This is a genomic window from Gammaproteobacteria bacterium (assembly GCA_016705365.1).
In the GTDB taxonomy this organism is placed as follows: domain Bacteria; phylum Pseudomonadota; class Gammaproteobacteria; order Pseudomonadales; family UBA5518; genus UBA5518.
Genome location: JADIYI010000008.1, coordinates 113,742 through 171,412, shown reverse-complemented (window position 1 = coordinate 171,412; position 57,671 = coordinate 113,742). Strand labels below are relative to the sequence as shown.

General features: G+C 61.6%; 53 protein-coding genes, 2 tRNA genes, 1 other RNA gene and 2 pseudogenes (2 of these 58 cut by a window edge). 34 read left to right on the top strand and 24 right to left on the bottom strand.

The window, feature by feature from the left end; genetic code table 11:
* The 9 genes and pseudogenes from IPF49_08205 to IPF49_08165 form a co-directional block, all read right to left on the bottom strand.
* On the bottom strand, positions 1-1,897 hold the 5' portion of the coding sequence (locus IPF49_08205; protein ID MBK6287593.1) for an ATP-dependent exonuclease SbcCD, C subunit-like protein. It extends 1,496 nt beyond the left edge of the window; the window shows 1,897 of its 3,393 coding nt (coding positions 1-1,897); the start codon lies at positions 1,895-1,897; the stop codon falls past the left edge of the window.
* A 65-nt stretch (positions 1,898-1,962) separates the two neighbouring features.
* The gene (locus IPF49_08200; protein ID MBK6287592.1) at positions 1,963-2,628 is read right to left on the bottom strand and encodes a DUF4194 domain-containing protein; all 666 of its coding nucleotides are present in this window, start codon (positions 2,626-2,628) and stop codon (positions 1,963-1,965) included.
* 19 nt (positions 2,629-2,647) lie between these two features.
* The gene (locus tag IPF49_08195) at positions 2,648-4,102 is read right to left on the bottom strand and encodes a DUF3375 domain-containing protein (protein MBK6287591.1); all 1,455 of its coding nucleotides are present in this window, start codon (positions 4,100-4,102) and stop codon (positions 2,648-2,650) included.
* Positions 4,103-4,492: 390 nt separating this feature from the next.
* Positions 4,493-5,509, bottom strand: a complete 1,017-nt coding sequence (locus IPF49_08190; protein MBK6287590.1) for a nucleotidyl transferase AbiEii/AbiGii toxin family protein — start codon at positions 5,507-5,509, stop codon at positions 4,493-4,495.
* A pseudogene (locus IPF49_08185) lies at positions 5,502-6,121 on the bottom strand (type IV toxin-antitoxin system AbiEi family antitoxin domain-containing protein). The gene IPF49_08190 and the pseudogene IPF49_08185 overlap by 8 nt, the downstream one beginning before the upstream one ends.
* 526 nt (positions 6,122-6,647) lie before the next feature.
* On the bottom strand, positions 6,648-7,556 hold the full coding sequence (locus IPF49_08180; protein MBK6287589.1) for a nucleotidyl transferase AbiEii/AbiGii toxin family protein: 909 nt from the start codon (positions 7,554-7,556) through the stop codon (positions 6,648-6,650).
* Positions 7,557-7,564: 8 nt separating this feature from the next.
* Positions 7,565-8,320 (bottom strand): type IV toxin-antitoxin system AbiEi family antitoxin, encoded by a 756-nt coding sequence (locus tag IPF49_08175; protein MBK6287588.1) that lies wholly within the window; start codon positions 8,318-8,320, stop codon positions 7,565-7,567.
* Between the two features lie 516 nt (positions 8,321-8,836).
* Positions 8,837-10,144 carry a type II toxin-antitoxin system HipA family toxin gene (locus IPF49_08170; protein ID MBK6287587.1) on the bottom strand — a complete coding sequence of 436 codons (1,308 nt, stop codon included), beginning with the start codon at positions 10,142-10,144 and terminating at the stop codon, positions 8,837-8,839.
* The gene (locus IPF49_08165) at positions 10,134-10,394 is read right to left on the bottom strand and encodes a helix-turn-helix transcriptional regulator (protein MBK6287586.1); all 261 of its coding nucleotides are present in this window, start codon (positions 10,392-10,394) and stop codon (positions 10,134-10,136) included. Before IPF49_08165 ends, IPF49_08170 begins: the two co-directional genes overlap by 11 nt.
* 379 nt (positions 10,395-10,773) lie before the next feature.
* Here IPF49_08165 and IPF49_08160 point away from each other — a divergent pair, with 379 nt between their 5' ends.
* From IPF49_08160 to IPF49_08140, 5 genes are all read left to right on the top strand, one after another.
* Positions 10,774-10,989 (top strand): DNA-binding protein, encoded by a 216-nt coding sequence (locus IPF49_08160; protein MBK6287585.1) that lies wholly within the window; start codon positions 10,774-10,776, stop codon positions 10,987-10,989.
* 94 nt (positions 10,990-11,083) lie between these two features.
* The gene (locus IPF49_08155; GenBank protein MBK6287584.1) at positions 11,084-11,371 is read left to right on the top strand and encodes a hypothetical protein; all 288 of its coding nucleotides are present in this window, start codon (positions 11,084-11,086) and stop codon (positions 11,369-11,371) included.
* Positions 11,372-11,608, top strand: a complete 237-nt coding sequence (locus IPF49_08150) for a hypothetical protein (protein ID MBK6287583.1) — start codon at positions 11,372-11,374, stop codon at positions 11,606-11,608.
* A gap of 60 nt (positions 11,609-11,668) precedes the next feature.
* Entirely contained in the window at positions 11,669-11,941 is a 273-nt protein-coding gene (locus tag IPF49_08145) for a DUF1778 domain-containing protein (protein ID MBK6287582.1), read from the top strand.
* Positions 11,938-12,432 carry a GNAT family N-acetyltransferase gene (locus tag IPF49_08140; GenBank protein MBK6287581.1) on the top strand — a complete coding sequence of 165 codons (495 nt, stop codon included), beginning with the start codon at positions 11,938-11,940 and terminating at the stop codon, positions 12,430-12,432. The genes IPF49_08145 and IPF49_08140 overlap by 4 nt, the downstream gene beginning before the upstream one ends.
* A gap of 369 nt (positions 12,433-12,801) precedes the next feature.
* Here IPF49_08140 and ssrA read toward each other — a convergent pair.
* Both ssrA and smpB read right to left on the bottom strand, forming a co-directional pair.
* Positions 12,802-13,178, bottom strand: a transfer-messenger RNA (tmRNA) gene (gene ssrA, locus IPF49_08135).
* Positions 13,179-13,284: 106 nt separating this feature from the next.
* Entirely contained in the window at positions 13,285-13,758 is a 474-nt protein-coding gene (gene smpB, locus IPF49_08130) for an SsrA-binding protein SmpB (protein MBK6287580.1), read from the bottom strand.
* A 119-nt stretch (positions 13,759-13,877) separates the two neighbouring features.
* Here smpB and IPF49_08125 point away from each other — a divergent pair, with 119 nt between their 5' ends.
* Together IPF49_08125 and IPF49_08120 are read left to right on the top strand one after the other, a co-directional pair.
* Positions 13,878-14,315 (top strand): type II toxin-antitoxin system RatA family toxin, encoded by a 438-nt coding sequence (locus tag IPF49_08125; protein MBK6287579.1) that lies wholly within the window; start codon positions 13,878-13,880, stop codon positions 14,313-14,315.
* A complete protein-coding gene (locus tag IPF49_08120; protein MBK6287578.1) occupies positions 14,305-14,610 on the top strand; it encodes an RnfH family protein in 306 nt (101 codons plus the stop codon). The genes IPF49_08125 and IPF49_08120 overlap by 11 nt, the downstream gene beginning before the upstream one ends.
* A 7-nt stretch (positions 14,611-14,617) precedes the next feature.
* Here IPF49_08120 and IPF49_08115 read toward each other — a convergent pair whose 3' ends face one another.
* Entirely contained in the window at positions 14,618-15,007 is a 390-nt protein-coding gene (locus IPF49_08115) for an outer membrane protein assembly factor BamE (protein ID MBK6287577.1), read from the bottom strand.
* Positions 15,008-15,132: 125 nt separating this feature from the next.
* Here IPF49_08115 and fur point away from each other — a divergent pair, with 125 nt between their 5' ends.
* The gene (gene fur, locus IPF49_08110; GenBank protein MBK6287576.1) at positions 15,133-15,552 is read left to right on the top strand and encodes a ferric iron uptake transcriptional regulator; all 420 of its coding nucleotides are present in this window, start codon (positions 15,133-15,135) and stop codon (positions 15,550-15,552) included.
* 10 nt (positions 15,553-15,562) lie between these two features.
* Here the strand turns inward: fur and recN are convergent, their stop codons facing one another.
* Positions 15,563-17,254 carry a DNA repair protein RecN gene (gene recN, locus IPF49_08105; protein MBK6287575.1) on the bottom strand — a complete coding sequence of 564 codons (1,692 nt, stop codon included), beginning with the start codon at positions 17,252-17,254 and terminating at the stop codon, positions 15,563-15,565.
* Positions 17,255-17,363: 109 nt separating this feature from the next.
* Here recN and hrcA point away from each other — a divergent pair, with 109 nt between their 5' ends.
* The 5 genes from hrcA to dapB all read left to right on the top strand — a co-directional run bounded on the left by hrcA (position 17,364) and on the right by dapB (position 23,227).
* On the top strand, positions 17,364-18,410 hold the full coding sequence (gene hrcA, locus IPF49_08100) for a heat-inducible transcription repressor HrcA (protein ID MBK6287574.1): 1,047 nt from the start codon (positions 17,364-17,366) through the stop codon (positions 18,408-18,410).
* A 152-nt stretch (positions 18,411-18,562) separates the two neighbouring features.
* On the top strand, positions 18,563-19,120 hold the full coding sequence (grpE, locus tag IPF49_08095) for a nucleotide exchange factor GrpE (GenBank protein ID MBK6287573.1): 558 nt from the start codon (positions 18,563-18,565) through the stop codon (positions 19,118-19,120).
* Between the two features lie 107 nt (positions 19,121-19,227).
* Positions 19,228-21,159, top strand: coding sequence for a molecular chaperone DnaK (gene dnaK, locus IPF49_08090; protein MBK6287572.1), 1,932 nt, complete (start codon positions 19,228-19,230; stop codon positions 21,157-21,159).
* A gap of 105 nt (positions 21,160-21,264) precedes the next feature.
* A complete protein-coding gene (gene dnaJ, locus IPF49_08085; GenBank protein MBK6287571.1) occupies positions 21,265-22,404 on the top strand; it encodes a molecular chaperone DnaJ in 1,140 nt (379 codons plus the stop codon).
* Between the two features lie 7 nt (positions 22,405-22,411).
* Entirely contained in the window at positions 22,412-23,227 is an 816-nt protein-coding gene (gene dapB, locus IPF49_08080; protein MBK6287570.1) for a 4-hydroxy-tetrahydrodipicolinate reductase, read from the top strand.
* 25 nt (positions 23,228-23,252) lie between these two features.
* Here the strand turns inward: dapB and IPF49_08075 are convergent, their stop codons facing one another.
* The 3 genes from IPF49_08075 to IPF49_08065 form a co-directional block, all read right to left on the bottom strand.
* On the bottom strand, positions 23,253-24,404 hold the full coding sequence (locus IPF49_08075; protein MBK6287569.1) for a helix-turn-helix transcriptional regulator: 1,152 nt from the start codon (positions 24,402-24,404) through the stop codon (positions 23,253-23,255).
* An 88-nt stretch (positions 24,405-24,492) separates the two neighbouring features.
* The gene (locus tag IPF49_08070) at positions 24,493-25,737 is read right to left on the bottom strand and encodes a helix-turn-helix transcriptional regulator (GenBank protein MBK6287568.1); all 1,245 of its coding nucleotides are present in this window, start codon (positions 25,735-25,737) and stop codon (positions 24,493-24,495) included.
* On the bottom strand, positions 25,734-26,786 hold the full coding sequence (locus IPF49_08065) for a hypothetical protein (GenBank protein MBK6287567.1): 1,053 nt from the start codon (positions 26,784-26,786) through the stop codon (positions 25,734-25,736). Before IPF49_08065 ends, IPF49_08070 begins: the two co-directional genes overlap by 4 nt.
* 630 nt (positions 26,787-27,416) lie before the next feature.
* Between IPF49_08065 and carA the strand changes: the two genes are divergently transcribed.
* From carA to greA, 3 genes are read left to right on the top strand one after another with little or no spacing between them, the layout of a single operon-like run.
* A complete protein-coding gene (carA, locus tag IPF49_08060; GenBank protein MBK6287566.1) occupies positions 27,417-28,556 on the top strand; it encodes a glutamine-hydrolyzing carbamoyl-phosphate synthase small subunit in 1,140 nt (379 codons plus the stop codon).
* A gap of 45 nt (positions 28,557-28,601) precedes the next feature.
* Positions 28,602-31,820, top strand: coding sequence for a carbamoyl-phosphate synthase large subunit (gene carB, locus IPF49_08055; protein ID MBK6287565.1), 3,219 nt, complete (start codon positions 28,602-28,604; stop codon positions 31,818-31,820).
* Positions 31,820-32,299, top strand: a complete 480-nt coding sequence (gene greA, locus IPF49_08050; GenBank protein ID MBK6287564.1) for a transcription elongation factor GreA — start codon at positions 31,820-31,822, stop codon at positions 32,297-32,299. The genes carB and greA overlap by 1 nt, the downstream gene beginning before the upstream one ends.
* A 41-nt stretch (positions 32,300-32,340) precedes the next feature.
* On the opposite strand, the gene IPF49_08045 is transcribed toward greA, so the two are convergent.
* Positions 32,341-32,643, bottom strand: coding sequence for a YhbY family RNA-binding protein (locus tag IPF49_08045; protein ID MBK6287563.1), 303 nt, complete (start codon positions 32,641-32,643; stop codon positions 32,341-32,343).
* A 100-nt stretch (positions 32,644-32,743) separates the two neighbouring features.
* On the opposite strand from IPF49_08045, the gene rlmE reads away from it, so the two are divergent.
* The 18 genes from rlmE (at position 32,744) to IPF49_07955 (ending at position 52,116) form a co-directional block, all read left to right on the top strand.
* The gene (rlmE, locus tag IPF49_08040) at positions 32,744-33,364 is read left to right on the top strand and encodes a 23S rRNA (uridine(2552)-2'-O)-methyltransferase RlmE (GenBank protein ID MBK6287562.1); all 621 of its coding nucleotides are present in this window, start codon (positions 32,744-32,746) and stop codon (positions 33,362-33,364) included.
* A 90-nt stretch (positions 33,365-33,454) separates the two neighbouring features.
* A complete protein-coding gene (gene ftsH / locus IPF49_08035; GenBank protein ID MBK6287561.1) occupies positions 33,455-35,386 on the top strand; it encodes an ATP-dependent zinc metalloprotease FtsH in 1,932 nt (643 codons plus the stop codon).
* A 33-nt stretch (positions 35,387-35,419) separates the two neighbouring features.
* The gene (folP, locus tag IPF49_08030) at positions 35,420-36,283 is read left to right on the top strand and encodes a dihydropteroate synthase (protein MBK6287560.1); all 864 of its coding nucleotides are present in this window, start codon (positions 35,420-35,422) and stop codon (positions 36,281-36,283) included.
* A complete protein-coding gene (gene glmM, locus IPF49_08025; GenBank protein MBK6287559.1) occupies positions 36,280-37,632 on the top strand; it encodes a phosphoglucosamine mutase in 1,353 nt (450 codons plus the stop codon). The genes folP and glmM overlap by 4 nt, the downstream gene beginning before the upstream one ends.
* Positions 37,633-37,708: 76 nt before the next feature.
* On the top strand, positions 37,709-38,464 hold the full coding sequence (locus IPF49_08020) for a triose-phosphate isomerase (protein MBK6287558.1): 756 nt from the start codon (positions 37,709-37,711) through the stop codon (positions 38,462-38,464).
* Positions 38,464-38,880, top strand: coding sequence for a preprotein translocase subunit SecG (gene secG / locus IPF49_08015; protein MBK6287557.1), 417 nt, complete (start codon positions 38,464-38,466; stop codon positions 38,878-38,880). Before IPF49_08020 ends, secG begins: the two co-directional genes overlap by 1 nt.
* Positions 38,881-38,902: 22 nt before the next feature.
* Positions 38,903-38,987, top strand: a tRNA-Leu gene (locus IPF49_08010).
* Positions 38,988-39,109: 122 nt separating this feature from the next.
* Positions 39,110-39,186: transfer RNA gene (locus IPF49_08005), tRNA-Met, on the top strand.
* Positions 39,187-39,323: 137 nt separating this feature from the next.
* On the top strand, positions 39,324-39,785 hold the full coding sequence (rimP, locus tag IPF49_08000) for a ribosome maturation factor RimP (GenBank protein ID MBK6287556.1): 462 nt from the start codon (positions 39,324-39,326) through the stop codon (positions 39,783-39,785).
* Between the two features lie 40 nt (positions 39,786-39,825).
* On the top strand, positions 39,826-41,316 hold the full coding sequence (gene nusA, locus IPF49_07995) for a transcription termination/antitermination protein NusA (GenBank protein MBK6287555.1): 1,491 nt from the start codon (positions 39,826-39,828) through the stop codon (positions 41,314-41,316).
* 51 nt (positions 41,317-41,367) lie between these two features.
* Positions 41,368-44,073 carry a translation initiation factor IF-2 gene (gene infB, locus IPF49_07990; GenBank protein MBK6287554.1) on the top strand — a complete coding sequence of 902 codons (2,706 nt, stop codon included), beginning with the start codon at positions 41,368-41,370 and terminating at the stop codon, positions 44,071-44,073.
* A 23-nt stretch (positions 44,074-44,096) separates the two neighbouring features.
* A complete protein-coding gene (gene rbfA / locus IPF49_07985) occupies positions 44,097-44,507 on the top strand; it encodes a 30S ribosome-binding factor RbfA (GenBank protein MBK6287553.1) in 411 nt (136 codons plus the stop codon).
* Positions 44,504-45,445, top strand: coding sequence for a tRNA pseudouridine(55) synthase TruB (truB, locus tag IPF49_07980; GenBank protein MBK6287552.1), 942 nt, complete (start codon positions 44,504-44,506; stop codon positions 45,443-45,445). Before rbfA ends, truB begins: the two co-directional genes overlap by 4 nt.
* A gap of 133 nt (positions 45,446-45,578) precedes the next feature.
* Positions 45,579-45,848, top strand: a complete 270-nt coding sequence (gene rpsO, locus IPF49_07975) for a 30S ribosomal protein S15 (GenBank protein MBK6287551.1) — start codon at positions 45,579-45,581, stop codon at positions 45,846-45,848.
* A 72-nt stretch (positions 45,849-45,920) separates the two neighbouring features.
* A complete protein-coding gene (gene pnp, locus IPF49_07970) occupies positions 45,921-48,023 on the top strand; it encodes a polyribonucleotide nucleotidyltransferase (GenBank protein MBK6287550.1) in 2,103 nt (700 codons plus the stop codon).
* A 400-nt stretch (positions 48,024-48,423) separates the two neighbouring features.
* Positions 48,424-49,989 (top strand): cytochrome C, encoded by a 1,566-nt coding sequence (locus tag IPF49_07965; GenBank protein MBK6287549.1) that lies wholly within the window; start codon positions 48,424-48,426, stop codon positions 49,987-49,989.
* 164 nt (positions 49,990-50,153) lie between these two features.
* Entirely contained in the window at positions 50,154-51,743 is a 1,590-nt protein-coding gene (locus IPF49_07960; GenBank protein ID MBK6287548.1) for a GMC family oxidoreductase, read from the top strand.
* Positions 51,744-51,816: 73 nt separating this feature from the next.
* Positions 51,817-52,116 (top strand): hypothetical protein, encoded by a 300-nt coding sequence (locus IPF49_07955; protein MBK6287547.1) that lies wholly within the window; start codon positions 51,817-51,819, stop codon positions 52,114-52,116.
* A 101-nt stretch (positions 52,117-52,217) separates the two neighbouring features.
* On the opposite strand, the gene IPF49_07950 is transcribed toward IPF49_07955, so the two are convergent.
* The 7 genes and pseudogenes from IPF49_07950 to pcnB form a co-directional block, all read right to left on the bottom strand.
* The gene (locus IPF49_07950) at positions 52,218-52,370 is read right to left on the bottom strand and encodes a hypothetical protein (protein MBK6287546.1); all 153 of its coding nucleotides are present in this window, start codon (positions 52,368-52,370) and stop codon (positions 52,218-52,220) included.
* A 230-nt stretch (positions 52,371-52,600) separates the two neighbouring features.
* Positions 52,601-54,538, bottom strand: a complete 1,938-nt coding sequence (acs, locus tag IPF49_07945; protein ID MBK6287545.1) for an acetate--CoA ligase — start codon at positions 54,536-54,538, stop codon at positions 52,601-52,603.
* 89 nt (positions 54,539-54,627) lie between these two features.
* Positions 54,628-55,481: pseudogene (locus IPF49_07940) on the bottom strand (pantoate--beta-alanine ligase).
* A gap of 28 nt (positions 55,482-55,509) precedes the next feature.
* The gene (panB, locus tag IPF49_07935; GenBank protein ID MBK6287544.1) at positions 55,510-56,301 is read right to left on the bottom strand and encodes a 3-methyl-2-oxobutanoate hydroxymethyltransferase; all 792 of its coding nucleotides are present in this window, start codon (positions 56,299-56,301) and stop codon (positions 55,510-55,512) included.
* 14 nt (positions 56,302-56,315) lie between these two features.
* Complete coding sequence (locus IPF49_07930; GenBank protein ID MBK6287543.1) at positions 56,316-56,981, bottom strand: deoxynucleoside kinase; 666 nt, start codon at positions 56,979-56,981, stop codon at positions 56,316-56,318.
* A complete protein-coding gene (gene folK / locus IPF49_07925; GenBank protein MBK6287542.1) occupies positions 56,974-57,486 on the bottom strand; it encodes a 2-amino-4-hydroxy-6-hydroxymethyldihydropteridine diphosphokinase in 513 nt (170 codons plus the stop codon). The genes IPF49_07930 and folK overlap by 8 nt, the downstream gene beginning before the upstream one ends.
* Positions 57,476-57,671: the 3' portion of a polynucleotide adenylyltransferase PcnB gene (gene pcnB, locus IPF49_07920; protein ID MBK6287541.1), read on the bottom strand. The gene runs 1,148 nt beyond the window's last position; the window shows 196 of its 1,344 coding nt (coding positions 1,149-1,344); the start codon falls outside the window, past its right edge; its stop codon occupies positions 57,476-57,478. The genes folK and pcnB overlap by 11 nt, the downstream gene beginning before the upstream one ends.

Genomic DNA, 57,671 nt, shown 5'->3' with positions numbered 1-57,671 from the left:
CCGCGATCTTGGCGCTGTTGCTCCAGCCCAGCACATAGCGGCTTCGGTCATCGATGCGGTGGCGGTCGTCTTTTTCGTGGCGCCCGCTCGGGTCCTTGATCTGACCTGCACGGGTGATGGCGCGTGTCTCACGGCGGAACTGCTCCTGCGTGGCGCAGCAAGCCACGTCGAAACGGTGGGCAAGCTCGCGCTCCAGCCAATCGTAATGGGCGGAGTCAGGCTTGACGGCCAACTTGCGGACGAGGGAATCGCGGTGCAGATCAGGCAGCTCCGCGGCCTTGCGTTGTCGCACCTGGAAGTACACCAGGCGGCCGCGCAGATGGGCGCTGTCCACCCATTCGGCCACGGCATTGTAGTGCGCATCGGGTACCAGCAGCGACAACCCGAAGCCATGCAACAAGCGTTCGGCGGCACCTTCCCATTCGCCCTCATCGTCGCGGACCTGGATCAACTCGCCGGCGAATGGCATATCATCCACGTTCAGACCCAGCGCCGCACACAGCGCCGCGCGAATCCGGATCTGCTGGTCATCGATGTTGCTGCGTCGGCGCTTGAGGCTGTCGATCTCGGCGCTCAGCTGTTCGTGTTCCTGCCGGCCCTGACGCAAGGTCACGCCGTGCTCGGTGAGCGCGTTCTGCAGATCGGCATCGTGCCCGAGCGCTTGTTCGCGCCAGGTTTGATATTTGCCACGCTGCGCGGCGAAGGTGGGGACATCGGTCGCTACTGGTTCGTCCAGAACAGTTGCCAATTCCCGGTAGCGCCCGGCCTTGGTCTTGCGCGTATCACGCTGTTGTTCTTTCCTGCGAATCTCGGCGGCAAGACGCTCCAGGCGGTCGCCACCGTTGTCATTGATGGCCTGCTTGAGTTCATCGAGCTGGTGGCCTTGCTCCTCGTGAGCAGTGTCCAATTTTTGTGCCAGGGCATCCACGCGTTCCCATTCTTCAGCCAGCAATCCCAGTCGCTTGTCGATCAGGCCGAGCTTTAGGCCCGCAAAATGGGTCCGCAGGCTCTCCCGGCACATGCGTAAACGGTCGACCTCGGCCACCAGCGCACCATGACGCTCACAGTCGGCGGTCAACGGGGTGAGCAATTCAACCTGTTGCTGGGTTTTCAGCACCGCCTGATGGGCACGATTGAGATCGTCGAAGTGGCCAATCAAGGCCTGAATGCGCGGGCTGACCTCGAAGGGTTCCAGCATATGACTGCGTACGAAGTCGGTCAGGTTGCCCACCGATTTCATCGACACCGTCTGGTGAAACAACTCCAGCGCCTGATCGTTCTCGATGCCAAAGCGCCGGCGGAACCAGGCGGAATAGGGCGGAAAGCTGTCATGCAGCTCGGCCCCCGACCCGCGCAGTTTCTTGCGCAGCTGGGCAATATCCGAACCGAAATGGGCGAAGTCAGAGGCGATTGACAGCTCGCGCTCCGCGCCCAGGAAGAACCGCGCCGGCTGCCCCTGCGCTTCCTTCATCCAGAATACCTGGGCCAGCGTCACGGTCTGGTCATAGCCCGCGTTGTGGAACACGCCCAGGATCACGGAGTAATTGTTCTGGTCGCGCAGCGCTACCGGTTTTGCCGCGCCGGTGACTTCGTTGCGCTCCGACTTGTAGTGCCCAAGCACGTAGGAGCGCAGGCTGCGCTCCCTGCTGTCCGCGCCCGCAGCCCTGTTGTAGGCGACCCGGTTGGCGGGCACCAGCAGGGTGGTGATCGCATCCACCAGGGTGGATTTGCCGGAGCCGATATCGCCCGTGAGCAGACCGTTCCGGCCATCCAGTTGCAGTGTCCACACGCGGCCGTCGAAGGTTCCCCAGTTGAATACCTCCAGACGGCTCAGGCGAAAGCCTGACAGCGTGTCATCGGCACCGAAGTCCAGGCCAAGTGATTGCGGATCAAGCATGGCGCAGCTCCTTGTGCGCCACTCTGCGGCCAGCTTGCGGTTGCCCAAATCGTCGTTGCTGCCGCTCAATCATTGGCGGCCCCTTCCCTGGTATTTGTTACGCCGGCCAATTGTGACTGGTAATCGGCCAGGCGCGTATCGAACTCGGCCAGCCATTGGGCATCGACAAAGGACTTCAGGATGCGCCGCACATCGTAGCTTGCCGGGCCAGCCGAAACACCGCCGGCAGGCTTGAGTTTCTGCAGAAACCCCAACTCGGCCACCTTGTTGATCGTGGTCTCGATCTGGTCGATCAGCTTCGCTTCATTCGGACCGTCGGGCAGAAAAACCCGCACCAGTTCGACGATGTCATCACGACCCAGTACCAGCCGGGTATCGCCACCACCGGCATCAAACTCGGCCAGCTTCTTGCGCAACAGGGCCAGCAGCAGACTGACCGGAAATGACAAGGGCCTGCGCGCCACCAACCGCGGCAGGCGGGGCGATGAACCCGCGTCGGTCGGTTCCGGGCGACTCTTCAGAAAGGCGTAGCCTTCCGCCTCATCCAGCACCAGGTCGAGATTCAGTACCGCCACGTAATCGCGCACCCGAGCTTGCAGATTCAGCAGCGCGGCCCATTGGCGTTCGTCGCCATCACGGTAGAGCACGCTTTTGAGCAAGCTGATGAGCAGCACCGACAAGTCCGCGGCGGGAGCCGGAGTTGGCGGTGTGTTCGAGAGTTCTTCTTCCATCCCTTGCCTCGGCTCGCGTTCAGCGCATGAAAATCACGCGCGGCAGACGTGCACCGCGGGTGACCTCCTGACCATCTGTTGTCATCGTCTGCCAGCGGATGAGCTCGGATGTTTCCTCATCCACCACGGCGCTGAAACTGTCGCTGCCCAGTTGCAGATAGGCCACCAACTCGGCCAGCCCCTGTTGCAAAGGCTGGCCGGCCACCAGTTCGCTCAGGCTGATCTGCGCCCGGTCCTGCAAGGCATGGCGGATGTGGCGGGTCAGGCGTGCCTTGTCCACTACCACCTGATCGAACAATGCCGAAGGGTCAATATCCTCATCACCTGCCAGCAGGGCGAGATCGGCAATCACCGGCTTGATGGCCGGGGTGAACAATGGGCGTTCCATCGCCAGTTCGATGTCGGCCTGCGCCTCGGCCATCTCCATCACGTTTCCGAGCGGTGGAGTGTCGCGCAGCGCCAGCGCCTTGCTCTCGATGCCGTGCAGGATGTCCATGATACGGCGGTTTTCCAGCCAGGCCTGATCATCAAGGAATCGGCGTAACTGCTGCGACAGGGCGGCAACCGTGCGCTGAGTGTGCTCGCCCGCTTCCATCCAGTCGTAATGCACACGACGCGTGCGGCTGTCAGGTTGCAGATCCGTCACCGCAGGCAGCGCCAGTACGCGATCCAGCAGTTCGGTCAATTCCTCCTGCCGACGGCTGGACAGCAAAAAGTCCCAGAAGGCGCGGAAACTCTTGCCCTGATCGGAATCGGCAATTGCATCGCGCTCGCCCATGATTTGCTCCAGCAGCGCCCCCTTGCTGCCTTCCCACAGGGCAATCCGCTCGCGCACGCGCCGGTCGAGCTGGCGGAAGTTGTGTTCCACCTCGCGGAAGTCGGTGAGCAACTCGCGCGCCCCCTGCATGAATTGCTGGAAGCGATCCTTCAGCGCCGTGTCATCCAGCAGCGGTACATCGCCCGCCAGCACCCGCGCAATCTCGGCGTCGATGTCATCGCGCTTTCTGTGCAGCTCCGCGATCCGCCTGGCCGGGTCTGCCTCGCTGCCTTCGCTCATCTGCTTGAGCAGATCGAACAGCGTCAACAACCGGGATTCGGTGCCGATGAACTGCCGCTCGCTGAGTTGCGCCAACCAGGCAATTGCCTTCTCTGTCGACGGAGTCAAATCGAACTGCGCCTCGTCCGTGCCGGGCTTGTAGAACTTGCGCAGCCAGCCCTTGTCGGGCGCGGCCCAGTCGTTCAGGTAATCCAGCGCCGGCTTGGGAAAGGCGGTTTCACCCAAGTGCAGGCGCAGTGCGTACAACTCGTCTTCCAGCGCCTCGGCCAGATCTGCTGCCGCCATCACTCGCACATTGGGTATCACAAAGATCCGATGCAGAAAGCTCGCCACCAGCGGCGCATGGTCCGAACACAGCAGCCGCCACGCGGGGTGGTGGGTGCGCAGGGTGTCGAGCGTGGCGAAGTCGAGGCTCATGTCGGTAGCGGCTCAATCCAGTCCGGCGGCAGCGGGCACGCCAGACATTGCCCAGCAAGTGCTGCCTGATGGATGTCCAGCGCAGGCGAGCCGCGTGGATGAAGTCGGGCAGGGGGTGTCAGCGCTCATTGTTCATTCCTCGAACAATTCAGAGTGTGTGCCTGCACGCACGAATATGACGGTGCTGCCGTCCAACCGGTAGGTTCAGCAGGAAGTCACTATCGACGAGGCTTCTTCGGTGGTCGGTACAGTCGCCCTTGCATGGGCGGTCCAGCCATTCGGGGGCCAGTTGCGCTGCATTGAAATTGACCCGCCCGTTTGGCTGGATTATGGCCTACGAGATCGGTCTTCCACCAGCCTAGCAGCAGAGCTTTAACAGCGATGCCTGCTTCAACCATCGCTGCACCCATTGATCGCTGTTTCCAGCGCGCGTAGACGATCGACGATGGCATCGAAGGTGGGTGGTTCGCCGATAAACATGCCAGCGCCGATCATGCGCTGGAATCCATCGCGGAGCGCCGCCAGCGCGGGATCTTTCGGAATGAGTCTGAGCTGCCCGGCCAAGCATGCGTCGTAGTTGGCGTAGCTCGCGTTGTAGAAGACCTTCCTGTGCTTGACGACATCCGCGAGCAGAGCGCGATCGGCCACAGCGGCTTGCCCATGGGCAAGATCGGCCAGCATGGCCAGGTCGTACCAGTGGCGTGACAGTTGTTCGGCGCCAGTACGGAACTCGTCGCGCTGACACTCGACGTGCATCAACGTTGCCTTCTCCCAGAAGGTACGTGCCGGGGACAGCACACTGACCTTCGAACGAGGGAAATCGAGTTCAGTGACATGTTCCGCGATGTCGGGCCGTACCTCATGCTCTTCGTTCGGCTCGGTGATGTTGCGGCCACCGAGCTCGATCAGGACGCTGTTGCCGACGTAGTCCCCCGGCGCCTCCAGCACGGTCGGGTAGTGCACACGCAGCTGCTCGCCGTCATCGCTGACTTCAAGCTGGAATGCGCCGACATCGAACTCGGCTGCCAGTGTCTTCTGGAAGTGCGGTGCCACAACGCCATGAGCATGGTCGTGCACGAAGGACTTGAGATCCTCGCTGAATTTCTTCAGCCGATTGCGCGAGACGCCATCGGCAAACGGATCGAAGGAGCCGTTCAAGCCACGGTAGTCGAGCGTGATGTCCACGTCCTCGGAAAAGCGTGCAATGGCTCCGAACACCTTGGAGAGTGATGTGCCGCCCTTGAAGGCCATTGGCAATCGGTCGGGCATGGTGAACACGGCCTGCAGCACCCGGCAGACCCAGACATCCTTTTCCAGTACTACGGGCGAGCGGGCAAGCTGCGGAGCCAGTGCCCGATAGATTTGGGACTGCTCTTGAGCTTTCAGGTGCAGGAAGGACTCAGGCATGAACGGACGTCCGCTCGTTCCGGAAGATGGCGTCGCTCATCCACGCAGGCATTGAGCTGGTGGCTGACTTCAGCACCTCGAACTCGCTCGATCCCAGCTTGCGCCGAATCTTCTCGACGAGAGCCGGCGTTACTTCCGTCTTGCCGAGGTACCACATTGCAGCAAGCGCGAGCCCGGCGGGTCGGCCTGCCAGGGCCAACTTGCGCTGACAGACATGCTGCAGACGGATCTCCATCTTGCCCACGCGGATGCGCTTCGACGGACCGGATGTCACGAATACCGACTGGGTCGGAACCTGTGTGGTTAGCTCAAGCCGACGCGCGGCTTCGGCGCCGTGGACCTGGACGACGGCCCCCGTGGTCTTGGCGACCGTCTCGGCCACCTTCAGCGGCGAGGGCTAACCTTGTCGACGAAACGGCTGACCTCGGGGAGCACAAAGACGCCGCGCGTCACACGCTCGATCGATCCTGCTTTGACGAGGCGGGAGAGGGTCTGATCGACGGACGCACGTGTGCCGCACTGCAGGAATGCCGTTGGGGTGAAAGGCTCCCCAATCGGCATCGCCTCGATGCGCTGGCGAATCAGCTCGGCAGTTTTGATCGGTATGTTCATGTATGAAAATATGTGCGAGTTTCTGACAAACTACAAGTGCGATAGCTCGCAGGGACAAGCTCGCGTCCCCTCCGGCAGCCAATACTGCAATCCGACCGCTTGATTAGTTCGCGCCTAACGCCTTGATCTGTATGGGGCTGACTTGTAGCCTTTGCGGACTTCGGGCTAGTTGCAGGGAGCGAGGTTGGCGCGGAGAATGGCCAGGAGAGAATGGATACCCCCAAATCGATTCGGTTGATTAACTGCCTGAAATCAAACCGATTTTATCTCTCCTCCGGCGCTCGCCACACGTCGAATCGCTCCAGCGCCTCGGTGCTGACCATCAGGTCGCGCTCTCGTCGAAGCCGTTCTATTGTGCGCTCCCGTTGGTCGTCAGATAAATCCTGCGCTCGGCGTTCGGCATCGACAAGCCGTGCGGGGTAGAGAGCCCGCACAGCATGATACGCGACCTCGGAACTGAAGGACTGTAGTACGAAGATCTGTATCAGGATCCTGAAAGGGTTCCAGACGGCCATTTGACATCAAGTCAGATACCGAGCACATCGCGCAGGCGCTCCACCGCTTTTCGGTGGCTGCGGGTACTCATTAGTCCAATGTTGTACAGCTTCCATTGGATCGCCGGCCATTGATCCAGACCTTCGAACGGCAAGAGCGACCAATCCGGTTCGCCGTGCTTGATTGACAGCAGAAACCGGCGCTCGTTTTCGGAGAGGGCGCTCGCGGCCCACTCGAAAAGCTGTGTCCTGGCGGCCTCGAGGTCTGCCAGTTCGACGGGCTCCTCTGTCATGCGAGCGAAGTGGTTGGCGAACAGACCCTCGATTGGTTTGAGGTTCGGCTGCAATAGCTCTGCAATCGGGCGCCGGTGACCGGCGAGGTAGGCAACAAACGCTTCCCGTATGGAATCCGGGATCGGTCCCGCTGCTTGAAGGTGCATGACATCGAAGAGGTCCCGCGGGTGCTGACGGTCCAGCGCCGCACAGAGCTTGCCGGCATAGAGATCCGGTGAGTCGAGGCGCTGGATCTCGACGAAGAGTTCGAAGGCTTCCTGCGCGGTCGAACACAGTTCGCTTGTGACCGGCGGTACCAGGCTGCCACGGATGACGACGCTCGGCTCCACCTTGATGCGCGCGCCGGCTTTATCGACGAGCAGCTTGGGCGCATCGCCTTCCACAAGTTGGACGTTTGTGCCTGGCACTGTCCGTTTGAGGCCTTCGGCGATCGTGGCGAGCTGGGAGCGGATGTCGGTGAGTGCCGTGTCGCGATCGGACGCTGGGAGATAGGTAAGGTCGATGTCGACCGAGAGTCTCGGCATGTCCCGAAGAAACAGGTTTATGGCAGTGCCGCCCTTGAGCGCGAAGTCGGGCGCGCTGGCGACTGCCGGCAAACAGCGAATCAGAAGTTCGACCTGAGTTCTGTAATTATCGTGCGCCGCCATTGATGGTCCTAAACCTGCGCAGGGTCGGCGACGACCAGATTGTATTTCTTGTCGAGGCGTCCTCCAGCGTGGATGGTGCGCCGGCCTGACCCGAAATCGACCTTCGACGGGTCGAGGTGTTTCAACCACGAATGACTCGCTCGCTCGGCGGCATGCATGAACAGCCGTTTGGTCTTCACCGAGGTGCAGCTATTCAGCAGCTGTTGTACGACTTGCGGGCGCAAAGACGTCAGCGATTCCATGACCTGGAATGCCTCTTCGTAGGATTGCCGTTGCGGCACGAGGTACATCATCTCGAAAGCCGCCTGCTCGAGTGTCGCGACCTCGAGGTCGACCTCGTCGACCGGAAGTGTGGACGTGGCCTTTTCGGTACCCGCGAAGACGCCAGTGGTCACGAGCGTCACCGGCCTGGACCAGGAGTGAGCCTCGAACCAGGCTGGCAACTTCGTGCCGGGATGTCCGAATAGGACAACCTCGCGTGCTCCAAACGCCAAGTAGTGCGTGTAGCCGCGCAGCTCAATCGCGGAGATTCCGCCGGGATGGACGGCGACGCCGAGCTGGGCTTGCAGCGCGTGGACTGCGCCGGCCCAGTCGACCGTTGCACCGGCCCGTTTATAGGCGCCGTGACCCAAGCGTTCCAGCCAACCGGACTGTACGTACTTGTCCGCAAGCCGGCGGTCGACGCCAAGGCTGCTCAGCCAACGCAGCGTGGCGACCGTTTCAGCGGGCCACTGCTGCAACAATTGATTTATTTTCGAGCCCATGCGACAACCAACAGGCGACGTAAACGCTCTAAGTTGAACTTACTGCTGAGATTAGCATGAAGTTCAGAAAAATTCTTAATTGTCGCCTTAAAGGCGACATTTAAGCATCAAAGCAATCTTGAAGGATTTATTCGGAAATTTGACGAGACTGAGTCAGTGAGCAGAGTGCGTGATTGCTGGGCTGAAGCGCGAGTAGTTGGGTTCCGCGATGGGGAATCACATCGAGCTAAAAACAAACGTCTGCGTAGTTCTAGGAATTGCACATAATTAATTGAAATTTAATGAAATTTGTGGTGGGGCAGCACCCCGCACCAAACGACTATTGAAAGTGCGCAATCGAAGCGCTGCGGGCCGCTGCGAACCATTGCGAACTCAATCGAAAAGCCTGCCGGATTGTAGACCTGCAAGCAGGTTTTCCGGCCAGTGTGGTCGCCGGGAACGGGTATCAAACTCGTCTGCTTGCCAGTGCCAGTTCAATTCCGAATCCGGGAATCGAACCCGCGTCCGCATGGTGGTTCAAACAGAGGGTTCGGTGGCCGCGTCATTTTCGGCGGCGGGGTCGGTGAGCCGCCGAATCGTCAGGGCGCAGCGTTGTTCAATCAAGGTATTGATTTGCTCGACTGCTGGATTGCCAGCAAAACTGTGTCCGGGGTCAGACTGGAGCTTGCGTGCCGTGGCGGGCAGTAACTTTGCCAACTCCAGAATTCGCCGTTTGGCCTGAGCCTTGGTAAAGCCTACACCTTCGGCGAACTGCTCCCAGTGACGCGCCTGGACTTCGCTGAACTTGTACTTGCTGCCGATTTTCATCGCCATCTTCTGCGTCAGTGTTGGATACACCGCCGTCGAGAGCGTGTCGTAAAACGGTGCCAGAACGGGGGCATTGCCTGACTTTTTACTCAAATACAGCAGAGAGAAATTCTTGGCGTGCGCATCATGATTGCCGATCAGCGCATTGAAGATCACGTAGTCGAGCAGTCGCAGGACTTGCGGCGCACTGGGGCGCGTCGCACTGCGCACCAGATCAAAACACTGCGCCAGATCCGGACCACCTTCATTCTGGTACTTCATTTCTGGCACCACGCCAAGTGCCTGGCAGAAGTCCTCTTGATGAAGCCGTTGCCGGTGCCCCTGGGCATCAATCAGTCTGTCGTAGCGCTCAACCAGCAGAAACGAGCGATCCAGCACAAAGTGAACTTTCGATTTCGCTGGCTTGAGTTGCATGGCCTCAGCCAGCGCCATGCAAAACCCTTCATTGATCACACTGTCTTCAACAGCGTGGATAGCGGGCTTAAAAATGTGGGAGCTGGGCGTGCCATTAAGGGGTAGCCCAATGCGGGCACCATCAAACACGACTGGCAGCTTGTCCTGGGCTCCCGCCAAAGAAAGTCGCAAACCGTCTTTGCCCGCCAGCATGGGGCGGCGCGGCAATTCATCCAGGATGGCAACGACCTCTTGGTCGCTTAGCCATTGAACGTCATCGTTGCGGGTTGGCACAGGCAAAGCCTGTCCGGGCTCCAGGAAGGTGACGGCCCCGGCACATTCGCCACCGATGTGGTCCAGCAGCGCAAAGTCGTTCTGACCGGAAACCTGGAACTGCTGCGCAATCAGGCGGCGCATCTGCCCTTCGGGCAGCAGACCAGCAAAAAAGGGACGCGTTTTGCGATCGTCGAACGGTTCCGCTTGCAGGGGCAGCGAGGCGGACAAGGCAACGGCAACTGGGCGCGACAGCCAATCGGGTGCGTAGCAAAAGTTTAGTCGGCCATCGACTAGAGCCAGCGTGCCGACGCGATCGGCAAAAAGCCAGACTTCCAGTTCATGCGCCATGGTTGCCGCCTTCACGTTGACCGTCGGCCACGGATGATGGCAACCCGCTCAACCGGACCTCTCCACCCAAGGCATCGATGACCCGCAGCACGTTTTCTAGTCGCAAGGTGGGCTTGCCTGCTTCAAGGTCGACAATGAAGCGCACACCCACCCCTGCCGCCAGTGCCAACTGAGGCTGTGTCAGCCCTAGCTGCTTGCGAGCGGCACGCAGTGCATCGCCGAGTTGTTGAGGTGATCGAATGGATGTCATGGCTTGCTCAGTTTCCCGTTCGGGAAATTATCAGTCACAACCGGACTATGTACAAGTAATATTTCCCGATCGGGAATGTTTGGTGCGGATAGAGAATGGTTCGACCTTTTATTTGCCGATCGGGAAAGAACGGCGGCTCTCGATTCCAAATTGACACCCATTTACACCCAATGTGGCGCGCTTTTCGGAACCGCGCCAATTTATGGCGCAGTTCGCCCGCCCCATGCCCGAACTGCGCCACTATCTTTTCTTTGCGGAGAATAACAACATCCATCTCCGCAAAATGTGCGGCGAATAGTTCGGTGCAACATATCGCTTGGCTCGCGCGCGGAACAGCGCCTTCATGGACTCCTGCCAACTCATTCGGAAGGAGACCAAAATGGAAGTCGTTCACCTCAACCAAAAACAACTGGCAGCGCGCTGGCGCCGCAGCGAGGCTTGCTTGGAACGCTGGCGTTGCGAGGGTATCAGTCCAAAGTTTATGAAGCTGACGGGCCGCGTCGTGTACCAGATGGTCGACATCGAAGCCTACGAGGAATCGTGCCTGCAGGTGTCGACCACCCAGCCCGCCGGAGTCGCAGCCAATGCCAGCTGAAGTCATTAGCCGATGGATCGATGCGTAGCCAGAAGGTGCGCAGATTCGAACTCAGGATGCGGCTCATCTCGTTCATCGCGACCAGGCGCCACGCGTGCTGGCCAATTTGACCAAGCATGGAAAGCTGATGCGTGTGACGCGCGGCTTTTATGTCGCCGTAAAAAACAGCCGATTGGGGCCAGTGTCACCGCCGGTCAATAAGATAGTCGACTCTCTCGCGAGCATCACCGGTCATGCCATCGTTCGTCATGGCGCGGTAGCGGCAAATGCTCTGGGGCTGACCACGCAGGTTCCTGTCCGACAGATCTACCTAACCGACGGCCGGGCGCGGACGCTCAATCTCGGCAAGCAAGTCATCGAAATCCGCCATGCTCCAGCGTGAATGTTGGTGTTGGGCGACTGCATTGCTGGTGATGTCGTCAGGGCTCTCGAATGGCTGGGCCCCGATCTTGCCGGACAGGCGATTGCGACGTTGCTGGGACGAATCGGGCAGGACGAATGGCAGGCGGTGTTCAGTGTCCAGAACCGCCTGCCCGTGTGGATGGCGACAGCGATCCAGCATGGCGTTGCAACGCCGACGATTTCCTCTCTATTAGCAGAGGATGAAGGGCTGTGTTGACAACAGCTACACACGCATCTATCATTTGTGTATCTGTTGAATATACATAAGGAGGCCGCCATGCGCGCCGCTGCCATCAATTTGCGTGCCTTGCCGGAGCAGCGAGATCTCATTGATCACGCTGCCGCTCTGCTGGGCAAAAACCGTTCGGACTTCATGCTGGAAGCCGCTTGCGAGCGTGCGCAGTCCGTGCTGCTCGACCAAGTGTTCTTCGGTCTGGATACGGAAAAATTCCAGCAGTTCACCGCCATGCTCGACGCGCCGCCGAGTGCCAATGCGGGTCTTGAGCGACTGATGGCCGTCAAGGCTCCGTGGGATAGCAATCCAACATGAGCTTGAATCTATCCGCGCCGCAGCCACTTGCGGCCGCGCACCTGTTGGGCGACTTCGAGAGCGGTGAGCCTACTCTGGATGAGTGGCTAAAACGCCGGGCGATGAACAACCAGCTCACCGGGGCCAGCCGGACTTTTGTGGTCGTTGATGAGGAAAATCGGGTGCGCGGCTTCTACGCCTTGGCCGCTGGTGCGGTCGCTCATCAAGTGGCGACCAGCTCGGTTCGCCGCAATATGCCCGACCCGGTACCCGTCATGGTGCTTGGCAGATTGGCGGTGGATCGGCGGGCGCAAGGCATCAAGCTGGGGGCTGCCATGCTGCAAGACGCGGTCAACCGCGCCATCACCGTATCGCAAAACACCGGTGTGCGCGCCTTGCTGGTTCATGCGATCCACGAACGCGCCAAGCAGTTCTATGTGCACTACGGTTTTCAGGAATCGCCACAGCATCCGATGACGCTGATGTTGCGCCTGAATAGCGTCAAGGCTTGATTGCTCCGACCGAGGGATGTTCCGTTTTGTCGGCAGTTATTGGTAAGTGCCGACGTTTTGCAACATGAAGGGGTTCGCGGCGGCCGTCATGGGCCGAATTGAAAGTCCGCAGTCCACAAGCGCGGACTGATCAAGCGGGTTGTTCAAAATCAACAACCTACCGTCAGCCCGTGCGGACTATTTCGAACTCCTGCGGGTTCCTGCGGAAAGAATCGAACGATTTCTGGGTATGGGTGGGGTGGAACCCTGCGCCAAACCTATGTAACTCAGCGCCTTAGAACCGCCTCCGCAGGAACCCCCAACAACACGCGGGAACCGGAGCGATCAGGCAAGAAAAAACCCCAACCGAGAACGGTAGGGTTTTGTTATTGGTGGAGGCGGCGGGAGTTGAACCCGCGTCCGTCAGTCCTCCGCCCTCAGCTCTACATGCTTAGTCAGGTCTACTTTTTTTAACCGCTCGCTGCCCGGCCGACAGGGCGTGCGATTGGCGATTCCGGTGTTTTTTAGCGCATCCATCCCGGACAAACTTCAGCGCGATCCTGCGAGATATGACGCCTGAGTGCTCCGAAGAGCCCGGACGCGCAGGCACGGCTCCGGTCAGACGGCACCCTACTGGGGTTTAAGCAGCGAGTGCGTAGTTGTCGTCGTTGGCAACTATAGGTTTGCAACTTTGGATTAACGAGACTAGTTGCCGTCTCGGCATGCACATCGGGTTTTGTAACCGGCGTCGAATCCAAAACGCCCCCAGAACCTGAGCCGGTATCCTAACATGACACCGGCGCAGTCTCTGACAGCTTGATCGGCAGAAGTTCACAGATGTCCGGCAGCGGCGCGCATACTCACGTGCTCCTATCAGGCGTGGCGCGAGAGACGCTGCTTCTGGCGTGCCCAGTCGCGGTCCTTCTCTGTGGCACGCTTGTCGTGCTGTTTCTTGCCCTTGGCGAGCGCGATCTCGCATTTGACCAGGTGCCTGCTCCAGTACAGCGAGGTACAAATCGCGGTGTAGCCTTCCTGCTGCACGCCATCGAACAGCCGCCCCAGTTCACGCTGGTTCAGCAGCAGCTTGCGGGTGCGGTCGGGGCTGGAAACGAAATGGGTGCTGGCACTTGGCAGCGGTTCGATGCGCGCGCCCAGCAGCCAGGCCTGGCCGTCCTTGAGCAGCACGTAGGAATCGACCAGCTGGGCGCGGCCCGCGCGCAGGCTCTTTACTTCCCACCCTTCGAGCACCAGGCCGGCTTCGAAGCGCTCCTCGACGAAGTAGTCGAAACCCGCCTTGCGATTGCGCGCGATCGTGCCGCCGTCCGCTGATCGTTTCTTGCCGCTCATGAGATGCCGGGGCCGTTGTAAGGGCCGCGGATTCTAGCATGCGTGCCGTGACAGCCGGTGTCGCCGGATCCGTGTTCGGGTATATTGCGCCGCGAAACCAGTCTGGCGTCCGCAACCCGATGATTACCGAGATCAACCGCAGCGCGTTGCTGCTCTACCCGGCGCACTCCATGTTTGCGCTGGTAAATGACATCGAGTCCTACCCGAAATTCATGCACGGCTGTGTCGGCGCCGAGGTACTGAGCAGCAGCGAGGGCTGCATCGAGGCGCGGCTGCACCTGGCGCGAGCGGGCATTCGCCAGAGCTTCACCACCCGTAACCGGATTACGGCGCCGGCTCATATCACCATGGAACTCGTGGAGGGGCCGTTCGAAACGTTTGAAGGGCGCTGGGGATTCGATTCGCTGCGCGATGATGCCTGCAAGGTGAGTCTGCGCCTGGCGTTCAGGATGAACAATTCGCTGGCCAGCAGGGCCGCACGCAAGCTGTTCGACTCCATGGCCAACAACCTGGTCGATGCGCTGTGCCGTCGCGCGCGTGATGTCTATGGCGGATGAAATCGCAGTCGAGGTGGTATTTGCACTGCCCGAACGACAACGCATCATTGCCTTGATGGTGCCTGCCGGCTGCACGGCCTTCGAGGCGGCAGTGCGTTCCGGTATTGCGGATGTATTCGCGGGGCCGGTACTGGAACAGGCAACAATGGGCATATTCGGCAAGTTGCTTGCCGAGCCATGCCGCCATGTGCTGGCGGCGGGAGACCGGGTTGAAATCTATCGCCCGCTGGAGGCCAATCCCAGGCAAGCGCGCAAGGCTCGTGCAAAACAGCTTGCCGCGCGGCCCTCGGGCTGAGCCGAGTTCACTGGTCTTCTTCGTTTTCCCGGTTTTCGGCCGGCGCGACGCTGGGCGCCTGCGAGGGTGCGTAATCACCGCTGATGCGCACCAGCACATCCTTGTCGAAAAACAGGCTGAGATTCTCCTGGGTACGTGGGCTGCCCTTGATCTCCATGCTGTGCAGATAATCCCAGCGCTCCTGGTTGAAGGTATCGACTACCAGTGGTGTGCCCATCACGAAACGTACCTGTCGCTTGGTCATGCCGGGTTGCAGTTGATCGACCATTTCCTGGGTGATCACATTGCCTTGCGGGATATCGATACGATAGACGCCGGGGAAGCCGAGCCGAATGCCGCCAATGCTGCAACCGCCCATCAGCAGGCAGATGAGAATAAGAATGGCTTTTCTTTGCATTGAAAAATGTGTTCCAGTATCTTGAGTCGTGTTTGCGCGGGCGCGATCATTCTCCCATAGCCGCCGGGTGCTTTGCATCCTTTACCCCGGCGTGGAGTCCGCTATTGATCGGGAGTGGTGAAACCATGGAAGACTCTGAACTCAAGAAAGCCGGGTTGAAGGTCACCCTGCCGCGGCTCAAGATATTGCAGATTCTCGAGTCGCAGCCTGCCGAAAATCAGCATATGAGTGCCGAGGATGTCTATCGGGCATTGCTCGAGGCTGACGAGGACGTGGGTCTCGCAACGGTGTACCGGGTACTCACCCAGTTCGAGACTGCGGGCCTGGTCGAGCGTCACAACTTCGAGGGCGGCCACGCCGTATTCGAACTCGATCGTGGCGATCACCATGATCATATGGTGTGTGTCGACAGCGGGCGGGTGGTTGAATTCTGCGATCCGGATATCGAGAGACTGCAACGCGCGATCGCGGCGAAGGCAGGCTACCGCCTGATCGGCCACAGCCTGGTACTCTACGTGAAGGAAAAGCGTCCCGAGAACTCCTGAGCCTTCGCAGTCAGCTGGCCAGCAGCGCCTCGCTGCGCGCGGTGTCGAGCATCTCGCGGGCGTGCGCCCGGGTCTTTCCGGTAATGGTCTTTCCCCCGAGCATGCGCGCCAGCTCCTCGACCCTTTGCTTTTCATCCAGGGTCTCCAGCGCCGCGCTGGTTTCCTCCGTGCGGCTGCTCTTGCTGGCGCGCATATGATGCGCTCCGCGTGCCGCCACCTGCGGCAGATGGGTCACGCAAAGCACCTGGATACGCTCGCCGAGTGACTGCAACAGGCTGCCGACCGCGTCCGCGGTCGCCCCGCCGATGCCCACATCGACTTCATCGAATATCACCGTTGGTGTCGTGGCGCGGCTCGCGGTGATCACCTGGATTGCGAGACTGATGCGCGAGAGTTCGCCGCCGGAGGCGATACGCGCCAGCGGTTCAGGCTTCGCGCCGGGGTTGGTGGCGACCAGGAACTCGAGTTGTTCGGCACCCTGCGGCGAAGGCATCTCCAGCGTCTGCGCCTTGATCGAGACTTCGAAATGACAGCTCGCCATGCCGAGAAACGCGAGTTGTTCGCGCACCCGCTGCGCGATATCGCCGGCGGTGATCGCGCGTGCCCGGCTCAGATCGCCCGCCAGCGCCGACCAGCGCTGCCGGAGTGCCAGCAAGCGCACCTCGAGCTCCGCGATGCGTGCATCCGAGACCTCGATGCCGCTTGCTTCCTCGCCAAGGCGCGCCCGCAGCAGGGGCAGTTCCTCGGCTGCTATACGATGCTTGCGCGCGGTCTGGTAGATCGCGCTGAGGCGAGCTTCGACCTCGGCAAGACGCTCCGGGTTGATCTCGATGTCATCGCCAATCGATTGCAGCTCGCGCCGCGCTTCATCGACCTGAATGGAGGCGGACTCTAGCAGCTGCAGCGCGGTGCGCCCGCGCTCGCCGAGGGCATCGAGATCCGCGGCGATCGTGGTTGCGCGGCGCAGTGCCGGCAGCGCGCCACCGCGTTCCTCGTCCTCGCACAGGGTCAGCACGGTCGCAATCTGTTCGGTCAGCTCGCCTGCCCCGGCAAGCATTCGCTGCTGCTGCTCGAGCTGTTCGATCTCTCCGTCGGCGAGCGCGAGCTCCTGCAGTTCGCCGAGTTGATAGCGCAGCAATTGTTGCCGGTCCTTACGCTCGCTGGCGCTGGCGCGCAACTGCTCCAGCTCGTCGCGACAGTCGCGCCACTCGGTACAGGCCGCACGCATGCGATCGGCAAGCTCGTTGTGGCCACCGTATTCATCGAGCAGGCGCGCGTGGTTGGCGCGCGTCAGCAACGAGTGATGTTCGTGCTGGCCGTGCATGTCGACCAGTTGATCACCGAGCACCTTCAGATCCGCGAGCGTTGCGCTCTGGCCGTTGATCCAGGCCCGGCTGCGCCCGTCGCGGGTCACGACGCGGCGCAACTGGCAATCACCGTCCTGGTCGAGCGCGCGTTCGCACAGCCAGGCTTGCGCCTCGGGCGTGTCATCTATGTCGAACACCGCGCTGACTTCGAGCCGCTCCGCACCGGCACGCAATGCCCGGCCGTCGGCGCGGTTGCCGAGCGCGAGCCCCAGTGCATCGAGCACGATCGACTTGCCCGCGCCGGTTTCCCCGGTGATCACGGTCAGGCCGCTGTCGATATCCAGGTCGAGATGCTCGATCAGCGTGTAGTTACGGATGGAGAGGTTGCGCAGCATGGCGCGATTTATACCGCAACGCGGGGCCGCGCGTCACGGGTATTCCTGATCCCAAGGCTGCCGGTGCTAGAATCGGCACAGCAACGGGAGGGGTACCCACCGCAAGCGCATGAACGGCAACGCAATCACCGAGCGCCAGCAACAACTGCTGCGCACCCTGGTGGGTCTGTATATCCGGGAAGGGCAGCCGGTGGGTTCGCGCACCCTGGTGCAGGAGAGCGGAATCGCCGTCAGCCCGGCCACGGTGCGTTCGATCATGGCCGATCTCGAGGAGCGCGGCTTCGTAACGACCCCCCACACTTCGGCCGGACGGGTGCCGACCTCCAAGGGCTACCGCCTGTTCATCGACACCCTGATCACGATGAAACCGCTGCTCGGCGTGGAGCTGCAGGTGCTCCGGGCGCAGCTCGATCCCGACAAGTCGACCACCGAGCTGCTGGCCGCCACCAGTAACCTGTTGTCCCTGATCACGCACCAGGCCGGGCTGGTCACGATGCCGCGCCAGGAAGACGTAAGCCTGCGTCATGTCGAATTCCTGCCCCTGGCCGGTTGCCGGGTGCTGGTGATCCTGGTGCTGAACGAGAAAGAAGTGCAGAACCGCATCATCCATACCGAGCGCGAGTACGACGAGATCGAGCTGCGGACCGCCTCGAATTACGTCAACAGCCGCTTTGCCGGGCTGGGGCTGGGGCGTATTCGCGAGGATTTGCTCGCCGCGATGCGCGATACGCGAAATACCATCGATGCCCTGCTCGAGACAGCGATGAACCTTGCCAGCCGTGCGCTGGTGTCCGGCGAAAAGGAAAAGGAAGGCGGCTACGTGGTTGCCGGCCAGGCACATCTGCTCGACAGCGCCTCCACCGAGAACATGGCTCGCCTGCGGGAATTGTTCGAAGCGTTCCAGCAGCAGAAAGACATCCTGCACCTGATGGAGCGCAGTGCACGCGCCGACGGGGTGCAGATCTTTGTCGGCGAAGAGGCCGGTTTCGGCCCGCTGGTCGATTTCAGCCTGGTCGCAGCACCCTACCAGAATGCCGGGCGCACCATCGGCGTGCTCGGCGTCATCGGTCCGACCCGGATGGCCTACGATCGCGTGATCCCGGTGGTCGATGTTACCGCCCGCATGCTCAGCGCCGCGCTGCGTGGTGCGAGCTGAGCCGCCGGAGCCCCGGGGCGCGCACCCGGACCAGCTGCATGACACCGGCACGGAAGGAATCGCGGCAATATCGCCGGGACTATTGAAATCGACCTCCTCCGCCCCCATTTCTGCCGGACAACGCATTTGGCCGGCTGACCAGGGGGGTAAAGGTGGCGGAGGAAGTACAGGCTCTCGATAACGGGAAGGACTTGCCGGAGGCGGGCGAGGCCGCCCCGGAGCAGGATCTGAACGCCGAGCTCGGCGCGTTGCGCGAGCAGCTCGCCAGCAGCGAAGACCGCGCCCTGCGGGTACAGGCCGAGGCGCAAAACATGATCCGGCGCGCCGAGCGTGATGTCGAAAGCGCACGCAAATTCGCGCTCGAGCGTTTTGCCGTGGCATTGTTGCCGGTCATCGACAACCTGGAGCGGGCGATCGCGGCGATCGGTGAACCGAACGAGGCGACCCGCGCGCTCGCCGAAGGCGTGCAACTCACCTATCGCGGCTTTCTCGATGTGCTGCAAAAGTTCGATGTCGTGGAGGTCGACCCCGCCGGCCAGCCCTTCGACCCCGAAAAACACCAGGCGATGACCATGGTCGAGAGCGCCGACGCGTCGCCGAACTCGGTGGTGGCGGTAATGCAGAAAGGCTACACCCTGAACGGGCGGCTGCTGCGACCGGCGATGGTGGTGGTGGCCAAACCGGCCGCGACAATCGACGAAACGGTCTAGCGGACTTGAAATGGCCCGTTGCGGGCCAAATATAGTGTGTCAGTTGGATAATTCCTGCGCGTCGGCTACTGTAGCCGGTTCGCGCGACGGGCAAACGGAGAAGGATGATGGGCAAGATTATAGGGATCGATCTCGGGACCACGAACTCGTGCGTGGCGATCTTGGAGGGCGGCAAGCCCAAGGTCATCGAGAATGCCGAAGGCACGCGTACCACGCCCTCGGTGGTGGCTTACAGTGATGACGGCGAGGTGCTGGTCGGCCAGTCGGCCAAGCGCCAGGCGGTAACCAACCCGAAGAACACCCTGTACGCGATCAAGCGCCTGGTCGGTCGACGCTTCCAGGACGACGTGGTGCAGAAAGACATCAAGATGGTGCCCTACAACATCGTGAAGGCCGACAACGGTGACGCATGGGTCGAGGCGAAGGGCCAGAAAATGGCGCCGCCGCAGATCTCGGCGCAGATCCTGAAAAAAATGAAGAAAACCGCCGAGGACTATCTCGGCGAGCCGGTCACCGAGGCGGTGATCACGGTGCCCGCGTATTTCAACGACTCGCAGCGCCAGGCGACCAAGGATGCCGGCCGTATCGCAGGTCTCGAAGTGAAGCGCATCATCAACGAGCCCACTGCCGCGGCGCTCGCGTTCGGCATGGACAAGGGGCCGGGCGACCACCTGATCGCGGTCTATGACCTCGGTGGCGGTACTTTCGATATCTCGATCATCGAGATCGCCGATGTCGATGGCGAGAAGCAGTTCGAAGTGCTGTCGACCAACGGGGATACCTTCCTCGGGGGCGAAGACTTCGACATGCGCCTGATCGACTATCTCGCCGAGGAATTCAAGAAGGAAAACGGCATCTCGCTGAAGGGTGATCCGCTGGCGATGCAGCGTCTGAAGGAAGCGGCCGAGAAAGCCAAGATCGAACTCTCGAGCAGCCAGCAGACCGAAGTGAACCTGCCCTATATCACCGCCGACGCGACCGGTCCCAAACACCTGGTGGTGAAAATGTCGCGCGCCAAGCTCGAATCGCTGGTCGAGGATCTCGTCGAGCGCACCCTCGAGCCGGTGCGTATCGCACTCAAGGATTCGGGCAAGAGCGCGTCGCAGATCCAGGACGTGATCATGGTCGGTGGCCAGACGCGCATGCCGATGGTGCAGGACAAGGTCAAGGCATTCTTCGGCAAGGAGCCGCGCAAGGATGTGAATCCGGATGAAGCGGTCGCGGTTGGCGCCGCGATCCAGGGCGCGGTCCTCTCGGGCGGTGTCAAGGACGTGCTGCTGCTCGACGTGACGCCGCTCACCCTGGGGATCGAGACGCTGGGCAGCGTGGCAACACCGTTGATCGACAAGAACACCACGATACCGACCCGCAAATCGCAGGTGTTCTCGACTGCCGATGACGGCCAGACCGCGGTCACGATCCACGTGGTACAGGGCGAGCGCAAGAAAGCCGCCGACAACAAGTCGCTGGGGCGTTTCGATCTCGCCGATATCCCGCCCTCACCACGCGGCGTGCCGCAGATCGAGGTGACGTTCGATATCGATGCCAACGGTATCCTGCATGTATCCGCCAAGGACAAGGCGACCGGCAAGGAACAGTCGATCGTGATCAAGGCCTCCAGTGGCCTCTCCGATGCGGAAGTCGAGAAAATGGTGCGTGACGCCGAGGCGCATGCCGAGGAAGATCGCAAGTTCGAGCACCTGGTAGCGGTGCGCAACAAGGCCGATGGCATGGTCCATGCGATCCGCAAGACGCTGAAGGATTCGGCCGACAAGGTGCAGGAAGACGAAAAGCAGCGTATCGAGGCGGCGATCAAGGAGGTCGAGGAAGCGCTCAAGAGCGATGACGCCGAACAGATAGAAGCCAAGTCCGAGGCGCTGACCGAGGTCTCCGCAAAGCTCGCCGAGCGCCTTTATGCGGAACAGGCGCAGGCAGCCGGTGCCGGCCCGCAACAGGCGGGCGGCGAGGAGCCACAGCCGCAGCGAGATGACATCGTCGACGCCGAATTCGAGGAAGTCAAAGACAGCGACCGCAAATAGCTCAGGCTTCTGCCCGACGCCTGCACCCGGATATCCGGCTGCAGGAATTAGAACAAATGTCGGGCCATAGCCCGACCCACAGACGGTCGGCCACGGGACAGGACGATGGCGAAACGAGACTATTACGAAGTGCTGGGCGTGCAGCGTGGCGCCGACGAGGCCGAGATAAAGAAGGCTTATCGTCGCATCGCGATGAAGCACCACCCGGATCGTAACCAGGGCGATAACAAATCGGAGGAGAAGTTCAAGGAGGCGAACGAAGCCTACGAAGTACTCTCCAATCCGCAGAAACGCAGCGCCTATGACCAGTTCGGTCACGCCGGTGTCGACGGCCAGGCGGGCGCCGGCGGCTTCGGTGGTGGTGGCGCGAGCTTCAGCGATATTTTCGGTGATGTGTTCGGTGACATTTTTGGTGGCGCCGGTGGTGGCGGCCGAGCGCGTGGCGGTCCACAGCGCGGCTCGGACCTGCGCTACAACCTTGAAATCGATCTCGAAGACGCGGTGCATGGCGCAACCGTCAAGATCCGCATCCCGACGCTCGAATCCTGCGAAGAGTGCAAAGGCAGCGGCGCGCGTCGCGGCAGCAACCCGGTCAGTTGTACCACCTGTGGCGGCGCCGGTCAGATCCGCATGCAGCAGGGCTTCTTCTCGGTGCAACAAACCTGCCCCAACTGTCGCGGCAAGGGCAAGATGGTCAAGGATCCGTGCACCGGTTGCCACGGCCGTGGCCGGGTCGAGAAACAAAAGACGCTCTCGGTCAAGGTGCCGTCAGGCGTCGATACCGGCGATCGCATCCGCCTTTCGGGAGAAGGCGAAGGCGGGCCCGAAGGCGGGCCGAACGGGGATCTCTACGTGCAGATCGCGGTGCGCGCTCACCCGTTGTTCGAGCGTGACGGCAAGAATCTCTATACCGAGGTGCCGATCACCTTTGCCGATGCCGCCCTGGGCGGTGAGATGGAAGTCCCGACGCTGGAGGGCCGCGTCAAGCTGCGCGTGCCGCCCGAAACCCAGACCGGCAAGCTGTTCCGCCTGCGTGGCAAGGGCGTCAAGCCGGTGCGCGGCGGTGCGGTGGGTGACCTGATGTGCCGCGTCACGGTGGAAACGCCGGTCAACCTCGGCAAGCACCAGAAAGAGCTGCTGGCCGAATTCCAGACCTCGCTCGGTGACACCAGCCACAAGCACTCGCCGCGCAAGACCAGCTGGTTCGAAGGAGTCAAGAACTTCTTCGAAGAAATGAAGTTCTGAGCCCGCGATGATCCGCATCGCCATCAATGGCGCCGCCGGTCGCATGGGGCGCACACTGGTCGAAGCCGTTGCGGAAAATCCGGGTACCGCATTGCATGCGGCGCTCGAGCACCCCGACAGCACTCTGCTCGGCGCGGATTCCGGCGAACTCGCCGCCATCGGGCGCAACGGCATTGCCCTGGCGTGCAGCCTTGCCGAGGTGATCGCGAACTTCGATGTGCTGATTGACTTCAGTACGCCCGCCGCATCGGTGGCCAATGCACAGACCTGTGCCGCTGCCGGTCGGGCCATCGTGATCGGCACCACGGGGCTCGATTCGGCACAGCTGGGCGCCATCAGCGAAGCGGCGCGGAGTATCCCGGTCTGCATGGCCTCGAATTTCAGCACCGGGGTGAATCTCTGCTTCAAGCTGCTCGATATCGCTGCGCGTGTACTTGGCGATACCGTCGATGTGGAAGTGATCGAGGCCCATCACCGCCACAAGGTGGACGCACCTTCCGGCACCGCCCTCAGCATGGGCAAGGTGGTCGCGGACGCGCTCGGACGCGACCTCGGCAAGGTCGCGGTTTACGCACGGGAGGGGCAGACCGGCAAACGTGATCGTGACGCCATCGGCTTCGCCACCATTCGCGCCGGAGATATCGTCGGCGATCACACGGTCCTGTTCGCCGCCGACGGTGAGCGGGTGGAAATCACCCACAAGGCCAGCAGTCGCATGTCCTTCGCGCGTGGCGCCGTACGTGCCGGTGCCTGGCTGCACCAGCGCGCCCCCGGACTCTACGATATGCAGGATGTGCTCGGGCTTCGCCAGGCTGCAACGTGATCTGAAGCCGTTGCGGACGGCGGATTCAAAACCGCTTCAGGGCGCTCTCGATATCGATGCGCAGCGGCGAGTTGAGCAGCAGCCGGGTCAGGTCATTCTGGCGGCTTACGCCGGCTTTCTGAAACACGCGCTTGAGCAGGTTGCGCGCGGTGGCGACCGAGTTGCCCTCTGCCAACGCTACCTGCTCGAGCGATTTGCCCTGCATCAACCCAAGCGCCACAACAGCCTCGGCGCGGGTGAAACCGAACAGATCACGCATCCGCGCGAACGACGCGCCAAGTTCCTGCTCGGGATCGAAGATCATCAGGCTCGCCGCCGGACGACGCCCGCTTTGCTCGTGGTCGGGCGGCAGTGGCGCAATCATTAGCTGATAGGGTCGTTTGCCAGCACCTCGATGTACCAGCAGATCGGCGCTTTGCAGCGGCACACCGCGGGAATTGGTCGAGGCGATCACCGTGTTGATTGCCTGCTGCAGGCACGCGTCATCCGCTTTCAGTGTGGCGTGCAAACCGCCGCGTGCAAGCGCCAGCCCGTCGTTTCCGAGCAATGCCTCGGCCTTGCTGTTGGCCAGGAATACGGCGCCGCTATTGTCGAGAATCACCAGAGCCACCGGTGCGAAGTTGATGGTTTCCCACAGTGCGGCGCGAACCAGCCTGAGCTGTGTGAGCTGCTGCCAGACCTGGTAGGCACGCACTGCATGTGGGGCAAGCGATTCGAGCGTGCGCCGCTGCCGGTCCTGCGTCATGGTGCGGGCGCAACGGCCCAGGTTCACGACGATGCTGCGCTCGGGTGAATTCTCGAGGCACAACATCACGCCGTCCTCGAATTTGTTTGGTGCCACGAAATCGCTGTAGAAAGGTTGTGCCCGGAGCTCCTTCAGCGAAATCAGCTCATTGCGAAAACGGAGTTCGCCGGGTGCGAGTCCATGACGATGCAGATGCGCCACGGTGCCGCTGACCGCATATTTTTTCTCGGCCTGCTCAATGTCCGCGATATCGACGCCAACACTGTTGACGCATTTGCCTTGCTCGCCGGAGTCACGGATAACCACCACGCTGGCAGCACCAAAGCCCGCCAGTTCGGCCGACTTCGCAAGAACGGCGTTCACGTCCTCGTAGCCCAGTATTGCGGAGTACATGCGGTCGATCAGCGCGTTGAGTGCGGGTTCGCTTGCCAAATTTATCCCCCTCGGCGGCAGCGTTGGCCGCTCGATCACGCAGCCATATTAGCAGTGCGCGGTTCATGTTCGGCGTCGCGGGGAGCGGCTATTTGACGAGAACTGACCCAAACGGGTTAGATTTTGCAGATACTGAGTGCGATGACTGCATCAGGGAAGAAGGTACGGTGGCCCACAGCGCGGGCCCAACCAGTACCAGGCGCACCAGCTCGGATTGTCGGCTGGTGCCGGTCTTGACAAAGATCCGCTTGAGCTGCGAGCGCACGGTTTCCTTGCCGATGTTCAGCGAGGTGGCGATTTCTTCGAGCGTCTCGCCATTGGCGAGGCGCCAGCAAACCTGGACTTCCGATGCGGACAGGCGGTACAGCTGACGCAATATCGCCGGAGGGTCGAGTCGGGGGCGAGCCGGATCGAACAGCGTGACGGTGGCGCGGCGGCTGTCATCGGACGTGGTGCGCAGGTAGGTTGCATGCGTTCGATACGGGAGCACCATGATGCCAAGTGCCGGGCCGTCCGGCCGCGGTACCGAGACGGCGCCCCCGGTCATCATGTTCGGTCGTTTTGAAACCGCGATGCACTCGCGCACCATTGTCGAGAATCGTCGTTGCGCCTGCGGGTCATCGATACGAATAAGACCCTCCTGCTCATGGATCACCGGGCCGCTTGCCAGCATGGCACGCGCGATGCGGTTCATGTAGGTCACGCGTCCTTCCTCGCTCAGCACGATGAAGCCTGCGCCGGTCTGCGCAAGGTGTTCCTGTGCCAGGTCAGACATCAGCGTCAGCCGGTCCAACATGTTGAAGAGCACCAGACTCCGCTCGATGTGTGGCAGCAGCAGGTCGAGGAAGTCGGTTTCCTGGCGGGTGAACGGTGGATCGCCAATGTTGCGCGTAAAGCCCAGATGGCAGCGATAATGCTCGTTCAACGGAATTGCTGCGCTACATACATCATCGTAGCCAAGCAGCTTGTACCATTCCGTGAAATAGGGGTGAGCACGAACCTCCTCGTCGCTGACCAGTTCGTGGCGCAGATAGAAGCGCCGCGGCGGGTGCAGCGTCAGTGCCTGCTTGATCGGGTCAGTCGCGTAATACTGGCGCTGATACTGCTCATGGGCATCGCGGGGCAGCAAGCAGGCATCGACATAGCGTACGGTGTTGGTGCGCATTTCCCATACAACGATCGATCCCAGGCGCGCCCCGATGAAGGTGCAGCAACGTTCGAGAAAATCCGTGAGTTTCGAAGGTCCGGTTACAGTCGCGTAGAGTTCGTGGATCAGCGAGGAAAGCTCCGCGGAACTCACCGGCAGCGCGGGTTTTTGCGCGGCCGGGTTCATTGCACCATCGCCGCGGGTCCGCTCAGCACCAGCGTCACCAGTTCGGTCTGGCGCGAGGTGCCGGTCTTCTTGAAGATGCGTTTGAGCTGCGAGCGCACCGCCTCGAGCGAGCGAGCGGTGTCACGGGCGATGTCTTCCAGCGAGTCACCAGCGGCGAGCGCACACACGATCTGCGCTTCCTGCTGGTTCAGTTGATAGACCTGCTTGACCACGGCCTCGCGCTCGATCTGCGGTCGCTCGGGATCGTAGATCATGATCACCGCGCTGCCGCTGGCGCGCCCGCCGATCACGAAGTCGACACCGCTGCGGTAGGGGCTGATCGCCAATGACAGGGGTGAATCGCGCCCGGGCCGGGTAATCTTCAGCAGGGTCGGAGCAAAATGGCTGTCGGGCAGGTTGCCGGAGAGATGCTCGCGGATGGAGTCGAGCAGGGTATTGGTCTCGCCCGATTCCTGCGCCACCACGCGCCCATCGGCTTCGAGCAGCAGGCCCTCGGCATGCAGAAAGAGCTGGCGCGCCACTTCATTGCGATACAACATCACTCCGTCTTCATCGACCATCACCACGCCCACGTGATAGCGCTCGTAGCGATTCATCGCCGCGGCACTGACCGCTTTCAGGGACTCGAATTGCCGGTTCATGGAGTAGGCATGACGCAAATGCGGCAGCAGGCTTTCGGTCGCGCCGATGTTCGATTCATCAAACGGCAGGGCCTCGCCGCGACGCGCGAACCCCACGTAGCAGACATAATCATCGCCGGTATCGATATGGGCCATGCAGCGCGCCCCGATCCTGCTTGCGTCGGGGAACTGGCGCTCGATATCGTGACCCTCGAGGCGCGCGAAGCGTGCGATATCCGCATCGCTGTACAGCTTGCCGCTCGGCTGCCCCAGCGCCCAGCGGCGATACAGCGGAAATGACGCGAAACAATCATCCTGCCGGCTGCCAGATCGTTCGTGGTCGTTGGTGGTGATGAGTCCGCGCGCATTGGCGGTACTGCGCCGGCCGCCGGCCAGTATTCCCGCATCGGCGCCGATCAACTCGGTCATGGTTTGCAGAGCCAGGTGTAGCCGGGAGGGATCGGTGACCGACTCCAGCAGAAGTTCCGTTACTCGCAGCCTGTACTCGACCTGATTGCGTTGCATCGGTGCGTGGGCCGTGTTTCCGTTTGATTTCAATTGGCTCGACTAGGGAATAGTAGGTGCCATGGCAGCTTCTGTCATGACCCATATAGGGCACAAGCCGAAATTTTCTTTGCTCCGCAACGCCCCCCTCCCGCGCTCCGCCTTCGCAGATTTCGCGAGCGCTGGATGCCATGCATCCTGGAGTACGTTGTCGACGTGGTGGCGCAGAAGAGCTGCTATGTGTTTGCCGGACGTGCGCGGACGGGGTAAACAGCCGCGGGGGCGCTGATGCCGGGGCATTTCGTCAGAATTACCGGCGGGCCTTCTACTGCCTCGGCCTATCCCATAGAATGCGTCCTCAGATCACCGTTGGTATCCGGGGTGAAAACGGCGTCTGAAGCGATCAGGAGCGAGATGAGACCGGGTTTCATCTCGCTTTTTTACGGACTGAATCCGCTCTCCTCGCGCGCTTCTGTGCACCGGTAAGTACCTGCCGGCGGTTGTTTCAAGGCAGCGTGCCTTCATTTTTACGAGGAGAATCCGTTGATAACCGAGCTGCGTCGGCCGGCTGTACTCGCCCTTGAAGATGGCAGCGTGTTTCGTGGCGTTTCGATCGGTGCTCTGGGCGAGACCAGCGGCGAGGTCGTGTTCAATACCGCGATGACCGGTTACCAGGAGATCCTTACCGACCCTTCCTACGCGCGTCAGATCGTCACGCTCACCTACCCGCACATCGGCAATACCGGTATCAACTCCGAGGACCTGGAGTCCTCGTCGATCCGGGCTGCGGGACTGGTGATCCGCGATCTGCCGCTGTTGGCCAGCAATTTTCGCTGCCAGCAGAGCCTCGCGGACTACCTCGCAGGCGATGGTGTGGTGGGCATTGCCGAGATCGACACCCGCCGTCTGACCCGCATCCTGCGCGAGAAGGGTACCCAGAACGGCTGCATCATGGCCGGCGACTGCGACGAGGGCCGCGCCTTTGAACTGGCGCGGGCTTTTCCGGGCTTGAAGGGGATGGATCTGGCGCGTGTGGTCAGCGCTGACCAGCCCTATGCCTGGACCGAAGGCTCGTGGACGCTCGGCAGCGGCTTTGCACGCCCTGCGGTTCCCGCGACGTATCGGGTGGTGGCCTACGATTATGGCGTGAAGCGCAATATCCTGCGCATGCTGGTCGATCGCGGCTGCGAGGTGACGGTGGTGCCGGCGATGACTCCGGCTGCCGACGTGCTGGCGCTGAAGCCTGATGGCGTGTTCCTGTCGAATGGCCCCGGCGACCCCGAGCCCTGTGATTACGCGATTACCGCGATCCGCACCATCGTCGATGCCGCCCTGCCGGTATTCGGCATCTGTCTTGGCCACCAGTTGCTGGCGCTTGCCAGCGGTGCGCGCACCATGAAGATGAAGTTCGGTCATCACGGGGCCAATCACCCGGTACAGAATCTCGACGATGGCAGTGTGCTGATCACCAGCCAGAACCATGGTTTCGCGGTCGATGAATCCAGCCTGCCGGTGTGCCTGCGGCCGACCCATCGTTCGCTGTTTGATGGCACTCTGCAGGGCATGCATCGGACCGATCGCCCGGCATTCGGCTTTCAGGGTCACCCCGAGGCGAGTCCCGGGCCGCACGAGGCCGCGCTTCTGTTCGATCACTTCATCGAGTTGATGCGTAATCACCGAAGCACCCAGGCATGACGGGGTGTATCGGCGGCTCATCCAACTCTTGACGCAGGACTATTGATGCCAAAACGCACCGACATCTATTCCATCCTGATCATCGGGGCGGGGCCGATCGTGATCGGGCAGGCCTGCGAGTTCGATTACTCCGGCGCCCAGGCCTGCAAGGCGCTGCGCGAGGAAGGCTTCCGGGTGGTGCTGGTCAATTCCAATCCTGCCACCATCATGACCGATCCGGCGATGGCGGACGCGACCTATATCGAGCCGGTGAACTGGCAGTCGATCGCGAGCATCATCGAGAAGGAGCGCCCGGACGCACTGTTGCCGACCATGGGTGGGCAGACCGCGCTCAATTGTGCGCTCGATCTGGCGCGCGAGGGTATTCTCGAGAAATTCGGCGTGCAGCTGATCGGTGCCACGCGCGATGCCATCGACAAGGCCGAGGATCGCCAGAAATTCGACCGTGCGATGCGCGCGATCGGGCTCGAGACGCCGCGCTCGGCGATCGCGCACAGCATGGAGGAAGCGTTGCAGGTGGTCGATGGCATCGGCTTTCCATGCATTATCCGCCCGTCATTCACAATGGGTGGCTCGGGCGGCGGTATTGCCTACAACCGGGAGGAGTTCGAGGAAATCTGCGAGCGTGGCTTCTTCCTGTCGCCGACCAAGGAACTGCTGATCGATGAGTCGCTGATCGGCTGGAAAGAGTTCGAGATGGAAGTGGTCCGCGATCGCAAGGACAACTGCATCATCGTGTGCTCCATCGAGAACTTCGACCCGATGGGTGTGCACACCGGCGACTCGATCACGGTGGCGCCGGCACAGACGCTGACCGACAAGGAGTACCAGATCATGCGCAACGCATCGATCGCGGTGCTGCGCGAGATCGGTGTCGAGACCGGCGGCTCGAACGTGCAGTTTGCGGTCAACCCGGCCGACGGACGCCTGATCGTGATCGAGATGAACCCGCGCGTATCGCGTTCCTCGGCGCTCGCCTCGAAGGCCACCGGCTTTCCGATCGCGCGTATTGCCGCCAAGCTCGCGGTCGGTTACACGCTCGATGAGCTGCAGAACGATATCACCGGTGGCGCGACGCCGGCTTCCTTCGAGCCCTCGATCGATTACGTGGTCACCAAGGTGCCGCGGTTCACCTTCGAGAAATTTGCCACGGCCGATGCGCGTCTGACCACCCAGATGAAGTCGGTAGGCGAGGTGATGGCTATCGGGCGCACCTTCCAGGAATCGTTGCAGAAAGCAATGCGCGGTCTGGAGGTAGGCTCGGCGGGATTCGAGCCGCACGTCGAGGCATTCGACGAGGAGGCTGTTGCGCGCCTGCGCGGCGATATCCGCAATCCCGGTGCCTCGCGGCTGTGGTACCTGGCCGATGGTTTTCGCGCTGGTTTCACGCTCGAGGAAATGCACGAATTGTCTTCGATCGATCGCTGGTTCCTGGTGCAGATCGAGGACCTGGTTCGCGAGGAGGCGGCGCTGGAAGGGCTGGTGCCGGCGGCACTCGATTGCGGGCAGTTGCGGCGTCTCAAGCGCAAGGGATTTTCCGATCGCCGGCTGGCCGATCTGCTCGGCGTGAGCGAGCAGAGCATGCGCGAGCGGCGTCATCAGCTTGGGATCCGCCCGGTGTACAAGCGGGTCGATACTTGTGCCGGCGAATTTGCCTCCGCGACTGCCTACATGTATTCGACCTACGAAGAGGAATGCGAGGCGGCACCGGGCGAGCAGGACAAGATCATGGTGCTTGGCGGCGGACCGAACCGTATCGGCCAGGGCATTGAATTCGATTACTGCTGCGTGCACGCGGCGCTGGCGATGCGCGAGGATGGCTACGAAACCATCATGGTCAACTGCAATCCCGAGACGGTGTCCACCGACTATGACACCTCGGATCGTCTGTATTTCGAGCCGGTCACGCTCGAGGACGTGCTCGAGATCGTGCATATCGAGAAGCCGAAGGGCGTGATCGTGCAGTTTGGGGGGCAGACCCCGCTCAAGCTGGCTCGTGCGCTCGAGGCGGCCGGCGTTCCGATCATCGGCACCACGCCAGATGCGATCGACCGCGCCGAGGATCGCGAGCGCTTCCAGCAGATGATCGAGAAGCTCGGCCTGCGCCAGCCTGCCAACGCGATCGTGCGCTCTGCGGACGAGGCCGAAATTGCCGCGCAGCGGATCGGTTATCCGCTGGTCGTGCGGCCGTCCTATGTGCTTGGCGGGCGTGCGATGGAGATCGTTTACCGGGCCGAGGAACTGCGCGCCTATATGCGCGAGGCCGTGAAGGTCTCGGAGGATTCGCCGATTCTGCTGGATCTGTTCCTGCGCGCCGCCGTCGAAGTCGATATCGATGCGGTTTGCGACGGCGAGACGGTGGTGATCGGCGCGATCATGCAGCATATCGAACAGGCCGGCATCCATTCCGGTGATTCGGCCTGCTCCCTGCCGCCCTACAGCCTCCCCGTCGAGGTTCAGGCTGAAATGAAGGAGATCGTCGCACGCATGGCGCGCGAACTCGACGTGGTGGGGCTCATGAACGTGCAACTCGCCTGGCAGGACGGCAAGGTCTACGTGATTGAAGTCAATCCGCGGGCTTCGCGTACCGTGCCGTTCGTATCCAAGTGCATCGGCCGCTCGCTGGCAAAAATAGCTGCGCGCTGCATGGTCGGGCAATCGCTTGCGGCGCAGCAGTTCACCGAGGAACCGCTGGCGAGCCTGTTCAACGTGAAGGAATCGGTGTTTCCGTTCAACAAGTTCCCGGGCATCGACCCGATCCTCGGGCCGGAAATGAAATCCACCGGTGAGGTCATGGGCGTCGGCGCCACCTTTGCCGAGGCTTTCGCCAAGGCACAGGTGGCAGCCGGCGAGAACATTCCCTGCAGTGGCCTGGCTTTTCTCAGCGTGCGTGATGCCGACAAGCCCGGTATCGTGGGTGTGGCACGTGAACTCGTCGCGATGGGTTTCAGTATTGTCGCGACGCGCGGCACGGCGGCGGGGATCGAGGCGGCAGGAATCGCGGTCGAGGTCGTGAACAAGGTGCTCGAAGGGCGCCCGCATATCGTCGACATGATCAAGAACGACCGTATCCAGCTGATCATCAACACCACCGAAGGACGCCAGGCGATTGCGGATTCCTCGGCCATCCGCAGCAGCGCGCAGGCCCACGATGTCTATTACACGACCACCCTCGCCGGCGGCGAGGCGGTCTGCATGGCATTGCGCCACGGGCCGGATGTGAGCGTGCGGTGCCTGCAGGAAATACACAGGGAGCTCGTCTGATGGTTACGCGTGTACCAATGACTGTCGAGGGCGCGGAGCGATTGCGCGCGGAACTGGATCAACTCAAGCGCGTGGACCGGCCACGCATCAGCAAGGCGATCGCCGAGGCGCGCGAGCACGGTGATCTCAAGGAGAATGCCGAGTACCACGCGGCGCGCGAGCAGCAGAGTTTTGCCGAAGGACGGATCAGCGATATCGAAGCCAGGCTTTCGGCGGCCCAGATCATCGATATCAAGTCGATCACTTACTCGGGGCGAGTGATCTTTGGCGCGACCGTCGCGATCCTGAATCTCGAGACCGACGAAAAGTTGCGCTACCAGATCGTGGGTGAGGACGAGGCATCGGTCAAAGACAACAAGATTTCCGTGACCTCGCCCATGTCACGCGCGCTGGTCGGCAAGGAAGTCGGCGATATCGTGGTGGTGCGTACGCCGGCCGGTGAAACCGAGTACGAGATCGTCGAGGTGCTTCACCTGTAACCACCTGGTGGCCGGCCGGCTTGCAGGCCGGCAATCAGCGATTACAGACGCAGATTGCTAAGCTTGGGATGTGCCTTCGGGTTGCGGCGATAGATCAGGATCACCTTGCCGATCTCCTGCACCAGTTCTGCGCCGAGCTTGTCGATCAACTCGGCTGCCAGTGCGCGACGCGCGTTGCGATCGGGTAGCGCGAAGCGGATCTTGATCAACTCGTGGTCATGCAATGCGCGCTCGGCCTCCAGGCACACCGACTCGCTCAGACCCTTTCCGGCCACGGTAACCAGCGGGTGCAGCGCGTGGCCGATACCACGCAGGCGTTTCTTGTTTTCCGGATCCAGCGCCATGGTATGGTGTGATGCTCCCGTTGCAGATGGCGCGATTGTAGCCGAACGAACGGAATCCATGGGTGCGCGTTGAGCGTACATTGTTTGCGGTAATCGATTGATGGCGCGTTCGAAAAGCAGCAGCCGCTGGCTGCAGGAGCACCACAAGGATGCCTACGTGCAGCGTTCGCGCATTGACGGTTACCGTTCGCGCGCCAGTTACAAGTTGCTGGAGCTGCAGCGCAGCGACCGGCTGATCCGCCGTGGCGACCTGGTAGTCGATCTCGGCGCGGCGCCGGGGGGCTGGAGCCAGGTGGCGGCGCAACTGGTGGGACCCGAAGGCCGGGTGGTGGCCTCCGATATCCTGCCGATGGATGCGCTCGCGGACGTGGCCTTTGTCGAGGGCGATTTCACCGAAGACGAGGTGCTGGGGCGGGTGCTCGGCGAGTTGTGCGAGCGGCGTGCCGACCTTGTAATTTCGGACATGGCCCCCAATATGAGTGGCATCAGGGATGTGGATCAGCCGCGCGCCATGCATCTCGCCGAGATTGCCCTCGATTTTGCCTCCAAGGTATTGAAACCCGGAGGAAAATTCGTCTGCAAGGTGTTTCACGGCGAGGGTTTCGATGATTATATCCGGGCGCTGCGCAGCGCCTTTGGCAGCGTGCTGACGCGCAAACCCGATGCCTCGCGTGGCCGCTCGCGGGAAGTATATGTAGTGGCGAAGGATTTTCGCGGCTGAGTCCGATCAAATGACCGGGACCTCGGCATCTGTAGTAAAGTGGGTGAGTACGCCCGCGTGTCGGGCAGCGAGGACATTGTCTTGAACGATATGGCGAAAAACCTGTTGTTGTGGCTGATCATCGCGGCGGTGCTGCTGATGGTTTTCCAGAACTTCAACATGCAGCCGCAGCGCGAGCAACTCAATTACACCGATTTTTTGCACGAGGTGCAGCAGGAGCGGGTGCGCAAGGTCGTTATCGACGGGCTGTTGATCGTGGGCGAGCGTCAGGACGGACGCGCCTTCGAAACCGTGCGTCCCCAGGTCAATGATTCCGGCCTGATGGGCGATCTGCTCGACAACAACGTGGTGGTCGAGGGTCGCAAGCCGGAGCAGCAGAGCCTGTGGTCACAGTTGCTGGTGGCCTCGTTCCCGATCCTGATCATCATCGCGGTGTTCATGTTCTTCATGCGCCAGATGCAGGGCGGTGCGGGCGGTCGCGGTGGCCCGATGAGTTTTGGCAAGAGCAAGGCCCGGCTGCTGAGCGAAGACCAGATCAAGACCACCTTCGCCGATGTGGCGGGAGTGGAAGAGGCCAAGGAAGACGTGCAGGAACTGGTCGAATTCCTGCGTGATCCAACCAGGTTCCAGAAGCTCGGCGGTCGGATCCCGCGCGGCGTATTGATGGTGGGTCCGCCTGGCACCGGCAAGACGTTGCTGGCCAAGGCCATTGCGGGTGAGGCCAAGGTGCCGTTCTTTTCGATTTCCGGTTCCGATTTTGTCGAGATGTTTGTCGGTGTGGGCGCCTCGCGGGTGCGCGACATGTTCGAGCAGGCCAAGAAGCAGGCGCCGTGCATCATCTTCATCGACGAGATCGATGCCGTGGGGCGCCATCGTGGCGCCGGTCTGGGTGGTGGACACGATGAACGCGAACAGACACTGAACCAGTTGCTGGTCGAGATGGACGGTTTCGAGCCCAACGATGGTGTGATAGTGATCGCCGCGACCAACCGTCCCGACGTGCTCGATCCCGCGCTGTTGCGCCCGGGCCGGTTCGATCGCCAGGTGGTGGTCGGACTACCGGATATCCGCGGTCGCGAGCAGATCCTGAAGGTGCACATGCGCAAGGTGCCGCTGGCCGACGATGTGAATCCGTCCGTGATTGCGCGTGGCTCTCCCGGCTTTTCGGGGGCGGATCTCGCCAACCTGGTGAACGAAGCCGCGTTGTTTGCCGCCCGCTCAAATCGTCGCACCGTGTCGATGCATGAGTTCGATCTCGCCAAGGACAAGATCATGATGGGCGCGGAGCGCAAATCGATGGTCATGTCGGAAAAAGAGAAGCGCAACACGGCTTACCATGAAGCCGGACACACTATCGTCGGGCGCCTGGTGCCCGAGCATGACCCGGTCTACAAGGTCAGCATCATCCCGCGCGGACGTGCGCTCGGCGTGACCATGTTCCTGCCGGTGGAGGATCGTTACTCGCACAGCCGTCGCTCGCTCTCGAGCCATATCTGCAGCCTGTTCGGAGGGCGCATCGCGGAGGAACTGATTCTTGGTCCGGACGGCATCACCACGGGCGCTACCAACGATATCCAGCGTGCTACCGAGATCGCCCGCAACATGGTCACCAAGTGGGGTCTGTCGGAGCGGCTCGGCCCGCTGATGTACGACGAGGGGCAGGAGGAGGTGTTTCTCGGTCGCTCCGCGGCAATGAGCGCCAGGCACCGCTCCGACGAAACCGCGAAAAAAATCGATGAGGAAGTCCGCCGCATCATCGACGAGAGTTACGGGACCGCCCGCAAGCTGCTGGTAGACAACATCGACAAGTTGCATGCGATGGCCGAGGCGCTGATCCAGTACGAAACCCTGGACATCGGCCAGATCGATCAGATCATGGCGGGACGCCAGCCTGATCCGCCCGCGGACTGGAGCGACAGCGGTGGACGTCCACCCGGTGCGCCGCAAGGTGGCAAGAGCGGCGATATCGCCGATGGTGATGCGCATGGCGGGACCATTGGCGGACCTGCGGGAGAGCATTGAAGTATTGGCATGAGCGCTCGGTCTCCAGCGCACATGGCGAGCGCGGTGCTGCGTTGCGGTAGCCGCGAACTCGATCTGTCTCGACCCGCGGTCATGGGCATTCTCAATATCACGCCCGATTCCTTTTCCGATGGCGGGCGTCTTTTTTGCGCCAGCAAACCCGATCTGGAGCGCGTACTGCGCAAGGCATGCGCGATGCGCAGGCAGGGCGCACTGATCGTCGATGTGGGAGGGGAATCTACCCGCCCCGGGGCAACTGCGGTCGATGAGCAGCAGGAACTCGAGCGCGTGGCGCCGGTGGTCGAGGCTATCGCCGCACGCGTCGATATCGTCATCTCGGTCGATACCAGTTCACCGCGCGTGATGCGCGAAGTCGCGGCGCTCGGTGCCGGGATGATCAACGACGTGCGGGCGCTGAGGCGCCCCGGTGCGCTGCAGGTCGTGGCTGCGGGTGGGCTGGCGGTGTGCCTGATGCACATGCAGGGCGAGCCGCGCACCATGCAGCAAGCACCCGAGTATGGCGATGTGCTCGCCGAGGTGCGCGATTTCCTGCTCGATCGCGTCGCCGCATGCGCCGGAGCGGGCATTGCGCATGAGCGCCTGGTGCTCGACCCGGGCTTCGGGTTCGGCAAGACGCTTGACCACAACCTGAGCTTGTTTCGGGGCCTGAAAACTCTGCTCGAACCCGGTTATCCCCTGCTGATCGGGGTTTCGCGGAAATCCGTGATCGGCGATGTACTGCGGCGCCCGGTGGCGCGGCGCCTGGCAGGCGGGCTGGCACTGGCTACACTTGCTGCAGCAGCCGGGGCAAGACTGGTGCGCACCCACGATGTGGCAGCGACCTGCGATGCACTGGCGATGGTTGCGGCAACCAGGGACGGCTGGAGCGGGGCATGAGCAGAAAATTTTTTGGTACGGACGGTATCCGCGGCAAGGTCGGCGTGGAACCGATCACACCGGATTTCATTCTGAAGCTCGGCTGGGCAGCGGGGCGGGTGCTGGCGCGCAGCGGTACCAGCAAGAAAACACGCAACCTCGTGATCATAGGCAAGGACACCCGCATTTCGGGCTATATGTTCGAGTCGGCGCTGGAGGCGGGCCTGGTGGCGGCGGGGCTGGACGTATCGCTGCTCGGGCCGATGCCGACGCCCGCCGTGGCTTATCTGACCCGCACCTTTCATGCGGCCGCGGGCATAGTGATAAGCGCCTCGCACAATCCCTTCGACGATAACGGCATCAAGTTCTTTTCCTCGCGCGGCACCAAGCTTGCGGACGACATCGAGAGACAGATCGAAGACGAGATGCAGAGCCCGATGCGGACCAATGATTCCAGCAGGCTCGGCAAGGTGACACGCATGGCGGATGCCGCAGGGCGTTATATCGAATATTGCAAGAGTACATTTCCGCTCGAGTCCAACCTGGACGGGCTGCGCATCGTGGTGGACTGTGGTCATGGCGCGACCTACCAGGTGGCACCGGCGGTGCTCGCGGAGCTGGGGGCAACGGTCATCGAGTTCGGTGTCGAGCCAAACGGGTTCAATATCAACCTCGGCTGTGGTTCGACCTCGCCCGGCACGATGGCCGCAGCGGTACTCGAGCACGGTGCCGATCTCGGCATCGCGCTCGACGGCGATGGCGACCGCCTGATCTGTGTCGATGACCGTGGCGAGGTGGTCGATGGCGATGAATTGCTGTTTATCATTGCGGCCGAACAACTACGCCGCAGCGGCGCATGCACCGGAGTGGTGGGCACGCTCATGAGCAATCTCGGCATGGAAATCGCGCTGCGTGATCTCGGGATTCCGTTTGCGCGTGCACGCGTCGGTGACCGCTACGTGCTCGAGATGATGGAACAGAAGGGCTGGCGCCTGGGGGGTGAGTCGTCGGGTCATATCATATGCGCCGATGTGACCACGACCGGCGATGGGATCGTCTCCGCGCTGAAAGTCCTGGCCGCGATGCTGGCCAGTGGAGCGAGTCTGCGGGCATTGCGCACCCGGGTCAGGAAGTTTCCCCAGACGATGATCAACGTGGAGGTTGGACGCGCACTGGAGCTCGCCACGGATTCCCGGATCGCCAGCGCACTGCAGGCTGCCGAGATCGCGCTCGGCAGCCGTGGGCGGGTGTTGTTGCGTGCGTCGGGCACCGAACCGGTGATACGGGTCATGGTGGAAGGCGAGGACGCCGCGCTGGTCGAGCAGCAGGCCCGGACACTCGCCGAAGTGGTGCGCTCGTCGGCCGCATGAATAAAAACCGGCGCGCTTCCTTGTATGTGTGGAAGGTCTTGGTTAAGATCGGCGCCCGTTTTTGCATGGAGTAGCCGTGCGACGACCGCTGGTGGCCGGTAACTGGAAGATGAACGGGTCGCGTGCCATGGCAGGCGATCTGTTCGCTGCGCTGCGCCGTTACCATATCGGCGGGGACGCCGAAGTCGTTGTCTGCCCGCCCTACCCATACCTGGATCTGGTGGCCGGACTGCTGCGGGGCTCGACGATCTGTCTCGGTGCCCAGGATATTCACCCGGCGGTGGAGGGAGCGTTCACCGGCGATGTCGCGGGAGCGATGTTGCGCGATTGCGGATGTACCTACGTGATCGTGGGCCATTCGGAGCGCCGCCAGCTTTGCGGCGAGAGCGATCTGCTCGTTGCGGACAAAGCCGTTGCGGCGCTGCGTGAAGGATTGCAGCCCATCGTGTGCGTGGGCGAGACCGAGGCCGAGCGCGAGGCGGGAGACGCCGTTGCGGTGGTTGGACGACAACTCGGACAGGTGCTCGGGAAGATCGAGCGTGAGGAAATGCTGCGCGTGGTGCTGGCTTACGAGCCGGTGTGGGCCATTGGCACGGGTCGTACTGCGACGCCGGAGCTTGCGCAGGAAATGCATGCGCACCTGCGAGCGCTGCTGCGGGATGCGGATCCTGTGCTGGCGGATGCGGTCAGGATTCTGTACGGCGGCAGTGTAAACGGCGCCAATGCGCGCGCGCTGTTTGCGGCCCCGGATATCGACGGCGGACTGATTGGTGGAGCTGCCCTCAAGGCAGAAGAATTTGCAGCCATCTGCGTGGCGGCGGAAGGAAAGTGATGGAACAGATACTGCTGGTTGCTTATGTGCTGTTGTCGGTCGGGATGATCGGCCTGATTCTGCTGCAACAGGGTAAAGGTGCCGACGCGGGAGCCTCTTTCGGTGCCGGCGCGTCGCAGACCGTGTTTGGATCGGGAGGCAGCAGCAATGCGCTGACGCGCGGGACCGCGATACTCGCAACCCTGTTCTTCATCGCCAGCGTGAGCATGGCGGTGATTGCCAGGCACAAGGCCGAAGCGGCGCGCGATGGCGATATCCCGATTCCGGCGGCGGTCGAGTCGCGTGATTTGCCCGTGGTGCCGGCGCCCGCTGCGCAGACGATACCGTCGCTTGCGGCAGATGTGCCAACTGCGGCGCCTGCAGGAGCAGAGCCGGCGGCTGCGGGTGTGGTGGAGGATATTCCGGCAGGGAAGTGATTGCAGAGTGTTTCGGGAAAGAGCCCAAGTGGTGGAATTGGTAGACACGCTATCTTGAGGGGGTAGTGGCGTAAGCCGTGCCGGTTCAAGTCCGGCCTTGGGCACCATCCTGGATATTTGCAGGGTGATTTAGCGGCAGTTTTGGCATTCTGCAGGGTTGACCACCCAAAGCGTATGTCAATATACTTGCGGTCCTTTTTGAAGGGACCGGGTCAAAGCGGTTTGTTGTTGCGGGGTGGAGCAGTCTGGTAGCTCGTCGGGCTCATAACCCGAAGGTCGTTGGTTCAAATCCGGCCCCCGCTACCATTTTTGTGTCCTGGTTTGAGCGGTTGAGCCTTGAGGGCGTACACCGCGGGCGCAGGATCAAGGAAAGCCCCCTCGTGGGGCTTTTTGTTAGATGGGCTATGTGCCCATTTTTTGTTTTTGGAGCGGGACAAAGCGACGTGTCGGCGCGGGTGGTTGAACTGCAGCAGCTGCTGGCGCCGGTAATCGAAGCGCTGGGTTACGAGCTGTGGGGTGTCGAGCTGGTGGCGCACGGACGCCATTCGCTGTTGCGGATCTATATCGACCACGATGAAGGCATCACGGTCGAAGACTGCGCAACTGCAAGCCGGCAGGCGAGCGCGGCGCTCGATGTGGCGGATCCGTTTCACGGCGCCTACACGCTGGAGGTGTCATCACCGGGCTGGGACCGGCCATTGTTCAGCGAAGCGCAGTTCCGCCGTTACATCGGCGAGCGCGTCAAGGTGAAGCTTGCCTACCCGGTGCAGGGCAAGCGCAATTGCAGCGGTCGCCTGCTGGCGGCAGATGCGGAAGGACTGGAAATCGAAGTCTCCGCGGAGACGTGCTTGAGGCTGCCGCTTGCGGCGATCAAGAAAGCGAACCTGGCAATCGAGAGCGATTGAGCCGAAAGCGGCGAGCGCTGTATTGTTTTTGGAGTAATGGATGAACAAGGAAATCCTGCAAGTGGCTGCGGTGGTCTCGAATGAGAAGGGCGTTTCGCCCGAGATCATTTTCGAGGCAATCGAACTTGCCCTGGCAACCGCCACTAAAAAGCGTTACGACGAGGAGTCCGAGATCCGGGTTGTAATCGACCGCGAATCGGGTGACTACACCACCTTCCGTCGCTGGAAAGTCGTTGGTGATGACGAGCTTGCGCTGCTTGGCACGGAGTTCACGACCGAAGAGGCGGCCGAGAAGGATCCCGCACTTCAGGTAGGTGACGTCTACGAGGAGCAGGTCGAAAACGTCGAGTTCGGGCGTATTGCGGCGCAGACCGCCAAGCAGGTCATCGTACAGAAGGTGCGCGAGGCCGAACGGGCGCAGATCGTCGACCAGTACCGTGACCGCGTTGGCGAACTGCTCGGGGGCAGTGTCAAGAAAGTCACTCGTGACGTGGTGATCGTTGACCTGGGCAACAACGCCGAAGGCGTGCTGGCGCGCGACAATCTGGTCGGGCGCGAGACTTTCCGTGTCGGGGACCGTATTCGTGCGGTACTCAAGGAAATTCAGCCCGATGCGCGCGGACCGCAGTTGATCATGAGCCGAACCTGTCCTGAAATGCTGATCGAATTGTTCAAGATCGAGGTTCCCGAAATCGCCGAACAGGTGATCGAGATTCGCGGCGCGGCGCGCGATCCGGGGCTGCGTGCCAAGATCGCGGTAAAGACCAATGACGGACGCATCGATCCGGTCGGGGCCTGCGTCGGCATGCGCGGCTCGCGTGTGCAGGCGGTATCCAACGAGCTCGACGGCGAGCGTGTCGACATCATCCTGTGGGACGACAATCCTGCGCAGCTGGTGATCAATGCGATGGCGCCGGCGGAGGTCGAGTCGATCGTCGTCGATGAAGACACCAGTACCATGGACGTGGCGGTCGCCGAAGACAATCTGGCGCAGGCGATTGGCCGCAGCGGACAGAACGTGCGTCTCGCCAGTCAGCTGACCGGCTGGAATATCAACGTGATGAGCCTCGAGGACGCGCAGGCCAAGCAGGAGCAGGAGTCCGGAACCACGATTGCCCGTTTCATGGAAGCGCTGGACGTCGATGAGGACGTGGCATTCGTGCTGGTCGAGGAAGGATTCACGACGCTCGAGGAAATTGCCTACGTTCCGCTCGAGGAAATGATGTCGATCGAGGGTTTCGACAAGGAAACCGCCGAGGAATTACGGGCGCGGGCAAAGGACGCGCTGCTTACGCAGGCAATTGCCTCCGAGGAGCGTCTCGATGCGAGCGAGCCGGCCGAGGATCTGCTCAACATGGAAGGCATGGACAAGCACCTGGCATTCCAGCTGGCGAGCATCGGGGTTGTCACGATGGAGGATCTCGCCGAGCAGGCGGTCGAGGATTTGATGGGTATCGAGGGCATGGATGCCAAGCGGGCCGGAGAGTTGATCCTCACGGCGCGCGCGCCCTGGTTCGAGTCCATGGAATGAGCGAGCAGCGGAGCCTGGTATTTTGAGCGGGTCCACGCGGGAGAAGTTTTGATGGCTGAAGTAACGGTTGCGGAGCTTGCGAAGTCGGTCAACGTCTCCGTCGAGCATTTGCTGCAGCAGATGAAAGAAGCAGGCCTCGTGCACAAGAAGGCAGAGCAGGTCGTGTCCGACGAGGACAAACAGGTGCTGCTGTCACATCTGCGTACCAGCCATGGCGAGGAGTCGGACGCGCCGCAACGCATCACGCTCAAGCGACGCACTATCACCAAGCTCAAGACCGCCTCGGCCGGGCGGCGCACGGTCAATGTCGAAATCCGCAAGAAGCGCACTTATGTCAAGCGTGACGCCGACGACCAGGGCGAGCAGATCGAGGAAGAGCAGGAACTTGTCGATGTCCCCGAATTAGAGGCTGAAGAGGCCCGGCTGGAAGTACAGGCCGATGCGCCGCTCGAGGAGACCGCAGGCGAAGAGCCGGAACTGCCAGAGCCCGAACCGCAGGTCGACGAACCGGCGCCGCTGGAGGCACCGCGCCGCGACGACAAGAAATATATCGATCCCGAATTGCTGCGCCAGGCTGCGGCCACCCGCCGCAAGGAAAAGGAAGCCGAGGAGCGTAGCCGGCGCGAAGCGCTCGCCAAGGCCAAGAAACAGAAGGAAGAAGATGAGGCGCGCAAGCGAACCGAGCCTCCGGCGCGTGCGCGTACCGATGAACCGGCGGCCAAGCCTGCCGGTCCGCTTGGCCCGAAATCCGCGAAGGACGGCAAACCCGCCAAAGGCCGTCGCCGCGGTGAGCCCGCGTTGGATGACGACAAGCCGCGCAAGAAAGGCGTCAAGACTTCCTGGGACCGTGATGGTGCACTGCTCAAGCCGCGTGCGATCCCGCTGTCCGAATCGGATGCCGAAGCCGCGGAAGCCGCGGCATTGCGTCGTGAGCGCAAGAACCGTGATTTACGACCCAATCATGCCGAACATCTCAAACACGGCTTCGAGTTGCCGACGGACAAAATGGTATACGAAGTAGCGATATCCGAATCGATAACCGTCGGAGAGTTGGCCCAGAAGATGTCGGTCAAGGCGTCTTCCGTAATCCGCGAGTTGATGAAGCTCGGGGTCATGGCGACCATCAATCAACCGCTCGACCAGGAAACGGCAACGCTGGTCGTCGAGGAACTCGGTCATACCGTCAAGCTGGTGCGCGAGGACGAGGCCGAAGGCCTGCTCGAGGCGCAGAGCGTCATCGAGGGTACGCCCGAGCCGCGCGCACCGGTGGTGACCGTGATGGGCCACGTCGATCATGGCAAGACCTCGCTGCTCGATTACATTCGCGAAACGCGCGTCGCCAGCGGAGAGGCGGGTGGCATCACCCAGCACATCGGCGCCTATCATGTCGAGACCGGCCATGGAATGGTCACATTCCTGGACACTCCGGGCCATGCCGCGTTTACCGCGATGCGTGCCCGTGGTGCCAGGAGTACCGATATCGTCGTATTGGTGGTGGCGGCTGATGACGGCGTGATGCCGCAGACCGAAGAGGCGATCCTGCACGCGCGCGCCGCCGGTGTGCCGCTGGTGGTTGCAATCAACAAGATGGACAAGGAAGGCGCCGACCCCGAGCGGGTCAAGAGCGAACTGTCCTCACGCGGTGTCATTTCCGAGAAATGGGGTGGCGATACGCAGTTTGCCGAGGTGTCGGCGCACAGCGGACAAGGCATCGACACCCTGCTCGACGCGATCCTGCTGCAGGCGGAGGTGCTGGAGCTCAAGGCGCCCAGAGACGTTGCTGCTGCCGGCTTGGTGATCGAATCGCGCCTCGACAAGGGCCGCGGATCGGTGGCTTCGCTGCTGGTCCAGCGTGGGGTGCTCAAGGCTGGCCAGATCGTGCTGGCGGGAACCTTTGTCGGACGGGTGCGGGCGATGCTCGACGAGAACGGCAAACCGATTGTGGAAGCCGGTCCGTCGATTCCGGTCGAGATCCTCGGCCTCGACGGCACTCCGGATGCGGGCGATACATTCGTGGTGCTGGAGACGGAGCGTCAGGCACGCGAGCTTGCTGCATCGCGCGAAATCAAGCGCCGCCAGTCGAAGCTTGCCCATCGCCAGGCCTCGCGGCTCGACACGATGTTCACCGATCTGGGAAAGGAAGTACGCGTCCTCAACGTCATGGTCAAGGCCGATGTGCGCGGTTCGCTCGAGGCGATCCAGTCGGCACTCGGAGATCTTGGCAACGAGGAAGTCAGCGTCAATGTGGTGGCCGGCGCGGTTGGAGGCATCACGGAAACGGATGTGAATCTCGCGATCACCACCAGTGCGGTGATATTCGGATTCAACGTGCGCGCCGACTCGGCGGCGCGGCGCGCCGTCGAGCGCGAGGGTGTCGATCTGCGCTACTACAGCGTGATCTACGACCTCATCGACGATGTGAAGAAAGCGCTTGGTGGCATGCTGCAGCCGGAGCGGCGCGAGGAGATCCTCGGTGTTGCCGAAGTCCGCGATACCTTCCGCTCACCGAAGTTCGGCACGGTTGCCGGCTGCATGGTGATCGAGGGTACGCTGTATCGGAACAAGCCGATCCGCGTGTTGCGCGATGATGTGGTGATATTCGAGGGCGAGCTCGAATCGCTGCGACGCTTCAAGGACGACGTGGCCGAAGTGCGCAACGGATTCGAGTGCGGTATCGGCGTGCGCAATTACAACGACGTGAAAGTTGGCGACAAGATCGAGGTCTACAGCGTTCGCGAGGTCGCCAGGACGCTGTGATGGCGTGGCTGGTGGAGTAGGGCATGGCACGCGAGTTTGGTCGCAAGGAACGGGTTGCGGATTATCTGCGCCAGGAGCTCGCGCGCTTCATCCAGAACGAGGTGCGCGATCCACGCATCGGCATGGTGAGCGTGAACGAGGTCGAGGTCAGCCGGGATCTGGCCTATGCGAAAGTGTTTGTCACCTTCATGGACAAGGACTCCGCACAGGACGCGAGCGAGGAACTGGAAGTCCTGAACAAGGCCGCGGGCTTTCTGCGCACGTTGCTGTCGCGCGAGGCGCGCATGCGGGCGGTACCGAAATTGCGGTTTGTCTATGACGTCGGCGTGGTCCAGGGGCGCAAGTTGTCGGATTTGATCGACCGTGCGCTGGCCGAAGATGCCGACAGGCACGCTGGCGATGATGAGCCGGATGGCACCGGGAGCGTCGATTGACGAGGCGCAGGCAGGCACGGCGCGTCGATGGCATCCTGGTGGTCAACAAACCCGCGGGGTTGACCTCGAACGCGGTGTTGCAGCGGGCCAAGAGCATCTATTTCGCGGCCAAGGCCGGCCACACCGGCAGCCTCGATCCGCTGGCAACCGGGGTGCTGCCGTTGTGTTTCGGGGAGGCGACCAAGATGTCGCAGTTCCTGCTCGGCGCGGACAAGGAATATGTCACCACGATCTGCCTCGGGGTGACAACGGATACGGCAGATGCGGACGGTCGTATCATTGCCGAACGCAGCGCCGCGGTGCTCGAACTTGCGGTGGTGGACGAAGTGCTGGAGCGTTTTCGCGGCAGCATCGAGCAGGTGCCGCCGATGTATTCCGCGCTCAAGCGCGATGGTGTACCGCTTTATGAGCTGGCACGCAAGGGTGAAACGGTGGAGCGCGCAGCGCGGCCCGTAGTGATTTACGAGCTGGAGCGGCTTGGATTCGTGGCCGGCGAGCGCGCCAGCCTTGCCATCCGGGTGCGTGCCAGCAAGGGTACCTATGTGCGTACCCTGGCCGAGGATATCGGCAATGCACTTGGATGCGGCGGGCATGTGACGGCGTTGCACCGCAGCGCCTCGGGCCCGTTCAGTGACGAGCAGTCGGTCACGCTGGAACAGCTCGAGCGGCTGCGCGACGAACGTGCCTTCGAGGCGCTCGATGCGTTGCTGCTTTCCCCGGAAAGCGCGGTTGGGCATCTGCCGGAAGTGCGCGTCGCGGAGTCGAGTTGCTACTACCTGTCGCAGGGGCAGGCGGTGATGGTGGCGCAGGCTCCGGCGCAGGGTCTGGTCAGGGTGCTCGCCGAGAACGGCGAGTTCCGTGGTGTCGGCGAGATGGTCGAAGGCCGTCGGGTGGCACCGCGCAGAATGATGATGACGGCCCCCGGGGCGCGTCATTGAGACATGGTCCTGCGACGGTGAGCACCGGCGAAGGAGCAGAGGGAGCGATCCGGCTGCAAATATGCGCGGCCAGGATTCTGGTAACGGCGGCAACTTCCGCCATCGGCATATTCATTAAAGTGAGGACTACACGATGTCGTTGAATGCAGAGGAAAAGGGCAAGATCGTCAAGGAGTATCAGACCGCGGAAGCTGATACCGGATCCCCCGAGGTACAGGTTGCGCTGCTGAGCGCGAATATCGACAAGTTACAGGGGCATTTTGGCGCGCACAAGAAGGACCACCACTCGCGGCGTGGCCTCATTCGCATGGTGAACCAGCGTCGCAAATTGCTCGATTACCTGAAGCGAAAAGACGCCCAGCGTTATGCAAGCCTGATCAGTCGGCTTGGTCTGCGTCGTTAATTGCCCGATCGGTCGATCAGGCAGAAATATCATGGATCGGCGCAATCGCCGGTCGAATGTGGAGGATTTTTTGTGAACCCCGTAAGAAAAACGTTCAAATACGGTGACCATAGCGTCACGCTGGAGACTGGCCGTGTGGCACGTCAGGCGACCGGCGCGGTGCTGGTCACCGTCGACCAAACAACCGTGCTGGTCACGGTTGTTGCCGACAAGAAAGCCAAGGCGGGACAGAGCTTCTTCCCGCTTTCGGTGCACTACATCGAGAAGACCTTTGCGGCGGGCAAGATCCCCGGCGGCTTCTTCAAGCGTGAAGGCCGGCTGTCGGAGAAGGAAACGCTGACGTCGCGGCTGATCGATCGCCCGATCCGTCCGCTGTTCCCGAAAGGGTTCCGCAATGAAGTGCAGGTAATCTGCACGGTGCTGTCGACCGACAAGAGTGGCGATCCGGATATCGCCGCGCTGATTGGCACTTCGGCCGCCCTTTCCATTTCCGGTATTCCCTTTGATGGCCCGATCGGTGCTGCACGTGTTGGTTTCATGGCCGACAAGGGTTATGTGCTGAACCCCAATTACGCACAGCTCGATACTTCGGCGCTGAACATGGTGGTCGCCGGAACCGCAGACGCGGTGCTCATGGTCGAGTCCGAGGCACAGGAACTCACCGAAGACCAGATGCTTGGTGCGGTGCTGTATGCGCACCAGGAAATGCAGGTCGTGATCAAGGCGATCACCGAGCTGGCCGCGGAGACCGGCAAGCCACGCTGGGAGCTCGAAGCCAGTCAGGAACATGCCACGCTTGCCGATCAGCTGCGCGAGCAATTCGGTCATGACATCGGCGAGGCTTACCGGATCATCGAGAAGCAGGCCCGCTATGACCGGGTCAACGATCTGCGCCAGGCGGCAGTTGTGGCGATCGCAGTCGAAGGCGGTGCGGTCAGCGCGGAAGAAGTTGCGAATGCGTTTGCCAAGCTCGAGAAGAAAATCGTGCGTGAGCGCATCGTCAATGGCAAGCCCCGTATCGATGGACGTGATCTGAAAACCGTGCGTCCCATCGTGGCCGAGGTCGGTTTCCTGCCTCGCGTGCATGGTTCGGCGATCTTCACCCGCGGCGAAACACAGGCCATAGTGGTTGCGACGCTGGGTACCGCCCGCGATGCCCAGATCATCGATGCGCTGCATGGCGAGTACAAGGACCCGTTCATGCTGCACTACAACTTCCCTCCTTACTCGGTGGGCGAGACGGGTCGCATAGCCGGGCCGGGACGCCGCGAGATTGGTCACGGGAAACTTGCCCGTCGCGGCGTGGCTGCAGTGCTGCCTTCGATGGACGATTTCCCGTACAGCATACGGGTGGTTTCGGAGGTCACCGAATCAAACGGGTCGAGCTCGATGGCCACCGTGTGCGGTGCAAGCCTCGCAATGATGGATGCGGGCATTCCGCTGCGGGCACCGGTTGCCGGCATCGCGATGGGGCTGGTCAAGGAAGGCAACAAGTTTGCCGTGATCACCGATATTCTCGGAGACGAGGATCATCTCGGCGACATGGATTTCAAGGTTGCCGGAACCGCCGAGGGCGTGACTGCGTTGCAGATGGATATCAAGATCCAGGGCATCACCGAAGAAATCATGGAAGCCGCCCTCGATCAGGCCCGTCATGCGCGCCTGCACATCCTCGGCGAGATGAGCCGTGCAATCACCGAATCGCGGCCCAGCGTTTCCGACAATGCGCCGCAGATGGTCATGATCCGCATCGATACCGACAAGATACGCGATGTGATCGGCAAGGGCGGCGCGACCATTCGCAGCATCACCGAAGAGACCGGTGCCTCGATCGATATTTCCGACGATGGCACGGTGCGTATCTACGGCGAGAATGCGGAGTCGCGTGATGCCGCCCTGGCACGTGTCGAGGCGATCACCGCGGAAGCCAAGGTCGGCGAGACCTATACCGGCACCGTGGCGCGCATCGTCGATTTTGGCGCGTTCGTGACGATCATGCCGGGCAAGGATGGCCTGGTGCACATTTCGCAGATCGCGAACCAGCGCATCGAGAACGTTACCGACGTGCTGAGCGAAGGCCAGCAGGTGCGGGTAAAGGTGCTGGATGTCGATCCGCGCGGGCGCATCAAGCTCAGCATGAAGGAAGTGAGCGAAGACGCTTCCGGCGGCGAGTAATCACTGCTGCGCAAACGTAAAACAAAAGGAGCCGCAAGGCTCCTTTTGTTTTTGGCGCGACGATTGGTTTCAACCCGTGCTCGGCGGTCACGAGTACTCGCTTCGGCACCGTGCGTGGCGCGAACGGCACCATTTCGCCCAGCTTGTTACGTGCATCAACGTTTCCGGTAGGTGCAGGCTGTCGGTATCGAGGCTCTGGATGAAATCCGCGCAGGGCACAATCCTGCCGCGCATCCCCGCCCGCATCGCGTATGGAGCACCCTGCATGGACGGAGTCCGGTGACGGTGAGATGATGCGTTTGTGGCTCGAAGGGTTGTTTTCCTTGCGAGTGCAAGCAAGGAGATATGAATGAGTGTATCCATACGCGATACCTGTCGCGTCTCGGCCGCCGTTCTAGCGATGGCAGCATGGCTGGGAATCCCGGATGTGGCGGTGGCGGAGGATTTTGAGGAAGCTGAACAACTGTATGCCGACCATTGCGCGGTCTGCCATGGAGCGGATCGTGGTGGATACATCGGGCCAGCGTTGAACAGTGATCAAACCACACTTGGCGAGGCCGAGGTTGATTCCAGGATAGAAATAGGCAGTGCGACGACCTTGATGCCGCAGCATCCGACCTGGCCCCGGATCCTGTCGGCGCGGCAGCGGGGTTTGCTCGCTGCGCTGATCACGAAACAGCCCCGGAAAACCATGTCCTGGGGCATGGGCGATATACGGAAGTCGCTGGTCGTGTTGGTTGCCGATGAGTCGACCTTGCCCGAGAAACCCGTCTACCCGATCCAGGATATCGATGATCTGATGGCCGTCATGTCACGCGGCCGATTCGCCGTCGGGGATCAAGCCAAGGTTGTTTTCTTCGACGGCAGGAACAACCGGAAGGTTGGTGAGGTGCCGACCGGCTTCGCACCGCATCTGATGGATTTTCACCCCAGGCAGGATCGCTGGGCGTATGTTCGCGACGATATCGGCTACATCCACAAGGTTGATCTGTATTCGTTGCAAGTGGTGCGCAAGATCCGGGCTGGATTGAACGGCACCTCGCTTGCAGTATCACGCGACGGAAAATACCTCGCCGCGGGTTCCTACGTGCCGAATACGGCGGTCATCCTCGATGCCGATACCCTGGAACCGGTCAAGCTGATGGAACTGCGCGGCATCGATCCGGATGGCAAGATGGTCGAGGCGGATTCGGGGATGATCACCGGCACTCCGTTTGCGGACTATTTTGCCATCGCCCTCGAACAGGCCGGCCAGGTGTGGATCGTGGATCTGGCTCAACCCGATATGCCCGTCACCCCGATCACCGATGTGGGGCGGCACCTGCACGATGCGTTTCTCTCGCCGGATGGCCGTCATCTCCTCGTGTCCTCGTACGATGACGATGTCAACACCGTCATCGATCTGGCCAGCAAGAGTATTGTCAAAAAGATCCCGGCCGGGTGCCAGCCACATCTCGGTTCGGGAGCGGTGGTGCGGCAGCATGACCGCTTCCTGGGCATCGGTACCAATATCGGTTCGCGTGCCTGCAAGCCGTATGAAGTGACCGTGTTTGACATGAATACCTTCGAGGTCGTCAAACGCATTCCGGTCCTGGGGCCCACCGAATCGCCGGCTGCCCATCCGCGGGCTCCTTATATCGTGGTCGATATCGTGGGTACCGACTCGAGTGCGAACATGATCCAGTTCATCGACAAGGACACGCTGACTGTCGTCAAGAGCCTGATGGTCGGAGGTACCACCGGTTATTCGCATTTTCCGGAGTACACCGCGCGGGGCGAGTACCTGTATATCAGCGCCAGGGGCGGCGGTGACCAGAGCGCGGGCGCGGATGCAGGCCGGCTGGACATCTACGATGCGAATACGCTGAAAAGGGTGAAGACGGAAGCAATGGAGGTGCCCGCCGGGGTGTTTTCGCATCTGCGTGCGCGTGCCGTGGTCGTGGGACTTGAGCCTGCAGAGTCCTAGAAAAGGGGGCTATCAGAAAAGCAGAAAAGGGGACCAGAAAAGGGGACGACCAGAAAAGGGGACCAGAAAAGGGGACAGATTTATTTAGCAGAGAGAAAATAAATCTGTCCCCTTTTACGGTCCCCTTTTACGAGTAAGATCAGTCGCCTACACCGGGTTTTCTCATGAACGGCTCTAACGCATCAATATTTGATTTCATTATCGTCGGCGCAGGCTCTGCCGGTAGTGTGATGGCGAACAAGCTCAGCGCAAGCGGCCGGCTTTCGGTGCTTCTTCTCGAGCAGGGAAAGCGCGATTCCAGTGTGCTGCTGACGATGCCCAAAGGGTTTGGCGCTGTTTTGGCGGGCACTACCTATGTGAGCCGCTACCCTGTCACACGTGCTGCCAATGAGCCATCAAGTGAAGTCTGGCTGCGGGGGAAAACACTGGGCGGCTCGAGTTCGGTCAACGGCATGCTCTGGGCCCGGCCTCAGCCCGAGGGCTTTTCGGCGCTGGCCGAGGCAGGTGGGGATGAGTGGGCCTGGTCGCGTATGGAGCCGTATTTCCATGCGCTGGATGGCTCCGGTTCCAGCAATGGCATCATACCGACCACCACCCACGCAACTCAGCATGCCATCACACAGGCTTTCATCGAATCTTCCTGTGCGACCGGGCTGCCGCGCCGTGAACTCATGGTGGATGTCGGTCAAAGGGGTGTCGGCTATCTGCACTTCAATATTGATCGGAAAGGCAAGCGCCACAGCGCCTCCACCGCGTTTTTGAAGCCGCTTCAGCGGCGCACCAACTTGCATATTGAAACCGATATCCAGGTCAACAAGCTCGTGTTCGAGGGAAAGCGGGCGACCTCGGTCATCTGTCATGGCAAAGGCGGGAAGATCAGTTACACCGCTCGGCGCGAGATTGTGCTTTGCGCCGGTACCCTGGAGTCCCCGCAGATTCTGCAACGATCCGGTGTCGGACCTGCTCCGCTGCTGGACGAATTGGGCATTCCCGTTATTCATGCCAATCCGCGTGTCGGGGCCAATCTGCGCGAACACCTGCTGTTGGGCATCAGCTTCGGGGTCAAGTCGTGGGCTGATTCGGAAAACCGGCAATACGCCGGCCTCCCGTTGATCTGGAATGTGCTCCGCTACTTCATGACCGGGAAAGGCCCCATGGCCCAATCACCCTGTCATGCCGCGGCGTTCATACGCTCTGATGAAGGGCTGAATACTCCGGATATCATGTTGATGTTCAATCCTTATTCTCGCGAGGGGAATACTTTCAGCGAGTCCCCCGGTGTCAGCATCGCCGGCTACCTGATGTACCCGAAAAGCAGCGGTGAGATTCGCATTCGTTCGTCCGATCCCGGTGCCGCTGCGCTGATCAGGCCAAACTACCTCGGCGATGAATACGACCGGCGGAGTAGCGTTGCGGCAGTCCGTCAAATTCGCGCCATAGCAGCGCAGCCACCGTTGGCAGCGAAGCTGTCGCGCGAGCTGCCATCCTCTGCCGCTGCGCAAAGCGACGAGGAGATTCTCGAGCTTTACAGGAAAGGTGGCCAGCCAGGATTTCACGCCACTGGAACCTGCGCCATGGGTCGTGATGGCGTAACGTCTGTCGTGGACGGGAATACCCGGGTTCACGGTATCGATGGGGTGCGGGTGGTCGACTGCTCCATTTATCCCGAAATGCTGGCGGGCATTACCAACGCATCGATCATGGCTGTTGCCATGCGTGCTGCTGACCGGATTCTCGAAGAGTATCCTGCGTAGCATCCTCGAATTCAGATGAACGTTTTACACTCAGCGATCGATAGAAAGGAGCAGATTTGTGGTTACGGTAATCGTGAAATACAAGACGCCAAAGAGTTATACCCGCGAGGAGATTTCAGCAATGCTGCAATATGGTGCTGAAAATATGTTCAAGGGCATGCCGCACCTCTACAGCAAGCAGTTTTGCTTTGATGTCGACAGCAGCGACGGGCTATCCGTTTACCTCTGGGATTCCAGGGCGAGCGCCGAGGCTTTTTTCAGCGACCAGTTCCTGGAGACGTTTCGACAAAGCATGGGGGCAACCCCCACGATCGAATATCACGACACCATCGTAACCGTCGATAACCGGGCGGGTGATGTGCTGACAGGTTGATAACGCCGGGTTTACGTTGCCCTTCGCGAGCCCGACGAGCAAATGGTTTCGCTGCGGTGGTGCCCCGGCGCGTAAATCCTGTTTCAGTCAGTAGACCGGCTTCATCGGTTCGTTCGCCAGCCCGAATAAAGTGAATGAGTTTTGGCGGTCACCGCCAGCTGCACGGTGGCCGCGTGCGACAACAGCTCCTTGAGCGCACCCGGATAGGTATCCTGCATGATCAGTTCACGCACGGTCGGCGAGCGGGCGATCAACGACTCGGTGCGCTGCGCTTTGGCCCCCAACTCGAGCAGGTGGCCGAATGACGTCGAATCGAAACAAGGCTGCAGTTCCCACCTCGATGCAATCCATGACTTCGGCTGACACCAGTTCGTCGATCACCACGTGGCCATGTTCGAGCACGCACACCGCATGTTCGGTGGTGTGGGAGGACGGTAGGGGTGACCCTACCTCCTACCCGATCGCAGCGCTCAACCCCCCTAGGTCAGCGATGGTGACGGTTTTCGACCAGGTGTCCGACCACCGCCGGATCGGCCAGTGTGGTGGTGTCGCCGAGGTTGTCGAGCTCATCCGCGGCAACCTTGCGCAGGATACGACGCATGATCTTTCCGGAACGGGTTTTTGGCAGCCCGGGGGCCCACTGGATCACGTCGGGGCGAGCGATCGCGCCGATCTCGTGGATGACGATGTCCACCAGTTCGCGACGCAGCGCCTCGCTCGGTTCGGCATCATGCATCAGGGTGACATACGCGTAGATTCCCTGGCCCTTGATGTCGTGCGGAAAGCCGACCACGGCCGCCTCCGCAACCTTGTCGTGCAGCACCAGCGCGCTTTCGATTTCGGCGGTGCCGAGGCGGTGCCCCGAGACGTTGATCACGTCGTCCACGCGTCCGGTGATCCAATAATATCCGTCGCCATCCCGGCGCGCGCCGTCGCCGGTGAAGTAGTTGCCGGGATAGGTGCGGTAATAGGTATCGACAAGCCGCTGGTGATCGCCGTAGACGGTGCGGATCTGCCCCGGCCATGAGCGGGTGATCACGAGGTTGCCGCTGCCCGCGCCCTGGACTGTCTGGCCCTCGCTGTCGAGCAGCGCCGGCACGATGCCAAAGAAGGGCAGCGTCGCGGAGCCGGGCTTGAGGGTGGTAGCCCCGGGCAACGGCGCGATCATGATGCCCCCGGTCTCGGTCTGCCACCAGGTGTCGATGACCGGGCAGCGCCGCTCCCCGACAACCTGGAAATACCATTCCCAGGCTTCGGGGTTGATCGGCTCGCCGACCGTGCCGAGCACCCGCAGGCTCTGGCGCGAGGTGCTGCGGACGTGTGCGTCCCCTAGCCCCATCAATGCGCGCAGTGCGGTGGGCGCGGTGTAGAAGATGTTCACCCGGTGCGTGTCGACGATTTCCCAGAAGCGCGCTGGTGACGGATAGGTCGGCACACCTTCGAACATCAACGTGGTGGCGGCGTTGGCGAGCGGGCCATAGACGATGTAGGAGTGTCCGGTGACCCAGCCGACATCGGCGGTGCACCAGTAGATGTCGCCATCGTGATAGTCGAACACATATTTGTGCGTGATTGCGGCCTGCAGAAGATAGCCGGCGGTGGTGTGCAGCACACCCTTCGGCTTACCGGTCGATCCCGAGGTGTAGAGAATGAACAGGGGATCCTCTGCCTCCATCGGTTCCGCTGCGCAGTCGCTCGCAGATGCGGCACAAATTTCGTGGTACCACACATCGCGTGGTGCCTGCCAGTCGAGCGTGGCGCCGGTACGCCGGACCACTATGCTGGTATGTACGTCCGGGCAATGCGCCAGCGCCAGATCGGCATTGGCCTTGAGCGGTATCCGCTTGCCGCCGCGCACGCCCTCGTCGGCGGTGATCAGCACGCGGCAGTCGCAATCGAGTATCCGGTCCTTCAGCGACTCGGGCGAAAAGCCGCCAAACACGACCGAGTGCACCGCCCCGATGCGTGCGCAGGCGAGCATCGCATAGGCCGCCTCGGGAATCATCGGCATGTATATGCACACCCGGTCGCCCTTGCCGACACCGCGCCCTTTCAGCGCGTTGGCGAGACGACACACATGCCCGTGCAACTCGGCATAACTGATATGTGCGCTATCGCCCGGTCCGTCGCCTTCCCAGATGATCGCAGTCTGCTGCGCACGCTGCGGCAAATGGCGATCGATGCAGTTGTGGCTGACGTTGAGGCGTGCACCGATGAACCAGCGGACGTGACCGCGCTGCATGTCGGATTCGTGTACCCGGGTCCATGGCGCGTCCCAGGACAGGAACTCTCGCGCCTGCCGGTCCCAGAACCCATCGGGATCGCTGATCGATTCCTGATACAGCCGGCGATAATCTCCGGCATCGAGATGAGCGTGTGCACGGATCGGTTCGGAAACCGGGTGCTCGGAAATTTCCAGCATGCGTCAGTACTCCATTCGCCGGGGAGCGGGCACGGGAATCATAACGCGATTTGCGGGGAGAGGCATGAGGCGCGATCCGCGCCGGGTGATCAAGTGTCGATGTTGATCGTGACGTTGTCGATCAGGCGCGTCTTGCCGAGCCAGGCGGCCACCAGGATCACGAGCTTGGTATCGGAGAGGGAGGCGGGCTCCAGGGTCCTGGCGCAACGTATCGAGAAATAATCCGGGCGCAGACCTTGCTCGAGCAACTGCACTTTTGCCTGAGCCTCGATCAGGGGGTAATTGCGCTCCCCGTGCGCGATGCGTTCCCGTGTGGCGAGCAGCAGCGCGTAGATCACCGGCGCAAGTGCGCGCTCGTTCGCGTCGAGATAACCGTTGCGGGAACTGAGCGCCAGGCCGTCTTCGGCGCGCGCCACCGGAGCCTCGATGATCTCGATCGGGAAACACAGATCCTCGACCAGCCGCTTGACCACGGCGAGCTGCTGGAAGTCCTGATGCCGAACACCGCCTTGTCAGGCTGCACGATATTGAACAGCTTGCTGACGATGGTGGTGACGCCGGTGAAATGGCCCGGGCGCGTCGCACCGCACAGGATATCCGTCATGGTGGGCACCGCCACCGAGGTCTGCTGCTCCACGCCGTTCGGGTAGATCTCGAGATCGCTCGGACAGAACAGGGCGTCGGTTGTGACATCCTCGAGCTTGCGCACGTCGGAATCGAGTGTGCGCGGATACAAGGCGTAGTCTTCGTTCTTGCCGAATTGCAGCGGGTTGACGAAGATGCTCACCACCACCCGATCGCCACGCGTTGCGGCCAGCCGGACCAGTTGCAGGTGCCCCTCGTGCAGGTTGCCGAGCGTCGGCACGAACACCACGCTTTCGCCGGCGCGATGCCAATCTGACACGGCCGCACGGATGTCCGCGAAACTCCTGCAGATCTTCATGCGGTTGCGCTGCTCCTGTGAATATCCTTCAGTCGAAGCCGTGTTCGGGCTGGGGGAAGCTGCCGTCGCGGACTGCCTGGGCATAGGCCGCGAAGGCGCCCTGGATACTTCCTCCGGTGACAAGAAAGTCGCGGACGAAGCGCGGAGGGCGAGGGTTCATTCCGAGCAGGTCGTGCATCACCAGCACCTGCGCATCGGTTGCCGGACCGGCACCGATGCCGATGACCGGAATGGCCAGCCTGGCGGTGATCTCGGCAGCGAGTTCGCGAGGTACGCATTCGATTACCAGCAGCACGGCGCCCGCCGCCTCGAGTGCGAGCGCATCTTCGAGAATCCTTTTCGCATCTTCGGGGCCACGGCCCTGTACCAGAAAGCCGCCAAAACTGTTCACCGACTGCGGTGTGAGACCGATATGCCCGCATGCCGGGATGCCGCGCTCGCTTAGCTGGGCAACGCCTGGAGCGAGCCATTGCCCACCCTCGAGTTTGACCACGTGCGCGCCGGCTTGCATCAGCGTAGTGGCATTGCCGAGCAGGTCTTTCTGGGTCGCGTAACTCATGAACGGCATGTCACCTATCACCAGGGCGGAGCTTGCGGCACGCGCCACACAGCGAATGTGGTAGGCCATGTCCGCAACCGTGACCGGGATGGTGCTGTCGTGCCCCTGCAACACCATGCCGAGGGAATCACCGACCAGGATCGTTTCGATGCCGGCATCCACCGCGATACGCGCAAACGAGGCATCGTAGGCAGTAGCACAGACGAAGCGTCGCTGCTCGCGCTTCATGTCGTTCAGCGTCCTGATCGTGACTGGTTTCATGCCCGGGACGCCCATCAGAAAAAGGTAGGGTTGAAGTATTGCCTGCCGGAGCGGACATTCAGCAGGTAATCGACGAGTTCGGTATAGTGGTTTTCGTCATTGGCGAAGTCAATAGCGGCGGCGTTGACGATCAGCAGTGGCGCATCATCATAAAAATGAAAAAACTGGCTGTACGCTTCGTTCAGTTGCTCGAGATACTTGCGCTCGAGGAGCTGTTCGAAAGCGATGCCGCGTTGGCGTACACGATCGATCAGCACGTCCACCGGCGCCTGCAGGTAGATCACGAGGTCGGGACGCAGCGTGCTCGATACCAGGCGCTCGTATATGGTTTCGTAGAGCGCGTATTCGTTGGCGTCGAGATTGAGCCGGGCAAAAAGCCGGTCCTTTTCGATCAGGAAATCGGCGACCCGTGCCGGCTGGAACATATCGGCTTGCCGGACGGCATCGAGCTGGCGCACGCGCTCGATCAGGAAATGCATCTGGGTCGCCAGTGCGTTGCGGGCGCGATGGCGGTAGAACTCCTCGAGAAACGGATTTTCCCCGGCTCGTTCGAGCAGCGGCTCGTGGCCGAAACTGTACGCCAGTTTGCGCGCCAGCGTGGTTTTGCCTGCTCCTATGGGACCCTCTACCGCAATATAGCGCAGTGGTTCGCGGGAATCCGTATCGTTTCGGCTAGCCAAAGCTGATACCCGGTTCGGCTTCGAGACGGCAGATACCCTGATCGCTCAGTTCGCTGCGCAGTCGCGCCAGCGGCGTGTCTCCGGGCAGGATCAGTGCCGGCGCCAGGTCGTACAGGGGGTACACCACGAAATTACGCGCCATGAGTCGCGGGTGGGGCAGTGTGAGCCGCGCATTGCTTGCTTCGATGCCCGGATACAGCAGCATGTCCAGGTCCAGCGTGCGGGCTCCCCAGCGTATGCCCCGCTCGCGGCCGGCCGCGGCCTCCACTTCCTGCAGCAGGTCAAGCAGTGGCAGCGGTTCCCGTGTCGTGCTCAGTTCGATCACCCCGTTTATGTAGTCGTTCTGCCTGCCGGGACCAATGGCAGTGCTCCGGTACCACGGGCTGACGCGCGACACCCGGCAACCGGATGCGGTATGCAGGCTCTCGATCCCGAACTTCAGGTAAGACAGCGAATCGCCCAGGTTGCTGCCCGCGGCGACAAATACTGTCGCCTCAACTGCCATCGGCGGGCACGCTCCGTTTCCCGCGGCGACGGCGGCGGCGAGGGCTGCGCTCCGCTGCCGCAGGCATCTCCTCGCCAGTCTGAAAACGCGTCCACCAGTCGCCCGCGTCCTGCAACGATTCGCCGGATTGCTCGCGCAGCAGCACGAAATCGTAGGCGGCGCGGAAACGCGGATGCGCGGCGAGT

Bases quoted from the DNA above. Each gene is read 5' to 3' on its own strand.
- fur (MBK6287576.1), top strand. From the start codon at position 15,133: ATGGAAGACTCTGAACTCAAGAAAGCCGGGTTGAAGGTCACCCTGCCG.
- ftsH (MBK6287561.1), top strand. From the start codon at position 33,455: ATGGCGAAAAACCTGTTGTTGTGGCTGATCATCGCGGCGGTGCTGCTG.
- recN (MBK6287575.1), bottom strand. From the start codon at position 17,254: ATGCTGCGCAACCTCTCCATCCGTAACTACACGCTGATCGAGCATCTC.
- folK (MBK6287542.1), bottom strand. From the start codon at position 57,486: ATGGCAGTTGAGGCGACAGTATTTGTCGCCGCGGGCAGCAACCTGGGC.
- dnaJ (MBK6287571.1), top strand. From the start codon at position 21,265: ATGGCGAAACGAGACTATTACGAAGTGCTGGGCGTGCAGCGTGGCGCC.
- dapB (MBK6287570.1), top strand. From the start codon at position 22,412: ATGATCCGCATCGCCATCAATGGCGCCGCCGGTCGCATGGGGCGCACA.
- IPF49_08170 (MBK6287587.1), bottom strand. From the start codon at position 10,144: ATGGCGCATGAACTGGAAGTCTGGCTTTTTGCCGATCGCGTCGGCACG.
- IPF49_08150 (MBK6287583.1), top strand. From the start codon at position 11,372: ATGTTGGTGTTGGGCGACTGCATTGCTGGTGATGTCGTCAGGGCTCTC.
- folP (MBK6287560.1), top strand. From the start codon at position 35,420: ATGGCGAGCGCGGTGCTGCGTTGCGGTAGCCGCGAACTCGATCTGTCT.
- IPF49_08145 (MBK6287582.1), top strand. From the start codon at position 11,669: ATGCGCGCCGCTGCCATCAATTTGCGTGCCTTGCCGGAGCAGCGAGAT.
- IPF49_08190 (MBK6287590.1), bottom strand. From the start codon at position 5,509: ATGCCTGAGTCCTTCCTGCACCTGAAAGCTCAAGAGCAGTCCCAAATC.
- IPF49_08115 (MBK6287577.1), bottom strand. From the start codon at position 15,007: ATGCAAAGAAAAGCCATTCTTATTCTCATCTGCCTGCTGATGGGCGGT.
- IPF49_08125 (MBK6287579.1), top strand. From the start codon at position 13,878: ATGATTACCGAGATCAACCGCAGCGCGTTGCTGCTCTACCCGGCGCAC.
- IPF49_08160 (MBK6287585.1), top strand. From the start codon at position 10,774: ATGGAAGTCGTTCACCTCAACCAAAAACAACTGGCAGCGCGCTGGCGC.
- glmM (MBK6287559.1), top strand. From the start codon at position 36,280: ATGAGCAGAAAATTTTTTGGTACGGACGGTATCCGCGGCAAGGTCGGC.
- IPF49_08175 (MBK6287588.1), bottom strand. From the start codon at position 8,320: ATGGGCTCGAAAATAAATCAATTGTTGCAGCAGTGGCCCGCTGAAACG.
- IPF49_07960 (MBK6287548.1), top strand. From the start codon at position 50,154: ATGAACGGCTCTAACGCATCAATATTTGATTTCATTATCGTCGGCGCA.
- carB (MBK6287565.1), top strand. From the start codon at position 28,602: ATGCCAAAACGCACCGACATCTATTCCATCCTGATCATCGGGGCGGGG.
- IPF49_08200 (MBK6287592.1), bottom strand. From the start codon at position 2,628: ATGGAAGAAGAACTCTCGAACACACCGCCAACTCCGGCTCCCGCCGCG.
- nusA (MBK6287555.1), top strand. From the start codon at position 39,826: ATGAACAAGGAAATCCTGCAAGTGGCTGCGGTGGTCTCGAATGAGAAG.
- IPF49_08045 (MBK6287563.1), bottom strand. From the start codon at position 32,643: ATGGCGCTGGATCCGGAAAACAAGAAACGCCTGCGTGGTATCGGCCAC.
- IPF49_08165 (MBK6287586.1), bottom strand. From the start codon at position 10,394: ATGACATCCATTCGATCACCTCAACAACTCGGCGATGCACTGCGTGCC.
- IPF49_08065 (MBK6287567.1), bottom strand. From the start codon at position 26,786: ATGACCGAGTTGATCGGCGCCGATGCGGGAATACTGGCCGGCGGCCGG.
- panB (MBK6287544.1), bottom strand. From the start codon at position 56,301: ATGAAACCAGTCACGATCAGGACGCTGAACGACATGAAGCGCGAGCAG.
- dnaK (MBK6287572.1), top strand. From the start codon at position 19,228: ATGGGCAAGATTATAGGGATCGATCTCGGGACCACGAACTCGTGCGTG.
- secG (MBK6287557.1), top strand. From the start codon at position 38,464: ATGGAACAGATACTGCTGGTTGCTTATGTGCTGTTGTCGGTCGGGATG.
- rlmE (MBK6287562.1), top strand. From the start codon at position 32,744: ATGGCGCGTTCGAAAAGCAGCAGCCGCTGGCTGCAGGAGCACCACAAG.
- acs (MBK6287545.1), bottom strand. From the start codon at position 54,538: ATGCTGGAAATTTCCGAGCACCCGGTTTCCGAACCGATCCGTGCACAC.
- greA (MBK6287564.1), top strand. From the start codon at position 31,820: ATGGTTACGCGTGTACCAATGACTGTCGAGGGCGCGGAGCGATTGCGC.
- IPF49_08140 (MBK6287581.1), top strand. From the start codon at position 11,938: ATGAGCTTGAATCTATCCGCGCCGCAGCCACTTGCGGCCGCGCACCTG.
- rbfA (MBK6287553.1), top strand. From the start codon at position 44,097: ATGGCACGCGAGTTTGGTCGCAAGGAACGGGTTGCGGATTATCTGCGC.
- infB (MBK6287554.1), top strand. From the start codon at position 41,368: ATGGCTGAAGTAACGGTTGCGGAGCTTGCGAAGTCGGTCAACGTCTCC.
- hrcA (MBK6287574.1), top strand. From the start codon at position 17,364: ATGAACGGCAACGCAATCACCGAGCGCCAGCAACAACTGCTGCGCACC.
- smpB (MBK6287580.1), bottom strand. From the start codon at position 13,758: ATGAGCGGCAAGAAACGATCAGCGGACGGCGGCACGATCGCGCGCAAT.
- IPF49_08180 (MBK6287589.1), bottom strand. From the start codon at position 7,556: ATGGCGGCGCACGATAATTACAGAACTCAGGTCGAACTTCTGATTCGC.
- IPF49_08070 (MBK6287568.1), bottom strand. From the start codon at position 25,737: ATGAACCCGGCCGCGCAAAAACCCGCGCTGCCGGTGAGTTCCGCGGAG.
- IPF49_08120 (MBK6287578.1), top strand. From the start codon at position 14,305: ATGGCGGATGAAATCGCAGTCGAGGTGGTATTTGCACTGCCCGAACGA.
- IPF49_08195 (MBK6287591.1), bottom strand. From the start codon at position 4,102: ATGAGCCTCGACTTCGCCACGCTCGACACCCTGCGCACCCACCACCCC.
- rpsO (MBK6287551.1), top strand. From the start codon at position 45,579: ATGTCGTTGAATGCAGAGGAAAAGGGCAAGATCGTCAAGGAGTATCAG.
- IPF49_07965 (MBK6287549.1), top strand. From the start codon at position 48,424: ATGGCAGCATGGCTGGGAATCCCGGATGTGGCGGTGGCGGAGGATTTT.